Below are 57,671 nucleotides of genomic sequence, written 5' to 3' on the forward strand. Positions count from 1 at the left end.
AGCTACGAGGCCTCCCATTGCCAGCACGGCTCGGATAGACCAGGTTTCGGGAATTGACGATGTTAGACAAGACGACGCAGATCTCACAGTACCCACGATTGGCGGAGATGAGATACCGGCTGGGGATGCGCAAGTCTTTTTGGCAGGAGTATCTCCACACTGGAGAGTGGGAACTGCGCGAACTGCACAACTACGTGCGCAGAGACGGCATTGCTCTCGACATCGGCGCCAGCTCCGGGGTCTATGCATATCATCTCAGTCGAATGGCTCGTTACGTTTATGCCTTCGAGCCGATTCCGGAAGTCGCCGAACGGATCCGCCGGTTGAGGATGAAGAATGTTGCGGTCGAGAATGTCGCGCTGTCGTCTCGGGAAGGTCGAACGAAGTTGCGAATTCCGCTCGTTTCTTCTCGCGGCGAGGATAAGGGCATGGCAAGCCTCGAAGCGCGCGTCGTCGCCGATGAGCGCCTCTCTCGGTCGATCGACGTTCCTCTGCGCCGGCTGGACAACTATGACTTCAAGAACATCTCCTTCATCAAGATCGACGTGGAAGGTCATGAGGAGGACGTGCTTGACGGAGGACGAGAAACCATCGCCCGCGAACGGCCCTGCTTGCTCATAGAGATCGAGGAACGGCACAATCCAGGCGGGCTTAGCCGGATTGATAAGAGCCTCTCCGATCTTGGCTACGAAGGGTTCTATTTTGAGCGCGGCAAGCGTCGGCCTGCCAGAACCTTCGACAATGCAAGCAATCGACTGCCGTCGCAGGCTTTCGAAACTGGGCACGAAAGCCGCAGGAGCCTTGCCTATATCAACAACTTTCTGTACTGCCCGACGGGGCGCAAGGTTTCGAATGACCATTGAAAGAGATCGCAAGAGAACATGCATCTAGCCTCTCCCGCTGGATAAGGCCCGCGGGCGGGTGCTTAACGCTCAGGCGCGTCGACGCCTGCAGGCGTGCGCAACGCAAGAACCAAGATAAGCAGTAGTCCCCTACTGCGCGCCCAGGAGTATCGCGCGGGCCCGGCGCTTATTCAGCATAGAGCAACCGTAAACGTGGGACGTTCATACTTCTCTCCCCACCAAGCCACGAAATGGCCTGCAGACATTCGATATAATGTCGCGGTCTTGATCGGTCGTAAGCAGACTCCATGCCGCGCCAGCAAAAAGCGTGAGGAATACCGAAACTTCAAACACTGTGAAAAAGAGGGTCCGGGCTTCGATCGGCTTCAACAAAAGCCACACCAGACCTGCTGTCGCAATTGCCACTGCAGTCACAGTCGCGACAGGCTTTCCGACCATCCGGATGCGAAACATGCTGCTAACCATGGCGAGGCGGGCCAAGTTTATCATCGCCATCGACGCAAAGCTCGCCAGCGCAGCGCCGAGTTGTCCAAAGAGCGGCACCAGCACCCAGCAGGCCACCACCGAAAGCAAGACGCCGCAGCCCAGGAGAATTGCTTCCCGGACGTGCCATCCTGTCATGGAAAGTGCAAATCCGCTGTAACCGAATATGGTCTGCAGAAATATTCTTGCTGCGACGAACGCAACCACGCTCGCATCGACCGCGAAGGTTGGCCCGAGCACTAAATCAATGCGATCCCCCCAAAAAAGGATGGCAGCGAATATAGGGGCCGAGACCAAAGTCATTCGGCGGATGTTCTCCGCCAGAAGGTGTTCCATGGCGGCGAAGTCGTTGTTGCGGTAGCACAGCGCGACGCGAGGCCCCAAGGTTTGCCCCAGCGCCTCTCCAATGAGACCGATGAGCTGTGCGATCATAAGGATCGCGGCGTATTGGCCGACGTCCTTCGCGCTCCCATAATGGCCAAGAAAGAGCGCGTCGGCGCTCCGGATCCAAACCACGAAAATGACCGAAGCGCACAAACTCGGGGAATATAGGAAAACCGATCGGACGTCCGCCCAATCTTGCCGATGAGGGATGCCGCTACCGCCCAGGTCCTTGCGCGCAACCAGGGCCAGCACCGCCCAGGACACGATGTAGGAGACGCTCGTCGCGACGACAACGGCCCACAGCCGAAATCCAAGGACAAGCATCCCGCCCATGATTATGAGGCGGATAGTCGGCTGCACCACGTAGTTCGCCAGCATGAAGGGGGCGGGATTCAATACCCCCCGATAAGCCCCTCCCAGCACGGCGATATCCGTCGCAAAAGGAAGCGCTATGAGCATCACAAGAAGGACATTCGCAAAATCCGGATAACGATAGATCGACTGCTCGACGTAGTCACCCAGCCCAACTGCCGCCAGCGCGGGAGGAATGGTTGCAAGACCGAAGGTAAGGAGCCGGAAGAATGTCAGCTGTCCGAGCCGCGTGGAAAGCCGTTCCGGCGCGGATCCCAGATGGCGTTGCAGCGCGAGATCCAACCCGAGCGGGCTGACAACGCTGCAGCTCTCCAGGACGCTACGAGCAACATTGAACATGCCGTACTGAGTTGCCCCGATCATTCGCGCGACCAGGATGCCGGCGGCGAAGCTCACAACCTTCGCGTAGGTTATTGCGGCCGCGTTAAGCGGCGCTCCCTTCAGGAGGGAATAGTAGGGAACTCCCCTTGTGGTCCGGCTGGCATCCATAACTGGAATATCCCTTCAAATACGACTGAGGTCAGGAACGATCGGCGCCTTGCCGAAGCGCTGCGAAATTCGAGCGGCGAGCGACGCGCAGGTAGAAGGGTCCCGTCGACGGTGAGCAGAACAATCCGCTTACGTTTCTGTGACCAGACAATTCCCTGATTGCACATCGACTCGATCCAATGAATGGCGCGCTGCCGCGCTGCCCCCTCCCCGCCCCGGATCTCCAGGTGCCGGTATGCAATTGATCTCTCCGACGCATCGTGGATGTCTTCACGTCAACCTCCGGCCCGCACGTCGGTAGTCTCGACGTCAACGCGAAATCCGGATTGGGCGATTTCTTGGGTCATCGCCGATCGCCTACCAAACTGCGCAATGGCCCGGTCTGCATTGTCGTCTGAAGATAGTTCATCATGGCAACACCGGCAACGCGCGCACATCATCCGTTTCCATGAGAAGCGAGCATCCTACGGGGTAATCCCAAAGGGTCCGCACATGGAGAGATTTTTCGATATGGTTCTCTCGCCCGCTCAGGGGCCAAATTTCGTAACCGCTTCGGTATGGGGATTGATGTCGACGGAGGACACGTGCCTGTAACCAAGATGAAAATCGCCATTCTCGTAGGCACTCGCCCGGAAATCATAAAAATGGCTCCGGTCATTCGCGAATGCCGGAGGCGTAATCTCGACTACTTGATCATTCACTCGAAGCAACATTACTCCGAGAGGCTCGACGGAATCTTTTTCGAAGAGCTCGATCTTCCCGCGCCGAAATACAATTTGAATGTCGGCTCCGGCGGTCACGCGAACCAAACGGGCCGCATTTTGATCGCGCTCGAGCCGATCTTAATCTCAGAGAAGCCCGACGTATTGCTCGTTCAAGGAGATACGAACACCGTGGTGGCCGGCGCTCTCGCCGCGCATAAGCTTCATATCAAGGTCGGGCATGTCGAGGCCGGATTGCGCTCGTTTGACCAAACGATGCCGGAAGAAAGCAACCGGATCATAGCCGATCATATTTCGGACTATCTTTTTGCCGTCACCGACTTGCAGGTCGGCTACCTGAAAAAAGAAGGACTTCCGGAGTCGAAGATCTTCAAGGTCGGAAACACGGTCGTCGATGCTCTACTTTCTCACCGCGCTAAAGCAGATAGAACCAGTCAGATTCTCTCCGAATTGAAATTACAAAAGAAGGGATATTATCTCCTTACGTCTCACCGTGCCGCGAACGTCGACGACCCGGACGCGTTGAAGGAAATCATCCAACTGATCTCGAAAATCCCGGGCCAAGCGTGCTGGCCCATCCACTATCGCACACAGAAGGTCCTCAAAGACAGCAAGATCGATCTGCCCAACAATCTGACCTGGACCGAGCCTGTCGGCTATTCGGATTTCCTGACTTTGCTTTCGAATTGCACGGCTGTCATTACTGATTCCGGTGGCGTCCAGGAAGAAGCTTGCATTCTCGGCGTTCCTTGCGTGACAATTCGCGATCGCACGGAACGACCCGAAACCGTCGATGTCGGCGCGAACGTTTTGGTGCACCGGGACGCGCAAGCGATGGTGGCGGCCCTCAATCGTCCGGTGCCCCCTTGGACGAATCCATTTGGAGACGGCCACACGGCTGAGAGAATTCTCGACATCGTCACGGGCCAACATGTACAGCCGGTCCAGCAAACACAGGACACCGTTTGCATTGCGGGCCTTGGCTATATGGGGCTTCCGACCTCGCTCTTGTTTGCGAACGCAGGCGTAACGGTTACCGGGTTTGATCTCAACGAGAAGAAGGTGAACGAAATTAACAGCGGCCGCTGCCCGTTTGAAGAAAACGGCATTCCGGAACTGTTGACGGCGGCCTTGAAGACCGGACACTTCAAGGCTCAGACGAGCCCTGCGGCGGCCGACGTTTTCGTCGTAGCCGTACCGACCCCGCACGAGAACAAGAAATGCGATTTGTCCTTCGTTCTTTCGGCCGTTCACAAACTGCTTCCCGTGATGAAAGACGGAAATCTTCTCATCATCGAATCCACGATCAAGCCGAAGACCTGTGAAGACATCATACTACCACTTCTCCAATCGGAACATCTGAGAATCGAGGTTGCGCATTGCCCGGAGCGCGCGATTCCCGGCAACACGCTGCACGAGATTGTGCACAATGACCGCATCATCGGCGCAACGTCGCCGGAAGCGGCACAGAGAGCGGAACGCCTCTATTCGACATTCACGAAGGGTGCGATTCACAAGACGACCCTCGTGACTGCGGAATGCGCAAAGCTCATGGAAAACACTTTCCGCGACGTCAACATCGCTTTGGCGAATGAATTTTCCCTGATTGCCGATAAGTTCAGGTTCGACATCTCGGCTGCGATTGAGCTCGCGAACAAACATCCGCGCGTCAACATTTTGCAGCCAGGAATCGGCGTCGGAGGCCACTGCATTGCCATCGATCCGTGGTTCTTGACCGAAGATATCAACAGCAATGGCGCTCTCATTCGAACGGCACGCGAGCTGAACGACGAGATGCCCAAGCACACCGCCGAGCGAATTCGAAACAAGATCGGCCCGGCCGCTAGGAGAGTCGGTATTTTGGGGGTGAGTTACAAGCCTGACGTCGATGATGCTCGCGAAACTCCCGCTTTGGAGATCGCACGGCTTCTCTCGGAACGATACGAAATCCGGTGCCATGACCCCTTCGTGAAAGCTTGGGAGCTCGAGCTATTTCCCCTCGAGGAGGTCGATGGATGGGCCGACGCCCTGGTGGTTCTTTCGAACCACAAGGTTTACCGATCCAAGCAGTTTCGCTCTCCACTGCTTTCATTTGACGCCTTGATCAACGCCGAGCGTCGCGGGATGGAATTCGGCCACAACCCTTCCGATCTGAAGCTCGCCAGCGTAGTGCCGTGCTCATCGGACAGCCTTCCGGACGAACGGCTGGCTCCCACGCCTATGCTGCGCGATGATGACCTTCCCGCAAAAACGGCGCGGCGGAACTAGCGCGACGCTGGTTCGAGAGGCAAGTGTTTGATGATCGGCGCGACCTCATTAATTTGAAGCCACGCGCCGGCGATGACCAGAATTTTCAGTTTTCAACCATGGATTTGACGCTCGGTCGCGAACTGTTGGATCATTTGCCGCAGTCAGCGCGAACGATGCCTTCCACTTCGCGAACGATGTCGCTCAAGGCGTTGCGGGCCCCGACGTCGGCCGCGGCGTTGCGAACGCGACGTTGAAGCAGGATCTTGTTTTGGACGTCGGCGCCGGTTTCGATGAGCACCATCTTGCCTTCTCTTTGCAAGTGGCGATCCACCGCGCCGCTTTTGCCGCGGAAAATGCTGTAAACCGGGATGCCCAGCGCAGCGGCTTCACGGTTCATAGTGCCACCACCGCTGACCACCAGATCCGAGTGCCAGAGCAAGTTCAGGCCATCGACGGCCTGTTTCGGCACGATGACCTTGTCGCCTTCGAACCAATTCGGCCAGTTGCTACGGATATGCGCTTCTTGCGCCTTGTTGCGCGGCAGCAAGACCACCTTCACCCCGCGCGCTCCCATCACGCGCTCCATGAACTCGATGAAGAACTTTTCGCTTTCGGGCTTGTGATAATGCGCTTCCGTCGCCGGCGGACGAACCGTGACGATGATCTCCTTATCGTTCAGATTGAGTTGCTTGCCGAGGAAGATGTCCGGCTTGAACTCCGGCGCATAAACATCCTCCTTGATGCCGCGATATTTGCGGATGCGTTCTTTCGACCTGGCGTGAAGGTTCTCGTTCAACAGGACTTCGGGAACGATTTCCCAACGTGGGGCTACGATCGCCGGCGTCTTGGAATGTTCGTAGTCCATGATCATCACCGTCGGGATGCGGAAGAGATTGCAGATGACGATCTGCGCGCGTGCGCCGTGGTTCAATCCCATGATCGGACGCTCTTTCAGCACGAAGCCGAGCAATTGCAGGCTGCGCCAGGCGAGGCCCCATGCCTTGAGGAAGCGGTTCTTGCCGTAGTGACGGCCGATTTTTTTGTAAGCCAATCCAAACTTGTCCGCCAACTCGCACACTTGAAACGCGTCGCGGGCGGTCAGCACTACCGTGTAGCCGCGTTGTTCCAGCTCGCGGATGATCGGCTTGAAAAACGGAACGTGCGGCGTGTTCTCCAGGTCGATCCAGATTTTCTTGCCGGCGCCGGTACGGCTGGCGGCAACGGCCGCGCCGAGGCGGACCTGGCCGGGTTCGACGGCATCGGCAACTAGTGGAGCGGGCATAGGTTTTGCCCGGTGAGACAGACAGCCATCGTCGTGCCGACGCAACCAAGACCGAAGACTGCAATTTTCATCCTAATCACCACCAGCATTACATTTGCTGCCAGCGTCGGCGGCTGCTCTGCCTTGGCAGGCCGGCGGCTACTTTTTTCAAAGCCCGTGCGATCCATCATCGGGACCTGAGACCCGGTATCAGAGTGTATTCTTTCATCCCAGCCGAGTTTCGACTTTTTTGGGCTACCTATTCTGGTTGTGGCGGGCTGAAGGGGTGCCGGACTGGCCGAAAAAGCGTGACCGCAATCGTTGCGGTCCGCCTCCGACTACACGCCAAAACGAAAGAGGTGCCCGTAATTGTCACGAAGTTCGGACAGGTATCGCCGAACCGCCACTCCAAGTCGGTATGAGACCGTCTCCGAAGCCGAGAAAGCATCCGGCAGTTCGTGATAGACGCAACGTATGTTCGCCGTACTGCCGGGCGGGATATCGACGATCACTCCAAGACATCCATCCATGTATTCGTGGGCGACGACCTCATGGTTGACCGTAACATTTTTCAAGGAGGCGATCTGCGGTTCTTGCTTCACAACCCGAATCCGTCGCGTCATCGCCTCAGCATTTTCGATAAGGAGTCGTTCAGCAAACATCTTCACTATGGTCGTTCCGCCGTCCGGCCTAATGCTGTAGCTGCGGTGAACGGCGTTCCCGAGAGTTCGCCAACAGAGTTTCCACCGCAAGGACGCAAGCCGTTCGAGGAACTCCGCGAGCTCGCTGCCATGGTCTCGGAAAATATCGTGGTGCCCTGCAATGAAGCACGGCTTGCCCAGGATGCCGTCAAAAGCAAAATTTTCAATACCATGATTGATGTACCGCCGGGTATAAATCGAGAATCCCCCATACCTGACGATGGCGACACTCCACAGGTCTGCAAGTATCGTTTGGTTCGATGCGCCATCGGCCGGTGCGACACCCGTGTTCACTGCCGCGAAGAAGCCGTTTCGCTTGAGGGCGGACACAGCCTCGGGCGAAAATAACCCTTGCGGGAAGACCATCACCTTTTCATGGTCAAGTGCGGTCTTATTGAGAAGGGATTGCATCCGACGCTTGGCGGTCCTCAGCCTTCTGTCCAGCACGCCGGCTGAACGGGCTGCAAATTCACTGCGGGTGTGATCGCAGCCGTGCACGCAAACTGATAGTTTTTCGCCGTTTTGCCGAAAGGCTGCAACGGTGTCGCGATTTGTTCGTTGCCAGTTCCATGGAATGAAGGCGATGGTCGTCGCGAACGTCCGCTTGTCGGCCAACTGCAATAGTTCGCCAAAATCGAGAAGGCCGTACTGTGGCCATAGAGGTGGATCGTCGATGATCAGACACGCATTTGTTTCGGAGGCGGTCCAGCAGACGTCGCGGAACGACCACTTCAGATACATCACGATCGGCACTGCACCGGCAAAGCGCTTCTTCACATCAAAGTAGGTCGCAACGCGTTCTCGAACGTCCATTATCGCCAGCGACGCATCGGCAAAAAAGCGTATGCCGGAATAGGCAAAGCCGACGAACAGGTGTCCCTCGGACGCGCCGATAATGCTCTGCAATTCGCAATCAGTTCGGATGACGAGCGCCGCATCCACGGCACCCGGCTCCGCCTGGATCCGTAGGCCCGACATTGGGCCGCACATGTCTGGAAACACATCAGTGACCGATACGGTTATTGGACGCGCATCAATGCCGCGGATGTCCGCGTCCGGGTCTCCGGTGATCTGGCGCAGCAGAGCGCGGCAGGGATCCACGGACTCAAATCCATAGACAAACACGGAGGCGGCCGCCGCCATCCAAGCCGGAAACGTTCCGGCTTTGCAGGACTGCAGGGCTTGGGCAAGGCAGCGCGCGGAAGTCAAGATGGAGAACTGCGGATGATCTGCCGTCAGCGACGTTACCTTGTCCTCGTTCGCTTCGCTGACCGTGAGCGCCGTCCATGGAATTCCGAAAAAATCCAGAATCTCCGCCAGGTTGCGATCGTCGGGCGATTGGGTGTCGCTGCGGAGCAAGAACGCGATCGAAGAGCCCGTGTCCATGGCGTCGTTCGTCCTCGGTTGTCGCATCGTTCCTCGGCAAGGCCAGCGGGTATCCTGCGGATCGTCCGCCATTTTGCTCCTCTTTGGACGAGTCCTATACGAAAGGTAGCCGGGTTTCCACTGAGGGACGTTGGAGCAATCGCTCTGGCGGCCAACAATGCGACCCAAAATTTCAAGGATCAAGACACGCAACAATTTGTCGCAACCCGTGCTGAAAAATCACTTGAGCGACAAGGCTTTAGATATCTGGCCGGCCGATCGATCACTCCGGCTATGGCCAAAGCTGCGATAACGTAGCGCGGGGGTATTCCAACCTGTGTACCCCAAAAGAGCGCAGATCATAATCCGTGTTCTACCTCAGCGCGCGCGCCCAATCGGCTATCTTGAATGAACGCACGTTCAGGGCCTTCAAACAAGGAGCCAACATGGCGAATAAGGACGCGGAAATTCCGACCGCGAACGGCAGCCCCTCGCTCGCCGTCATCGGTTGCGGCTACTGGGGTTCGAAACACATCCGCGTCAGTTGCGATATACGCGGCGCAAGGATGTCGATGGCCGTTGATCCACGCCCTGACAGATTGGAATATATCCGTTCGCAATATCCTTCTGTCGCCGTTTCGCGTGACATCGGCGCGGTACTGAATAACCCCTCGATAGACGGTGTCATTGTCGCCACCCCTGTGGAGACGCACTTTGAATTGGCGCGAGCGATACTTCAGGCCGGAAAGCACGCGCTCGTCGAAAAGCCGTTGGCCATGACGAGCGCGCAATGCCGCGAGTTGAACGCTATCGCCGAACAGCGCAAGCGCGTGCTGATGGTCGGGCATACATTCGAGTATCACCCGGCGGTTGGCGTCATGCGCCAGATGATCCAGAGCGGCTCTCTCGGCGAGCTCTACTACATTGATTCACGGCGCCTGAATCTCGGTCTCTACCGACAGGATGCCAATGTCCTTTGGGACCTGGCGCCGCACGATCTCTCGATCATCTTCTGTTTGCTCGAAGAAGTGCCGCAAACCATCGGCGCCTGGGGTTGCGCGCACGTACTGCCCAACGTTGAGGATGTCGTTTACGCCAAAATGGGCTTCAAGAGCGGCCCGACAGCCCACGTGCATGTTTCCTGGCTGGACCCGGTGAAGGTACGGCAGATTACCATCGTCGGAAGCGATGCGATGCTAGTGTTCGACGACGTGGCGCCGTCGGAGAAAGTGCGCGTGTACCAGAAGCGGTTCAGGCCGCGGATCGACGGCGACTCCTATGCCGACTTCCAGTCGGCCTATCATCACGGCGACGTTCACATACCTGCAATATCCAGCAGCGAACCACTGAAACTCGAGGTGCTCGACTTCGTCAACGCGATCGTGACCGGGGAACGGCCGCGCGCGGATGGAATGCACGGGCTGCGCGTTGTCGAAGCGCTCGAGCAGGCATCGGCCTGTCTACGGCTCAAGCACAACCAACGTAGCAACGGTAAGGATCAACGGATCTTTCGGCGGCGGAACATACCGGCTGGAGGTCCAGAAATTGCCGTCGCATGAAGCCACGCGACGGAAGATGACCGCGCGGGACTTCGGCAAGCGGGTGCTCGACGTCGCGATCAGCGTTCTCGCGATCGTGCCGTCGGCTCTCGTCTTCATGGTGGTGTGGGTGGCAATCCGTCTCGATAGTCCCGGGCCTGCCGTCTTTCGCCAACGTCGGATCGGACGTGACGAGAAACCGTTCAACTGCTTCAAATTCCGGACGCTCCGCCACAACGCCGACGAAAACGTTCATCGCGAGGCGATCCGGCGATTTTGGGCAAACGAAACCCTCTCGAACGACCCCGACGCCCCCTATAAGCTGACCGACGACCCTCGCGTTACGCGCGTGGGACGGTGGCTGCGCAGAACCAGCCTCGACGAGTTGCCTCAAATCCTCAACGTATTGCGGGGCGAAATGAGCATCGTCGGTCCACGGCCGGCGATTCCTTACGAACTCGAACACTTCCGCGACTGGCACCATAAGCGCCACATTGTGAAGCCCGGAATAACCGGAATTTGCCAGGTGCGCGGTCGAGGTCGAGTCAGCCCCGAGGTAATGCTCGAGATGGACGTCGAATATGCAATGAACTGGACCTTGTGGACCGACCTGAAGTTGATTGCCCTGACGTTTCCCGCAGTGCTGCGGGGGCACGGTGCCCGATGACGTTTTCAAGAAACAAAGACGAATTCTCGCGAGGTTCAAAGATGCACATTCCGTTCGTCGATCTCAAAGCGCAATATGAGACACTAAAAGACGAGGTCGCCGAAGCAATTCGGGGCGTCCTCAACTCCGCGCAGTTCATAGGCGGTGAGGCGCTTGCCTCGTTCGAAAGAGATTTCGCTGCCTATTGCCAGGTGCGCCATGCGCGCGGTGTGGCGAACGGCACGGACGCGCTTCATCTCGCGCTTCGGGCTTTGGGGATTGGTCCTGGCGACGAAGTGATTACGACCGCCCATACCTTCATCGCCACCGCGGCCGCCATCGTGGCGACGGGAGCGCGGCCCGTGTTCGTCGATATCGATCCGGTCACCTACACGATCGATCCCAAGATGACCGAGCGCGCGGTAACGGATCGGACAAAAGCGATCATCGCAGTCCACCTCTTCGGGCAACCGGCGGACATGGGTCCAATCAAGGATATCGCGCGGCGACGCGGGCTCTATGTACTGGAAGACGCAGCCCAGGCGCACGGCGCGGAATATCAGGGGGTCCGTACTGGGGCGCTCGGCGATGTCGCATGTTTCTCGTTTTATCCAGGGAAGAATCTCGGGGCCTATGGTGACGGCGGAGCGGTCACCACCAATAATGCCGCGATCGCCGAGAGGATCGAACGACTGCGTGACCACGGTCGAACCACCCACTACAGCCACGCCGAGATTGGGTTCAACAGCCGGCTAGACGCTTTGCAGGCGGTCGTCTTGCAGATCAAGCTCCGGCGTCTGGATGAATGGAACGCCAATCGGCGGCGCGCCGCGGAGTGGTACGCCGCGGACCTAGCGCAGTCGGGGATCAAGACGCCGTTTGTTCGAAAGGGGTCGACGCATGTCTACCATTTGTATGTGATCGCAACGGACGATCGTGACGCAATGCGTGCCAAGCTCGACGAGGCCGGCGTGGCGACCGGGATCCACTATCCGTTGCCGCTCCACCTGCAGCCTGCTCTCGCCCATCTCGACTACAGACCGGGTGATTTGCCGTGCTGCGAAGCGATGGCCGCGCAATCACTGTCCCTGCCCATGTTTCCCGAGATCTCACGCGATCAGGTGCGCCGCGTCGCCGCGATTGCGGCCGCTGCGGCCGAGCAGGACGGTCATGAGAAATCGTGGCGGAATCCAACGTATGTGCCCGCCGCGCTGAGCGCCGATGCAGGGAAGGAGTTGCGATGAATCGAGTCAGTGCGTGGGCTGTGGTCGAGACCAAGACGATTGGCGCGGACGTGACGATCGCCGAGTTCGCCGTGGTGCGGCCTGATGTTACGATTGGCAATCGGGTGATCATTCACCCGCATGTCGTGATTGAGAGCGGCGCAAGAATCGGGGACAACGTGGAAATCTTTCCGGGAGCCTATATCGGCAAGGCGCCCAAGGGAGCCGGCGCGTTGTCGCGCGCGCCGCACTTCGAGGCGTGGGTCGATATCGGCGCCGACTGTTCTATCGGACCGAACGCGGTCGTTTTCTACGACGTCTCGGTCGGCGCGGGGACGCTCATCGGTGACGGTGCCTCGATCCGTGAACAATCGCGGATCGGCTCGAAGACTGTCATCGGACGTTACGTCACGGTCAATTACAACACGCGAATTGGCGATCGCGTCCGGGTGCAGGATCACACCTGGCTGGCAGGGAATATGACGGTCGAGGATGACGTGTTCATCTCCGGCTGCGTCGGCACTTCGAACGACAATGCGATCGGGCGCAACGGTTACGACGGTTCGCCCATGCTAGGACCCAATATCGCGCGCGGCGCGGCGATCGGCTTGGGAGCCAACCTGCTGCCAGGCGTCAGAGTGGGCGTTGGGGCCGTCGTCGGCGCCGGCGCGGTGGTGACGAAGGACGTGCCCGACGGTGCACTCGTGATGGGCGTCCCGGCGGGGATCCGACGGCAGCTCAACGGGGCTAGCGGCGCAGACCAGTGACTCTATGGCCGTTCAAGGGGAACACCAGTCGTGAGGATCCTCTGCGTCACCAATATGTATCCGAGTCCGCACAGACCGGGCTCCGGGGCTTTCGTGTGCCAGCAGGTAGAGCAGTTGCGTCGGTCCGGACACACGGTCGACGTCATCGATATTCTCGGATCCCAGTCCAAGATGAATTATCTGAGGGGCACTCTCGATGTCATGCGAATGACGAGCGCAGTGGCATACGACATCGTCCATGCGCATTATGGTTATTCGGCATACCCTGCGATGTTTCGGTTGCGGGCACCGCTGGTCATCACGCTGCACGGGACCGATGTACTTGGAACGAGTCTCTTTGAACGGCTGAGCACGAGGGCTGTGTCGCGTTTCGCCGATGCCATCATCGTCGTTTCTGAGGCGCTGCGGAAACGAATTCCCGGAATAGTGATTCCCTGCGGGGTCGATCTCGGCGTGTTCAAGCCGTACGATCGTGACAAAGCGCGAGCGCGGCTGGGGTGGCGGAAAGACAAGCATATTGTTCTATTTCCGTTTGATCCAGCGCGCCCCGAGAAGAGATACGATCTGGCAAGAGCGTCAGTCGAACGCCTCGTGCAGGATGGCATTGACGCGGAGTTGATGACGGTCGTCAACATGCCGAACAGCGAAATGCCGTGGTGCTACAGCGCGGCCGATGCCCTGCTTCTCTGCTCGGACTATGAGGGGTCGCCGACCTCAATCAAGGAAGCTCTCGCGTGCAATCGTCCGGTGGTGGCGACCGACGTCGGCGACATTGGCGAGCTGTTAAGCGGCATCGCGGGAACACGGATCTGTCCGCAGGACGCCCGAACGATTGCCCGCAACCTTCAAGAGGCTTTTGAATGGTCGCGGAGCGGCGAGTTCCGGGGACGAGCGGCAATGGCAAGATATGACCAAGCGCTCACCGTGGAGAAGATCGTCGGGGTGTACACCGACGTCGTCTCCAACTTCAGGGCAAGGGCGGTGGATAGGCGTTTGCTGCGGAGCGAATGACGACGATGCGCCGGCATGGGCTTTCATTGGGGTTTGAGGGTTCGGCGATGCGGAAACTGGCGTTTCTGGCATTGCGTTTGACGTTGCTTCCGTTCGTTCTTCGGGAGGTATTCCAGCGCAACAAGGTCACGATTCTCGTCTATCACGCTCCAACGCCACAGATCTTCGATGCGCAAATCGGCGTTCTCAGGCGCCTCTACAACATTGTCCCTTTGTCGGCCTATGTCGAGGCAAGACGGACGAACGATTTCAGCAAGCTGCCGCCAAAGGCATTGATCGTTACCCTTGATGATGGATACAGCAGCAACTTCGCCTTGAAGGACGTCCTCGAGCATCACAACATCCCGGTTACGATCTTCGTCTGCAGCGGTCTCATCGGCACGCAGCGAAGATTCTGGTTTCTGCACGAGAGGGCATCGGCGATCGTTCAACGGCTGAAGATTGTACCTGACGACGAACGCCTCACGACCCTGCGCCGGACCGGCTTCGAGGAGGTGGAAGAGTTCGATGACCGGCAGGTACTTTCCGTTGCCGAAATCAGACGCCTGAACGGCAGGGTGGATTTCCAATCCCATACCGTCTCCCACCCAATCCTGCCACGCTGCTCGGCGGAGAAGGCAGAGGCCGAGGTAGCAGAATCGAGATCCGATCTCGAGACCACGCTCGGACACGAAGTGTACGCGCTGGCCTACCCGAACGGTGATTATTCCGAACGAGAAATACGGCTGGCGGAGAGAGCGGGTTATAGCTGCGCGTTGACCCTCGATCGCGGCTTCAATACCAAGACGACTCCGCTCTTCACGTTGCGCCGGACCTGCATCCCGGACGATGCGGACCAACACGAACTGCTCGTCAAGGCGAGCGGTCTGTGGGGAGAAATCAAAGCTCTCCTCAATGCGTCAAGGAGAAAGGTACGTGACGCGGAGGCACATTCCTGACGCCTCGGACAGATCGAAGCCGACCGCCGCAACGCGCAGCTCGGCTCCGGATCTTTCGCTGAGGCACCCAAGAGGCATGACGATGACCCCGATCCATCCCTTGTCGTCTTCTTCAAGGGGATATCACTAGGTTTCGATACCTGGCGGCTTGAATGTCGTTGGTCGTCGGCGCGCGATAGAGTCCGTATTCCCAGTGGCTCTCCCCTCCGTACCCCAGAGGACCTTGGTAATTCAGGATTTGCGCCCCATCTCGGAATACAACGGCCGTGCCCTTCGCAAAATTCACGCGGATATCCATCGCGTAATAACGGTCTCGCTGGATTGGATTTGGATCCAAATAAACCACGTGCTCGGTCTTGTCGGTTGCCCAGCGCACATCAATTGCCATGTGGTCGCGTCTCATCTCAACTGCAAACGGTGGTGAGCAACACACAGACCAAAGCTGGCCAATCACCATCCATCGAGCAGTGTTTACGCCTCCGGATTCCATCATGAACTCGTACGCTAAGTGCACGTCGGCATCGACCGGAAAGTGAGAAACACCTTCAATTTCTGAGCGCTCGCTCTGACCGCCGGTCACCTGGGATTCTTTAGAATGGACCTCAAAGCGGAGAGTCTGGCTGTCAGGGTTCGTGAGATTGTAGGGTTGGCCAGCATTGTCCACCAAGAAGAGGTGACCATCCACGTAAAATCTCGAGCCGTTGGCGCCTGAAAAAGACGTCACGTTAGGAGCAGGAGTCGTTGGTGAGGAGCCAGGTGAATGGCTTGGGGACGACGCTGGGCTCGGAGAAGATGATGGGGTCGGAGTGGCCGTCGGAACCAACAAAAATGTAAATAGCCCGAGAGGAATGACGCAAATCGGAACGCCAAGAGCGGCTTTCCATAAAGAGCACATGGACGCTTTCATAGATCCTCTCTGCTTATGCGCCCATCGCCTTTTGCGCCGGATGTCGACCTCTCGACGGTGCAGAAGTCGATCTCGATGCAGCCGTCACTCAGGATGCGCTCGAGAGCGATGCGCCTGGATGCGGTACAGTGGATCGTCGTGACATGTGTCGTAGGACGGGAGGGTCCTGCTCCGACATCGAGCATCGCCTTGCCTCTGGAAACGATCCTTCGAAGAGGTCGTTCACATAGAACCGATGATTGCCGCGGGGCATTCCGCGCTTCGCGTTGTTGAAGTAACGGAGTTCGGATCGACGTATGACACCTTCCTCGCCGATTTATCTTTTCGGCACTGGCGGCCAAGGTGGGCCTTCCCACTCTACCACTCGCAAGATAGCGGTGAACGACTTGGCTGCTCGGCGAGCCAAATCATTAGTGGTACCCCGACTCCCGAGCCGCTCATATCGAGAATTCTGGTGGCCTCACCCCTGGACCGCGGCGGTTTGATACCGAACAAGCGCGGCGGCTCGCCGCTCTCGCCGAAAAGCACATGCCGCAACTGCAGCAAAATTCCGGGTCTCGACGGCGCGAACGGCCTTGCGAATTGCGCCTTGTAAGGACGAATCACACGCTACGCGGCGCCTCACCCGCAATACCCGCAACATTTGCCAGCGTCGCTGGCGAGCTCGGAGCGAGAAAACGAGGTCATTCACAACGACGCGCACATACGTTGGTATTATCAGTGGAAACCTATGGTGCAGCCCTCCAGGCAGCATCTCCCGAAATCAGCTGCAATTGCAGGGACATGCCGCAAGTGCCACAGGCGCGCCGCATTTGCAGTTTCGAACTTTTGCCTTACTCGCTTATTTTTTTGGCCACACTCGCTCATTAACCAACCGTTCATCAGCAGTTGGGGGGCACCCTTAATCCCACTGCTATGGAATCTGTTCGCAACGCCAAACGCTTGCGAGCACGTGGTATGTCGTGCGCCATCGCGTGCGCGGCAGTGGAATTCCCTTGTCAACCTCAAAGAGAATCTCTGTAACTCGGAGGCCTGAAATTGGATACGACCGGTACAATCACGAGCTTTACGTCCACACCGAACAGCATCCTTAATATCGGGGGCGATACCTACAGGGTAGAGACGGCAGGAAAGAGCTATAGCCTGACCAGTCCTGACGCCCAAACCCTACGCTTCGAAATTCGACCGGGCGATCAATGGCAATACGATGCCGGACACCCTGTTGATCGGGCCGATATTGACGGGTCCGCAAACCAGAATGATGTCATCCCGGCGGGTACGCCCATCAACCTAAACTATCAGTTTATGGTGGAGCCCAATGGCCCGAATGGGACTTTTACAAACACGGCATCATGGTTTGTCACCGGACAAATGCATAGTGCTGACTGGATCACCGGTGTAGGCACCTCGCCTCCATTCGCGATCCAGCTTGCTGGTGACCACCTGCAGGTTGTTGCGCGCTATGACTCGCCCGGCGGGAATCCAAGCAACTCGTCCAGCGATCTTCATATGCTGACGCTGTGGACCGATCCCAATCCCATCACGCCTGGTCAGTATAACAACATCAGCATCCAGGCCAACGTCTCCAACAGCGGCGGCGGATATCTGCACGTCTCGATCAACGGCACCCAGGTTGTAAATTACAATGGACCCCTGGGCTTTGGCGAACCCACCTATTGGGAGCAGGGACTCTATCGGTCGTCGTCATCCGAGACGGTTGCCGCCGATTATCGAAATTTGACGATAACAACCGGATCGGCAGCGTCGACGACGCCCTCTACCCCGTCGGCCCCCAGCAGCCCGACGACGCCGACCACTCCAACGGTTACGCCAGCGGTGACGCAGGCGACCGCGTCTCCGGCAACGGGGATCGAGCATGCGGGCGATACCGTCACCTTGACGCTCGGCTTCAACAAGGCCGTGACCGTGACGGGCACGCCGACGCTGAAGCTCAATGACGGTGGAACCGCGACCTATGTCAGTGGTTCGGGAACGGGCACGCTGACCTTCAAGACGACAGTTGCCTCGACCGACACCAACACCTCGGCGCTCGCCATCACCGGGGTCAATCTCCCCAGCGGCGCGAGCATCAAGGATGCATCCGGTGTTGCGGCGAACCTCTCTGGCGCGGTGAAGACGTTCACGGGGTTGCAGATCGATCCGATCCTGCCAGCGGTCACGCAGGCGACGGCCTCCCCGGGTACCGGCACCCAACTGGTCGGTGACACGATCACCCTGACCCTCGGCTTCAATGAGGCCGTGACGGTGACAGGGACGCCGAAGCTGGCGCTCAACGACGGCAACACCGCTACCTATGTGGGCGGCTCCGGGACGGGTACGCTCACCTTCAAGACGACTGTCGCGTCGACCGACACCAATGTGTCCTCGCTCGCCATCACCGGGGTCAATCTTCCGAGCGGTGCAAGCATCAAGGATTCGTCCGGTGTTGCGGCCAATCTCTCGGGCGCAGTGAAGACCTTCACAGGCCTGCAGATCGATCCGCCGACATCGACGACTCCGAGCACACCTACAACTCCGAGCGCACCTACGACTCCGACCACGCCGACGACCCCGTCGACTCCGTCGGTGACCAAGCCGGTCCTCACGATCGCGGATAAATCGCTCTCGGTGGCCGGACGCGGCGGGAAGGTCGACCTCGGGACCAAGGTGACGACAACGGACTCCAACGATCACGTGACTGTAAACATCACGGGGTTGCCGAGGTACGAGACGATCACCGACAAGCTCGATGGCAAGACCTTCCATGGAAGCAACATCACCTTGACGGCCGCAGAGGTCGACAGCGGACTGACGCTGCATTCGTACTACCGCGGGGGTGGTCATCCGGTGGCAACGCTCACGCTGACTGCAAGTGCGAAGGATCCGACCACCGGCGCGGTTTCGACGGCCTCGCCGCAGACCATCACCGTGACGGATCCACGACCGGCCACGACCACGGCGTCACACCATAAGCATACCGTGACGCATCATCATGCCGGCACTACGACCGCCGCGAGCACCACGACCACAACGTCGCACAAGAGCACCGTGACGGATCATGTGACCAACGTCACCACGCCCGCCACGACCACCACGTCGCAGCAGACGAGCCACGTCACGGATCTTCAGCATGCGAACACAGCGAACACGGGATCGTTGGCAAGCCGGGCCTTCGCGCTGCTCCAGCAGCACATGGAACCGAGCACCCTGGCAACGACCTCGCAGCAGCCGAACGTCGTGGCGGATCATCCGGTTGCGAGCGGCGCGACGACGGCGTCCCTGGCGAGCCAGAGCTTTGCACTGCTGAACCAGTACCTGGCCGGCCACTCCGGCCGGGTGGATGCCGGACAGATCGTCGCGGCCGTGTCGCAGGCGACCGGTTGGGGGCAGGAATCGTTGCTGGCCAGACCGCAACATTAGTGCCCGGCCGCACCCAGGCACGACGCCTGGGTGCGGCACCGTCAATGTTTGTGAATGCATGAGAAGGAACATCGTACGCGGTCGGTAGCCGCGAAGGGTTGAGTAAAAAAAATGGCGATCCAGAATGGAAATGCCCATGCCGCAGATCTCGGGCTTCGAGCCCTGGCTCTGTTCCTGCGTCTTCATGGCGTGAACGCCGAGCCCGACCAGCTCCGCGACCGCTGCGGGGAAAGCGCAATCAGCATCCGCGCGATGCTCCGCTGCGCCGGCGATTTCGGACTCAAGGTCCGTTCACGCACGACAGATTGGAAACGACTCGCAAGCATCGGCTTGCCCGGAATCGCGGCGCTGCGTGACGGCGGATTTCTGCTGCTCGGGAAGGTCGACGACGACGCAGCGCTCGTACTGCACCCGACCTCGTCACACCCCAGGCTGATGCCGCGTGCAGAATTTGAAGAAATCTGGGACGGCCGCTTGATCCTGACAGGATCTCAAAGCCTCGCCTACCGCGCGCATCACGCCTTTGCCGATCTGATTACGCGGGCGCGTGATCTGGTTGGTCGTGCTCGCGACCTGCTGCTGCCTGCATTTTCAGTTGACGGCCGTTCGATGCGCGCCGGATTTCAACACCTCGCAAGTCGGGTGCTCCATGCGTTTGCCGATCTGGGCGAGCGCGGGCGCGCGCTGGTTGGCTATGCCGGCGAGGCCGCTGCCTATTCCGCCGTTGGCCGCGATATGCCCCTCCAGGAAGCGGGTCCCGAGCCTGCGGGCGGCGATGAGTCGGGGCTCATTGCGGTGGCGATATTGCTGCGTTGCCATGGCATCGCGGCCGACCCCGAGCAAATTCGGCATCGTATGGGCACATCGCGGGTCGGTGTGACCGAAATCCTGCGTTGTGCCAGGGAGTTCGGGCTCAAGGCCCGGTCAACGCGATCGAGCTGGAACAGGCTTGCTGTCACGCCACTGCCCGGAATCGCCGTGCTGCGCGACGGCAGCTTCCTGATCCTGGGCAAGGCCATCGACGACAAGCTTCTCGTCCAGCGCCCATTGTCTCCGCGCCCGGAAGCCATGACCCAGGCAGAACTCGAGGCGATCTGGGACGGCGAAGTCATTCTGATGACCCGGCGAGCGGCCCTGACGGATCTCTCCCGGCGGTTCGATATCAGCTGGTTTCTCGGTGCGGTCCACAAGTATCGTCGTCTTCTCGGCGAAGTGCTGATTGCGTCGTTCTTTCTTCAGGTCTTTGCCCTTGTCGCCCCCCTCTTCTTCCAGGTCATCATCGACAAGGTACTTGTGCATCGAAGCATCAGCACGCTCGACGTCCTGGTCGCGGGCCTCGTCGCACTGACTCTGTTCGAGACCGTTCTCGGCACGTTGCGCGTCCATCTGTTCGCGCACACGACGAACCGCATCGACGTCGAGCTTGGCGCCCGGTTGTTCCGTCACCTGATGGCGTTGCCGATCGCATATTTCCAGACACGCCGCGTCGGCGATTCGGTCGCTCGCGTTCGCGAGCTCGAGAACATCCGCCAGTTCCTGACGAGCTCGGCGCTCACGCTTGTCGTCGATCTCTTGTTCACCGTCGTCTTCCTTGCGGTGATGTTCTACTATTCGACGTCGTTGACGCTGATCGTTCTGGCATCGTTCCCGTTCTACATCGGGATTTCAGCCGGTGCAGCGCCGCTGTTTCGCCGGCGCCTCGATGAAAAGTTCAATCGTGGCTCGGAAAACCAGGCCTTCCTGGTCGAGAGCGTCACGGGCGTCGAGACGCTGAAGGCGATGGCGGTCGAGCCGCAGATGCAACGCCGTTGGGAGGAGCAGCTCGCCGGCTACGTCGGTGCGAGCTTCCGCGTGCTCAGCCTGAACAATACGGCGAGCCAGGCCGTCCAGATGATCAACAAGCTGGTCACCGCCGCAACGCTCTACTTCGGCGCCAGGCTCGTGATCGGCGGCGATCTGACCGTCGGCGAGCTGGTCGCGTTCAACATGCTTGCGGGACGGGTGAGCATGCCGGTGCTTCGGCTCGCGCAGATCTGGCAGGATTTCCACCAGGCGCGTCTGTCGGTCGATCGTCTCGGCGACATTCTCAACACCATTCCCGAGCCAAGCTTCAATTCGACCCGAGCCGCCCTGCCGGCAATCCGCGGCAAGGTCACATTCGAGCACGCGACGTTCCGCTATCGGGCCGATGGCCCCGAAGTGCTGCACGACGTGTCCTTCGGCGTCGAGCCCGGCCAGGTCGTCGGTATCGTGGGCTCGTCGGGCTCGGGCAAGAGCACCATCGCCAAGCTGATCCAGCGCCTCTACGTGCCGGAGAGCGGGCGCGTGCTGGTCGACGGCGTTGACCTCGCGATGGTCGACCTGACCTGGCTTCGACGCCAGATCGGCGTCGTCTTGCAGGAGAACGTGCTCTTCAATCGCTCGATTCGCGAGAACATTGCGCTCGCCGATCCGGCCACTCCCATGGAGCGCGTGATCGAGGCGGCGTCGCTCGCCGGCGCTCACGACTTCATCCTGGAGCTGCCCGAGGGCTATGACACCATCGTGGGCGAACGCGGCAACACCCTATCCGGCGGGCAGCGCCAGCGTGTCGCGATCGCGCGGGCACTTATCACCAATCCGCGGATCCTCATCTTCGACGAGGCCACCAGCGCGCTCGACTACGAGAGCGAGCGGGCCATCCAGCAGAACATGAAAAGGATTGCGGCCGGGAGGACCGTGTTCGTCATCGCTCATCGACTCTCGACCGTGCGCAACGCGAACCGGATCATCACACTCGAGCATGGCCGCATCGTCGAGGACGGCAGCCACGATGAGCTGATCCGCTCGAACGGGCGCTATGCAAACCTCCATTACCTGCAGGCCGGTATCCATGACGTCCGCTAGCCGAAATATCGTTCCGTTTCCGAGAGCCGAAGTCCGGCGGCGCGAACACGAAATTGCATTTCTGCCGGCGGCGCTCGAGATCACCGAATCTCCGCCGTCGCCGATCGGTCGGGCGATCGGGGCGAGCATCATCGCGCTCTTTTGCGTCGCGCTGCTATGGGCCTCATTCGGCAGCGTCGACATCGTCGCCACCGCGACCGGCAAGATCGTGCCGGGCGGGCGCACCAAGCTGATCCAGCCGTTCGAGACGGGCGTTGTCCGCGCCATCCACGTACGTGACGGACAGAGCGTCAAGGCGGGCGACGTTCTGATCGAGCTCGACCCGACGATGACGGAGGCGGATCAGGAGCGCCAGAGAAGCGATCTCCTTGCGGCCGAACTCGACGCCGCGCGGCTGCGCGCAGCGCTTACCGCGGATCCGCTTGCCGCCTTCCGGCCGCCGCAGGGCGCAAGTGCCGCGGAGATCGAGATGCATCGCCAGTTTCTGACCAGCCAGCGTGCCGAGCAGAGCGCCAAGCTCGCCGAGATCGACCGCCAGCAAGCTCAGAAGGAAGCCGAGCGGGCGACCACTTCGGCGAGCGTGGCGAAGCTCCAGGCGACGATTCCGGTGCTTCAGGAGCGGGTCGACATTCGGAAGGGGCTCGTCGACAAGGCCCTGGCGTCGAAGGTCGTGTATCTCTCCGAGTATCAGGAACTGGTCGGCCTGCAGCAGGATCTCGTCCTCCAGCAGAGCCGTCTTCATGAAGCCGATGCAGCCATCGCGTTGCTGAAGGAAACGAAAGAAAGGACCGCCGCGGAGTATCGCCGCGCCACCTATGACGCACTCGCGAAAGCCGAGCAGAAGGCGGCGAGCGCCGCGCAGGAAGTGGTCAAGGCGGAACGGCGCACGAAACTCCAGCATCTGACCGCGCCGGTCGACGGCGTCGTGCAACAGCTCGCGGTTCACACGGTGGGCGGCGTGGTGACGCCGGCGCAGGCGCTCGCCATCGTGGTTCCCAGCGAGAGCCAGCTCGAAATCGAAGCCATGCTCTCCAACCGCGACATCGGGTTCGTTCATCCGGGACAGAAGGCGGAGATCAAGGTCGATACGTTCAACTTCACGCGCTACGGCCTCCTCCATGGCGACGTATTGAGCGTGTCGACGGACGCCATAACGCGGGACCGGCAGCAGGGCGGATCCAATGACCGCGCATCGGGCGCGGCGCAAAGCAGCAGCGAACCGAAAGGCCAGGAGCTGGAATATGCGGCGCGCATTTCACTCGACCGCACGCACATGCAGGTAGAGGACAAGCTCGTCAAGCTCGGCCCCGGCATGGCGGTAACGGTCGAGATCAAGACCGGCGCGCGGAGGATCATCAGCTATCTTCTCTCGCCGCTGGCAAGGTACAAGCAGGAATCGCTGCGGGAGAGATAGACGAAGCGAAGCATCACCGATGAGCATGCCAAGCGACTAAAAGGCTGCCATCGGCGGCAAGCTTGTGCGCGGCATTCGTCAATCCGACCACGGCCGTATCAGATATTGCCATAGTGGACCCATGATCGACATCACGCGAGACAGCGCACGGGACCCCGCAATCGGCATTACCTGTCCCGGTCTGCGCCTGCGCGCCGTGCTATTCGACCGACGAGTGGCGCTGGACTTTAGCGACCTGATCCGGAGCATTTTCTTGAAGCCCCGGATCGCAATACGAGGCCACACCATCATGAAAGGCAGTGGGTCATCCCAGCTGAACCAGGCGAACTCCCTGCGACCTTTGAATGAATACAACCAGGCATAGGCCGACAGTTCGCTTCGCCTAACATAGTTCACGCTCGCACGGAGATCCTCCGGTTCCACAACGAAAACGCGTCCATCGACCTGCGCCGAGCGCCGCACGGTCTGACCGGTAAGGTCACCGTACAGCGCCCTAGCGACGTCGAGGCCATTGTCGTCCACGAACACGCGAAACTGGGCGCCGATGCGCGGATTGAAGTCCAAAAGCTTGTACTTTTGGTCTCGCTCGTCGAAACGGAAGTCCAGATCCATCAAGCCCACATAGGATATCCCCTTGAGCAAAGTCTCGGCGTGACGGAGCAGAACGTCATTGGTCATAGATCTGCCCAATGTCGTCATTCCAGCGTGGGGCGGAAAGGAACGCAGTTTCATTCCCGTAAAGCCCGCCAGGCAATCCGACCCGCTATTGCAGTAGCCGTGGAAGAACCAGTCGGCTCCCGGAGGAATGTATTCTTGAAGCAGCAGGTTCGGATTCTGCGAGCGCCCTGCCCGATGCCAGACATCGACGAGTTCCTGTTCCGAGTGAACAATCGATACCCTCAGCTTCGGAGGGAGCCATCCCGCTATCGGTTTGACAACAATCGGGAACCTCGCGGATGCCGTAAATTCGTGCACATCCGAGATCGACGTGGGGCACCGCGTGTTCGGACAGGGCACGTCTATTTGACGGCAGAGCGCATGCAGCATCTGCTTGTCCGCGAGACTCCGCGGCAAGCCGGCTGCAACATGGGGAAATACGAACCAATGGCGCAGCGTCGCAGCCTCTTCGGCGACCAAGATGGCAGCCAGATCATCGGTGGGAATGAGAACTGCAGGCTGGTTGAGCTTTCTGCCGATGTCCAGCAAAGCTTCAAGCAACTGCGGTCTTGGCAAATCACCCGCGTGCCAGACAAAACTCCCCGCCAGGTATCTCGACCCCCCCGCCGGGGTCAGATGATCCTCGGCAACCGTGTATACGGGTATGCCTAGCCTTCCCAGGCTTCGGATGATGCCAAGCTGCCCATGGTGAATAGCATAGCTCCCGGTCTTCAGGATGAGCACGGGGGCAGGAGCGGTCATGAGCGGCGTCTTATGAGGTGTTCGCGTTATGCTCGGAAATCAGCGTCGCCAAGGTCGAACGGGATGGCGCCTGCCTTTCGCTGATACTGCGGCAGATGCGTTCGGCCGTGTACTGACATCCACACAGGAAGCGCATCAGCGGTCCGAAATTGTAGGCGCTCGCGAGCCCGGTGAAATAGAGGCCCGGGATTGACGATTCGAAGCTGGTCGACAGCAGCGGAGCTCGCTGGACGCAGCGCAGATCGCGCAACAATGACGCATCGACGAACGGCAGCGATTGGGCGACAAATCGATAGCCCGTCGCAGCGATGATATGATCGGCGGCGAGATCGCGTGATCTTCCATCCTGCCCATTGACGCGAAGTACTGCCTTCCCGCCACTCGTCGTCGCACCCAACACGGATTGGCCCAACATGGTCGGGACACGGCCGAGAACCCGCTCGCGAAGCCACCACGCGCCGGCAGGACCCAGCAACGCTTCGCGCCGCCTGCCGCCCCGCACCGTATCGAGACGCGTCCTTTGAGGGAGGTGGTAAAACAGAAACGGAGCATTTGCGCAGAACCACGTTTGAAGCCCGGCTCCCAGTGCCGAGTCTGGCCGCCGCATTCGTTGCCAGAGCGATCGCGGGCCAGGTGAGGCGATCTGATTCCAGTTAATCGAAGACCCGCGTACGAGCAGGCTCACCTTTGCCTGGGCCTCGTTCAACAGAGCTGCAGTCTCGAGAGCTGACTGTCCAGCTCCGACGACAATGACGTCGCGCCCCTTGAAGTTGCTCAGATCGCGATGGGCGCTACTGTGTGATTGCAACTCTCCGGGCAACTGCGCCAGCTCTTGCGGAACATACTCGGCATGTGACAGGCCGGTCGCGATAACAACGCTTTTCGCCCTGATTCTTTCCCCATCCGCCAGTCTCAGGTCAAACCCGTCCTGTCTCCTGATGAGCGTCGTCACCAAGACATCCTCCACCATGGGAACGAGACGCTGCTGAAATGACAGTGCGTATCTGGTGAAGGTGTCCAGCGGAATGGGAGACGTCGCGTGAGACAATCCCGCTTCTGCGCAGAATTGTTGGAGCGTGTAGTGCCCGGACGGATCGGCCAGACTGGAGGCGTGCTCTTCAGATTTCAGAAACATGCCGATCGGCATTTGCTCTCGCCACCGATGCATCGGCGTACCGAAGATCCGAAACGGCACGGCACGAGAGCGCAAATGCGCTGCGACGGAGAGGCCATAAGGCCCCGCCCCAATGATTGCTACCGGCAGATCCGACAGACTAGCCATGGTCGCCCCCAATCGTAATCTCTGGCGCGGTATGGCACATTGTCGCACATGCGGGCCTATGTCCCATGGTAAAATTCGCCCGAGTTGCAGACCCTTACGGATTACCCCGTCGGCTCCCGCTTTAGCGACTACGTCAGCCCGACGCACGCCAATGCCCCGGCGATACCGCCGCTGGGCCGTGAGATCGCTGACTGAGAATTCACTGCCCCATCTCGGCCGGACGGTCGTCACCATCCCGTCATCACCTTCCATCGGTGAAGGACGCACAACTCATGGCGGTCGCCCACTCGGTCACTCGCCAATTAGGCGTCACCGGAGGGAAACTGCCAATGGCTGGATGGGACAGGCAATAAGTAGGTAACTACGATGGTCGATTGAGCCGCGACTGCGCGCGATTAGATTCGGACGGCAATCGAAGTACCCGACCCAATGGGTTCGACGGGGATTCATCAATAGAGCACCGATCCGCCGAACAGAGCGGAAGAAGGCACCGAGCGGTTCGGCGACAATGAGAGAACAGCAACTCGTTTTTCGGATCGCCAGTCTGGACGGTTACTCCGTCGGTTGCGACGTTGGCGTGCCGCCTTCCGCAAACAGATTTGAAAGAACTTCACCTCGGTGACCACGTTCGTACAGGGAATTGCCGCCATGCCGAACTACAGACTGCGCAATAGCTTCCATATCGACGTCGCTGGCAGCCATCTGGGGCGTTGCATCAAATGGGGCTTATTGGCTGTCGGTCTGACAATTTCGATCACTCAAGCAAAGGCCGAATATCTGGTAAATGTTGGAGACGTGCTGGAGGTTGCGGTGGCGGGCGTGCCGGAGTTGCGGCAGCGTGTTGCCGTCCAAATGGACGGGAACGTTTCGTTGCCGCTGGTCGGAACGCTTCCGGTTGCCGGCCTGCCCTTGCCACAGATCCGAGCCAAAATCGGCACTGCACTGGCGAGCAAGGTATTTCGACCGAGGACGCCGGACGGCCGTGAGACGGTTGTCGTGATCGACGCAAACGAGGTCACCACGGTCATCGCGGAATACCGCCCCATATACGTAAATGGGGATGTATCGAAACCGGGTGAGTACCCTTACCGTCCGTCCATCACCGCGCGCCAGCTCGTCGCCGTGGCAGGCGGCTACGACATCATGCGCATCAGAATGAACAACCCGTATCTCGAGTCGGCGGACCTGAGAAGCGAGTATGGTTCGCTTTGGACGGAGCTGGCCAAAGAACAGGCGCGGATGTGGCGCATCAAGACCGAACTTGGAGAGGGAACACAGATCAGTCCAGGCGCTCTGATGGACGCGCCCTTGGCTCGATCGGCGATTTCGGAGATCGTTAATGCCGAGACGGAATATCTGAAGACCAAACAGAGTGATTATCAGCAGGAAAAAACCTACCTTCAGCGCGGCATTCGGCAAGCAGACGACGAGGTTCGTGTGCTGTCGGAGCAGCAGAAGAAGGACGATGAGGGTCTTCAGGCAGATGTTGACGACCTGCAGAAAACAACCGAGCTCTTCAGCAAGGGATCCCTGATCAGCCCCCGCGTTACGGATGCGCGTCGCGCGGTGCTCCTGTCATCGACCCGGAAGCTGCAAACCTCGGCGCAACTGCTGCAGGTCAAGAAGCAGCAGGACGAGTTCGTCAGGAAGCTGGCAAAGCTGGATGACCAGCGGAGGCTCGACCTGCTCCGTGAGCTGCAAGATACCAGCGTAAAGCTCAATCAAATTCGCGAGAAGCTGCAGAGCGTCGGCGAGAAGCTTCAGTACACTGCGATGGTTCGATCACAACTCGTACGAGGAGCAGGCAACCGCGCGGAAATCGCCATCATCAGGAAGGGTGAAAAGGGGCAGGAACGGATCATCGCAAGCGAAGATACCGAGCTGCTGCCGGGTGACGCCGTCGAGGTCAGCCTGCAATACCAGGATGGTCCTGCCGTCCCTCCCCGTCGGTTAAGCAGTGCGGACATTCCATCAGGGACAGGCCGGACCGATGCGGCCACAAGCGATGCGGTGCGCGTCGGGCAAAGATGATGAGGGCGGCTGTAATTCCGGAACGGAAGATTACGACGCCAAGGCAGGCCGCGTTGCGCGGAGGCCGATTGAGCGAAAGCGGAAGGCGTCCGAGATGATCTTGGTGACCGGAGGTGCTGGCTACATCGGGTCCCACGTCTGTATCGCATTGCTGGACGCCGGGCTCGACGTCGTCGTCGTCGACAATCTCTGCAACAGCAACCAGGCCTCGCTCGATCGGGTGCAATCCATCTGTGGGCGTTCGCTCGTCTTTCGGTATGCCGATATCCGGAACGAAGCGGTAATCTACGACGTACTTCGCAGGTACGAAGTAACTGCGGTCATCCACCTTGCAGGGCTCAAGGCCGTCGGCGATTCCAACGGTCAGCCCATGAGATATTACGACAACAACGTCCTGGGAACGATGCGGCTCGTATCGGCCATGAGGAGGGCGAACGTAAAGAAGCTTGTCTTCAGCTCGTCCGCGACGGTTTACGGGATACCGAAGTACCTGCCGCTCGATGAGAAGCATCCCCTTTCTGCGACCAATCCGTACGGCCGCACAAAGCTAGTTATCGAAGAGATGCTACGCGATCTCTGTAGGTCCGATGACGATTGGCGCGTCGCCAGTCTGCGCTACTTCAATCCGGTCGGCGCGCACGAAAGCGGGCTCGTCGGAGAAGACCCACTGGGCGTTCCCAGCAACCTGCTCCCGTTTGTGGCGCAGGTGGCGATTGGACGGCGGGAGAAGCTGCAGATCTGGGGAAACGACTATGACACGCCTGATGGCACCGGAGTCCGCGACTTCATTCATGTGGTCGATCTCGCATCCGGGCATTTGAGTGCCTTGCGCCATCTTAGACAGCCCGGTGTGCTCACGGTCAATCTTGGAACGGGCAACGGCACCAGCGTTCTGGATGTCGTTCGCACATTTGAAGCGGCGAGCGGGCGGTCGATCCCCTATGAAATGAGGGAACGCCGGGCCGGCGATGTCGCGGTCTGCTATGCCGACCCGACCTTTGCGATGGAGGCGTTGGGTTGGCAATCGACCCGATCACTGCAGCAGATGTGTGTGGACCATTGGCGCTGGCAATCGCAGAACCCCGACGGCTACCAAGGTCGCGAACTTCCGAAAGTCCGGGAGCGGTCCGCGCCATTCCGTCGTCTTGGTTGAGCGTGCACGGCAGAATATTCGAACAGGCGCCGAAGAGTCCGATCGCATCAGCGGGTTCGCGGAGGGCAGCTGCGGCATCATACCGCCCCATCAGAGGTAGCTCGTAATGACCCAAAATCTCCACGCCGCTGGAGCGAGGCTGCAGGTAAGATGCATTCGCGTGGGGATTTTCGATGCCACATTATCGTGCATTCGTTCTGGATGAACACGGCCAACTGGGGGGCGTGGTCAACCTTCACTGCCCTGACGACGCGTCCGCGACCGAGCGGGCCGGGCGGCTGGCCGATGGTCATGAGGTTCAGCTCTGGCGGCTGGTCGCCGAGCTCAAATTTGGCGATCCGCAGCAGCGACCCAAGCGGCGACGGAGCGCCCGCGCACCGATGCACTAGGCCGGATTGAACGTCGCTCGTTCTCTTCCGGTCAGCTGCGCCGACAATTTGCGTAGACAATTTGCGTACCTTGGCTTCAAGGACGTCCCAGATCCAGCGCTCCGCAGCAGGCCTGAATGGCGCCGACGGAGATCGCCGGCCTTAGCGCGTTGCCCGCCTGCCGGAGGCCGAGGACGTGGCTCGTATGATCAACCATCTCTGCGGCGAAAGTTGCAAGAGCATCACCGGCACCGTGCTGACGGTCGACGCCGGCAGCAACGCCTGACCTCGTAGCGGCTGACGTGCGCCGTTGCCGCCAACCGCGTTTTAGAAAAGGGTATCGAGCCGCGGGACATGCAACTTGCCAGAAGCCTTGGGCGAGCTGGATCAGCTTGCTTATCAAGGACGTTCGCGTGTCAACGGGTCAGGATCGCCAGATTGCGCCATCATCCGGTCGGCCGCGGCGGACAGCGCGAAGCCAATGCAGGCCGAGAACGCATCGACCATAAAATCCTCTAACCTCGCGTGCCGTCCCGGCACCCATAGCTGCATAATCTCCAGCAGGCCGATCAGGGCAACGGCGATCGCTGAGACGGGTCCGCGCCGCTGCGGATAGGCAAGGCCGAACACAAATCCGACCAGGAGAAAGGCGAGCGCGTGATCGCCTTTCTGTCCGAGAATGGGATGAGGCCGAGCGTCGGCGGGCCCAAGCGTTGCGAAAGTGACAGCGGCAGCGAGCAGCCACGCCACGAGCCGAAGAAGAGCGGTGGTAAACACTAAACCCTCTCGATTGATAGCCCGGGGCTCTTCACTTCTGGGATTCGATTTCAAGAGCGTGTTTCCTCCACGGTCGGCTTGAGCGCTCCCAGCCGTCAGATCGACCTACCAGTTTCCACGCAGAGAGCCTGCGGGACTGAAGCAGGGCGTGTTCGTACGAGAGTGGCATTGATCCAGGTAGCGGCGCCGATTGCTCTGGGGCAATCCCGAAGTCCTGCTGCGGAGACCCCTTCGACCAGATTCATGCCCTACCCAAAGCGGCGGAACACAAAGTCAAAGTTACCATCTCAGCCCGACGCACGTGTGCAGAATTCCTGATCTGCGTGGACAAAAGGAGAGTACTCCAAAGGGATCGGACGCCGAGCCGGATATGGCCCTCCTGCAGCGCCTCCGCGCGCTGCCAGCTGACGCGCTTGCTCGAGGTCGGCGCACGGCCCACTAGGTGCAAAGCATCATTGGACGCCCGGCATATGATTTCCAATAGCGTTTGGTACAGGCTGACCCGCACGCGGAGTACCCATCGATAGCAGTTGTTCTCAAGCGCGGTTTCTTGGCAATAATGGCTTCTGCTTTCCTCGGGAATTGAGAGCAATGCAACAGCAATCCCGGAAGGCGCTAGTCGGAGGCCAGCTTGTCGATTAGTCGCACGCAGACCATTGAATGGGATGGCAAAGCCCTAAGTGGCTGGGTGGAGGTCGACGGAACGCTGACGAACGTCTCAGCAGACCGAAAAACGATCCATACCCATGCACCCGGCTTTAGTGACGCCCTCAGTCGGGAAATCGACCGGCATCGGGACGAGATCTTCGAGAAGCTGCTGCCGTTCTTCAAGCAGCAAAGGCGAGATTGCCAGCGCGGTTGACTGGAGTTGCAGCCAAGCGCGCTTGCGGTTCTCGTTCGTGGTTCGGCAATGGACGGCTCCAGGCTCCAGCCCGCCGAGACCGTCTCATTGGCGAAGACGGAGAACCCGCATTCGTTCATTGGCTTGGTTCAAATCGCGAAATGCACGGGAGGGAACTTCGATCGATTCACGGCTTAGATGATCGGACACAATCCGTAGCCTAACCCCAAAGTGGTGGGGAGGGTCCTCCATGCGAGCTATATGCTTCGCGTGAAGATGGAGGGCATAATGACGTATTCAAAGGAAATCGTATTGCCACGCGACAGGTGATTGCAGATGGGTCGCAAGGTCACACTCAACGGGGAAGTGAAGATCTCTGTCGCCCGGGGACGATATGCCCCCCTGCCGATGGCAGCGCTCATGCTCGCTGTGACGTGGGTGTCGGAGACGAAGGCTTCGGCGGATCAGGCGTGGCTCCTCGCCGACGCGAAAGCGGCGACGACTGCCCGCAATCTCGCTTCTGACGAATTCGAGACGTTGCCAGTACGGCCGGGGCGCAGCGACGGATCGATACGGATTGCGCAAGCGACGACTAGCGACGCGGGAGCCATCCAGCAACCTCCGGAACAGCAACGCAATTGGGCAGAGTCACTGTCTTGCGACCTTGCCCTTGCAAGACGCGACATAGGGTTGCTGCAACATCTCGAGCAGGAGCACGATCGGGCCGAGTGGCTGGTGCAGGACCTTGACGCTGCGCGGCGCGAGCTCGAAACCCAAAAGGCGTTGACAGCGAAGGCCGTGGAGGAAGCGTCCCGACTGAAGGAAGCTTCCCGGCTGAATCAGGCCGGCGAGAGTGGCGCGTCTGAGCTGCAGGCATCACTGCAGAAAGAGCGCGAGCGGTCGATGGGACTGGAGCAGGATCTCGCAGCCGCGCGGCGCGATGTCGAAACCCAGGCTGCGCTGGCAACGAAAGCAGGTGACGAGGCGTCCCGGCTGAAACAGGCAGGAGAGAGCAGCGACGCGGAGCTGCAGAAGGCCCTGCAGCAAGAGCGCGAGCGAACGACGCAGCTGGCCCAGGATCTCGCAGCCGCCCGGCGCGATGTCGAAACCCAGACTGCGCTGGCGACGAAAGCAGGCGAGGAAGCGTCACGGCTGAAACAGACGGGGGAGAGCGGCGCCGCGGAGATGCAGAAGGCCCTGCAAGAGGAGCGCGAGCGAACGACGCAGCTGGTCCAGGATCTCGCAGCCGCCCGGCGCGATGTCGAAACCCAGACCGCGCTGGCGACGAAAGCAGGTGAGGAAGCATCACGGCTGAAACAAGCGCGGGAGAGTAGCGCTGCGGAGCTGCGGAAGGCCGCGCAAGAGGAACGCGAGCGGTCAGCGCGGTTGGAGCAGGATCTCGCGGCCGCGCGGCAAAACGTCGAGTCCCAGGCTGCACTGGCCGCAAAGGCAAACGAGGAAGCTTCGCAGCGAAGTCGGGCGGCAGAGGCCAGCGTCGCCGACTTGAGGCAATCGATGCAGAAGGAGCGCGAAAGGGCCGAAACGCTTGCGCAGGATCTCGCCCTGACGCGAAGCGCTATTTATGCATACGAGGCGCAGACGGCGCGGTTGGTGAAAGCCAGCGAGGAAGCGCCCCTGCCGAAAGCGGAAGAGAGCGGCGCAGCGGAGCTGCAGAAATCGCTGCAGCAGGAGCGGGATCGGACCGGCCAGCTGGAGCAGGCGCTTGCGACCGCGCGACGAGATATCGATGCGCAGACCGCGCTGGCGACAAAGGCCGGCGACGAGGTCGCCAGGTTGACGCAAGCAGCCAAAGCTGGCGCCGCGGAACAAAGCCGATCGATCCAGAAGGAACGCGAGAGAGCCGATGCGCTGACGCAGGATCTCTCCATGGCGCGTAGCAAGATCTACGCGTACGAAGCTCAAGCAGCCAAAGCCAGCGAGGAAGCGGCACAGCTCAAGAAGGCTGAGGCCAGCAACGCCGCCGACTTGAAGCAATCGCAGCAGCGCGATCGTGAACGGGTTGAGCAACTGGCCCGGGATCTCGCAAAGACCAGCCGCGATCTCGAGGCCGAGACCCAGCGAGCCTCCAAGGCGAGCGATGAAGTCATTCGGATGAGGCAGACCGGAGAGCGAGACTCGGCCGAGCTGCGCGGCTTGTTGCAGCGCGAGCGCGAGCGCGCCGAGCGACTGGAAAAGGATCTCGCATCGGCGCGTCAGGATAACGGGGCGCTCACGGCGAGAGATCCTCCCGCTGCGTCTCAACTGGCTACCACTGGCCGGGTCGTGCGCGAGGAGCCGCTCGCGGCGCGGACACGGCCAATCCAGAACCAGCCAGCCCAAGGCCAGCCACCCCAAGGCCAGCCAACTCAAGGCCAGCCAGCTCAAGGTCAGCCAGCTCAAGACCGAGCCATAGCGGCGCGCAGCCCGAGCGACGCCCAGACCAGCCCCAACGAAGGAGGGCAAGCGGCGAGATTGATTGCGCGCGCGAGCGCACTGCTTGAACAGGGAAACATCGGCGCGGCGCGGATCGTGCTGGAGCGCGCCGCCGAGATGGGCAGCGCGCAAGCAAGCTTCGCGCTTGCGGAAACCTACGATCCCCTGATCCTTCCGAATTTGGGAACACATGGAACGCAAGGCGATCTCACCAAAGCGCGGGATCTCTATGCGCGGGCCGAAGCTGGAGGAGTTAAGGAAGCGAAGGCACGCTTCGAGGCACTGCGTCGATAGCATCCCTGCCCCCGGATCCAAGGGCCTCGTCGGCGCGAAACATGTGTGGCGCTCTTCCGAAAAGAGGATGCGCCAGAAGTATCGAAGGCGCAGGCACGGCTGCAGCGTACATAAGGGAGTCCGTCGATGAAAAGATTCATGAGATTGCGTCGGCTGCTCTTGCTCGCGGCATTCGCACCATTGCTCCTGGCTGTTCAGTCGGGGGCGGATGCGCGGCCGCAAGATAAGCCTCACAAGGTTCGCCTCGCACGGCCTGAGCCGCCACAGCCGAGGCCTCAGGTTACCTCCATGAACGCCTGGACGATCGGACTGGCCGGAGGTCTGCTCGAGGGCGCGCCGATCCGCCTGGCGGCAGAGATCGCCCGAGTGGTCGACGATGGGGATAACCTGCACGTTCTGCCGGTTGTCACTCGCGGGGCCACGGAAAACCTGAACTCCCTGCTCTATCTGCGCGGCATTGATGCCGCGATCATCAATTCCGACGCGCTCGAGGAATACAAGAGCCAGGTGCCGGACATCCAGCAACGTATTGCGTACGTCCTGAATCTGTTCCCGTCCGAGCTGCATGTCTTCGTTCGACCGGAGATTCAGAGCCTGAGCGATCTCGCCGGCAAGAAGGTCAATTTCAATACGCAGGGCACGGCCGCGGCCTATACCGGGCCTCTGATCTTCAGCCGCCTCAATATCGAGGTGGAAAAGACGTTCATTCCGCATCAGGTCGCGCTCGAGCAGATGCGCAAAGGCGAGATGTCGGCCGTCGTCTTCATTACGTCGAAGCCGGTCGATGCTTTCATGCGGGGCCGCTGGGAGACAGGCTTCAAGTTCCTGCCCGTCCCGTACGATAGCAAGTTCGAGGACTATTATCTTCCGGCCACCCTTGATGGGTCCGACTATCCCAACCTCATCAAGCAGGGCGAACGGATTTCGACGATCGCCGTGCCGACCACTCTGGTCGCCTTCAATTGGCCGGCCAAGACGAACCGCTCCGAGCGCGTCGCGCGCTTCATCGACTACTTGTTCTCCCGGATCGATAAATTGCAGGCGCCCGGGTTCGATTCAAAGTGGAAATCCATCAACCTCGCTGCGACTGTTCCGGGTCTCACGCGCGTCCCTGCGGCGCAGGCGTGGCTGGATCGTCAGCTCCGCACAACACGTGCATCGCAATGAAAGGCGCCGCGATCTTGCTTGTCGCGCTCGGAGCTACCGGCGGTATCGCTTTGGCCCAGGATCCGACAGCGCAACTCGGGTCCTGCCTTCAGAAGGAAACCGCGGAGCGCCTCGGGTGTCTGGACAAATTGACGCGCACCATCGCGCCACAGCGTCGCCCGGCACAGGAAGACGACTGGGTCGTCAGCCAGACGACTTCGCCCGTAGACTATTCACCGATCGCAACCGCTACGGCATTGTCACGCAACGGGACCGCGGAGTCCACGATGCAGTTGTCAATTCGCTGTCGCGCCGGCCGAACGGAGCTGGTGCTCGCGGGCCCCGGCATCTCCCGCAAAGACGGTGATGATGCAATTTCCTATCGCGTGAATGATCGTCCGGCGGTGCAGGTCGCAGCCGCTGTGCCGGCATCCGGTCCAGGCGTGGCGTTCGGCGGGGACGCTGTTCGCTTGCTGCAGTCGCTTCCGGATAGCGGGGACCTTACCGTCGTCCTCTCGCCTCGGGGCGGAGTTGCCCGTGACGGAACATTCTCCCTCGCCGGGATAGACACGGCGCGCGCGAAGATGGCCGCCGCGTGCAAATGGCCGCTGGCCATCGCGACACCGAACCATTGATGATGTGCAAAATGATTTTCTTGGATGGAGACACATAATGATCAAGTTTCATCATATTGCAAAGCCGGTCGTGATGGGAGCGATGGCCGTTCTGGTGTCCGCCTCGTTTGCGGCCGCGGAGCAAGGGGGGAACTACTGGATGCCATCAGACGGGCAAGCCGTCGTGCATAAGGCGAGCCATGCGAGACACCACATAGCAAAGCGAACGACGGCGACGCGGACGCGATCCGCGCTTGCCCGCATGGACGATCCGACTGCAACGAAGAAGAAAGAACATCACCTGATCCTGCAGGTGAACACCAACGACGCCGCTGCGATGAATCTCGCGCTCAACAACGCAACGAACGTAGCTCAATTTTACAAGGACTCTGGAGAGAAGGTGAAGATCGAGGTGGTCACGTTTGGGCCCGGCCTGAACATGCTGCGCGAAGACACCTCGCCGGTAAAGGCGCGCATCGAGGAGATGGCCCTGAGCACACCCGAGGTATCGTTCAAGGCCTGCGGTAACACCCAGGAGAAAATGCAGAAGGCCGAGAACAAGGACATACCGATAGTACGGCAGGCGGAGGTCGTGAAATCCGGCGTCGTGCGCGTGATTGAGTTGCAGGAGATGGGCTGGACCTACGTCAAGCCGTGAGCCGACGACGAACGGATCATGGCTCGGCTGCGCCCGGGGCCGTTCGATGAGGAGCATCCGCCCTCTGGGACGGCCTCCCCCTCAAGTGGTGCACCAAGACCGAGAAGCAGGCGGCCGGCCTAATCCAGACGCAGCAGCATCACCTCGATACGGAATACTGGCTGGGGCGGGAGGGATCGAACCTCCGAATGGCGGAATCAAAATCCGCTGCCTTACCGCTTGGCTACGCCCCAATGGCGCTTCTCACGGGAACGATGGAAAGCACAGGCTACCGCAGATTCCCGTTTGCCCCGCTGGGTCTATAGAGAGAAGGCGGCCATTTCAACCGCCTCGGCACGTAAATTCACTGACCGCCGGGCGCAGTTTGCGCGTCGGGCGCCCTGCCCGTGCATGGCGTGGCCTCCGAGTCACGAAACTTGGCCCTCCCGGCCATTGAGACCTCCTCGGTTTCGTGGGAATACGGCGCCAACGAGGTTTTTCGGGAGTACGCCATGACCTACCGCGCGCCGATCAACGACATGCTGCTTTCGCTCAACCACGGCGCGGGCCTCAAGGCTGCCGTGGAGGCCGGCCATTACGGCGATTTCGACGCCGATATCGCTGCTGCCGTGCTGGAGGAAGCCGGCAAGTTCGCGACCGACGTGCTGGCACCGCTCAACCGCGTCGGTGACGAGAACGGCATCAAGCTCGACGACGGCAAGGTCACGACCGCGCCCGGCTGGCCCGATGCCTACAAGCGCTGGACGGATGGCGGCTGGAACGCGGTGTCGGGTCCCGAAGCCTTTGGCGGCCAGGGCCTGCCGATCGCGATCAATGCGGTCTGCACCGAGATCTGGAGCGCCTCCAATGTCGCCTTTGGTCTCTGCCCGCTGCTTACGGCCTCCGCGATCGAGGCGCTGGAGGCGCATGGCAGCGACGAGTTGAAGCAGATCTATCTGGAAAAACTCGTCACCGGTGAATGGACCGGCACGATGCAACTCACCGAGCCCCAGGCCGGCTCCGACGTCGGCGCGCTGCGCACCCGCGCCGAGCGGCAGGCCGACGGCACCTATCGCATCAAGGGGACGAAGATCTTCATCACCTATGGCGAGCACGACATGACCGACAACATCGTGCATTTCGTCCTGGCGCGCCTGCCTGATGCCCCTGCGGGCACCAAGGGAATTTCTCTGTTTCTTGTTCCGAAATTCATGGTCAACCCCAACGGCTCGCTCGGCACACGCAACGACATCTATGCGTCAGGCGTCGAGCACAAGCTCGGCATGCACGCCTCCCCCACCTGCACCATGACCATGGGCGATCATGGCGGCGCGATCGGCTTTCTGATCGGTGAAGAGAACCAGGGCATGCGCTGCATGTTCACGATGATGAACCAGGCCCGCCTCGGCGTCGGCCTCGAAGGCGTCGGCGTCGCCGATCGCGCCTATCAGCAGGCTCTCGCCTACGCCCAGGAGCGCAAGCAGGGGCGCGCCCTCGGCAAGAAGGGCGACGGCTCCGATGCCATCATCGTGCATCCCGACGTCAAGCGCATGCTGATGCGGATGCGCGCACAGACCGCGGCCGCGCGCACCATCTGCTATGCGACGGCTGTCGCAATCGACGTCTCGACGCGCGCCAAGGATCCCGGCGTGCGGGTCGAGGCTGCTGCGCGCGCGGCGCTGCTTACGCCGATCGCAAAGGCCTATTCGACCGACGTCGGCAACGAGGTCGCCTATCTCGGCGTCCAGGTGCATGGCGGCATGGGTTTCATCGAGGAGACCGGCGCGGCCCAGCATTATCGCGACGCGCGCATCACCGCGATCTATGAAGGCACCAACGGTATCCAGGCGATCGACCTCGTCACGCGCAAGCTGGCGGCCAACGGCGGCAGCGCGGTCTTTGCACTGCTCGGCGAGCTCTCCGGCATCATCAAGCAGGTCGAAGCCTCCAACGATCCCGCCTTCGGCACCACCGGCGTCAAATTGCGCGAAGCGCTGGATGCACTCAAGCGCACCAGCAAGTGGCTCCTGGAGCGGCTGACCGAGGCCCCGAACGATGCGCTCGCCGGCGCCACGCCCTATCTCCAGCAGTTCGGCGCGACGCTCGGCGGCTGCATGCTGGCAAGCGAGGCGCTCGCGGCCAAAGGCGACGGCAACCCCGATGCGCCTCGCTACGTCTCGCTCGCCCGCTTCTTCGCCGAGAACATTACGGTCCAGGCGAGCTCGCTGGAGCGCACCGTGACGGAGAGCGCCGAGTCGGTCGCGGCGGCGGACGCGGTCCTTCTGGGATAGGTGGCTGCGTCCACATCACTGCTGTCGTTCCCCGCGAAGCGAGGAATCCAGTAAGCCGCAGCTTCTTCGTATCCTCGCACAGCCTCTGGAATACTGGATCGCCCGCCCCAGTGCGCAAGCGCGCACAAGGCGGGCGATGACAGTGAGAGTCTGGTGAGTAACGCAGGACACAGCCGCACACCGCATCGCCATTGACTACCGCACCTTCCGAGGCCGCACCAAAATCGCGGCCGCAGCCACGAGATCCAGCACCATGCACAGCGTCAGCGCTGCCGTGTAGTCGCCGGTCAGGCTTTGCACGAAGCCGATGAGGCCGGGGCCGAACGCGCTGATGATGCCGCTGATCGACGTGCCCAATCCCATGGCGGAACCGAATGCGGCACGGCCGATCTCGCGCTGGATGATCAGGGGCGGGAACGTGATCATGTTCCCGATCGAGAAGCCGTAAACGGCGCAGGCCGCCAGCATCACGGCCGGATGCGACGATTGGAGTAGCACGAGAAGCGCCAGCGCCTGGCTCACCATCGACACCGAGCTCGCCAGGCGCGGATCGATCCGGTCCACGAACAGGCCGAGCGACAGGCGGCCGACGACGGCCATGCTCGCCATGATGGTGAGCGCGAACCCGGCCGCCGAGCGCCCGATCACCGGCTCGAGGAACGGGACCTGGTGGACGATGAATCCCACTTGCGCGAGAACCGCAATGGCGATCGGCAGCACCATGGTCCAGAAGCCGGGATCGCGGAGCAGTGCCGTTCGTGGCGGCACGGGAAGCGTGTCCTGGCCTGCCGCCTGGGACGATGCGAGCAGCGCCTGCGTTCCGCCTTTCGGCCGATCGATCAGGGACACGATCACCGGCACCAGCACGACGACCATCACCGTCGTTGCGGCCAGCATCGCGCGCGCGAAGCCGATGAGGCCCGTCATGACCAGCAGCAGCGGCGCCAGCACGATCCCGCCGCAGGTGGCGCCGTTGAACGCGAGACTGAGCGCAAGCCCGCGGCGCCGGTCGAACCATGCATTGAGGACCGTCGCGATCACGACCGTGCCCATGCCGGTCCAGCCCACCGACATCAGGGCATAGGCGAGATAGAGCTCCCAAGGCGCCGTCATCAATCCGAACAGAATCGTCGAGGCGCCGAGCGCCGACAGTCCGCACAGCGAAAGCGCGCGCGGACCGATCCGCACCAGGATGTCATCGGTGAAGATGACGAGAACGGAGGTGAGCAGGAACGAGAAGGTGCTGGCCGTCGAGATCAGCGCGCTCGGCCAGCCGTGAACGCGCTGGAGTTCTGCGAGATAAATGCCCTGACCATAAAGGCCGAAGCCGAACATGAAGAAGGCGATAAGGAAACAGCCGAAGACGACCCGCCAGCCGCGATAATGTCGCGAGGATTCGTCAACGATCGTTGCGGCAATCATCGATCGGCAATCGGCCACACAAGAGCGAAACGGGGCCGATCCTGCCCCACAACTACCGGTTATTCAATAAAATAATTGTATCCTTTTGTTGCATCGCCCGCCTCGCATCTGCGACGGCAACGGCAACGGGGGTGGTATGCACCGCCGCACCGTTGAAAACGGCACCTCCAGGTTTGGCGGCACCGCAAGATGATGTAGGCTGACGGCAAAACGACAGGCCGGCGGCAAGGGTGCCACGGGCCGCTATTGGGGACTGGGAAGCATGACCGGCCAGATCATTGTGACGCAGGAAGGCGCGATGCGGGTGATCACGCTGCGCCGGCCGGACAAGAGGAACGCGGTCACGCAAGCCATGTACCGCGACATCGGCAACGCGATCGACACCGCACAAAACAACCCGGACATCCGCTGCCTCATCGTCACCGGCGGCTCCGGCGCGTTCAGCGCAGGCAACGATCTCGAGGAGTTCCTGGCCGACGCCACGGCGAGCCCGGAGACGCCGAGAGCCTCCAATGCCATCAAGCTGCTCTACTCGCTCGCCCACAATGTGAAGCCGATCATCGCCGCCGTCGACGGCGTCGCGATCGGAATCGGCACGACCATGCTGTTCCATTGCGACTATGTGCTCGCATCGACGGCTGCGACCTTCAGGACGCCATTCGTTCCGCTCGGACTGATCCCGGAGGGCGCATCCACCCTCTTGATGCCGCGCACCATGGGTTATCAGCGCGCATTCGCGATGCTGGTGATGGGACGGACCTTCGACGCAGAGGAGGCGCAAGCGGCGGGCTTCGTCAATGTCGTGGTCTCGCCCGGACATACCGAGGCTGAAGCCAAGAAGGTGGGGCGCGAGATTTGCCGACTGCCGGCAGATGCGGTCGCGATCTCGCGCAAATTGCTGCGCCTGCCGCCGGAGGAACTGACGCGCCGCATCGACCAGGAGAGCCATCTCTTCGGCGAACGAATACGCTCGCCGGAAGCGATCGCTGCGTTCAGGGCATTTTTCGCAAGAAAGAAGCATTAAGCTCTTCACCTTGCCGCGCTTGCAGGGAGAGAGGTCGGAATTCAAGCGCAGCTTGAATTCCGTGTGAGGAGCTTCCGCAAATCCATTTTTTACGGCACTCCTCTCCCCCCACCCCTCCCAGCGCGCGAGCGAAGCTCGTCGCGCCCCCGCGATCGGGGCAGGAAGTGCACCGACATCGGCGGCAACAAGCTTCGTGATATCTTCGCGCGGAACGTTTAGGCTTGTTCCATGCGACACCTGCTTCGCCTGATCCCGGCCACTCTCGCCTTTGCACTCGGTTGCGCCCCGTCCTCTCCTGCCCAGACCCCGGCGCCGGTCGAACTGCGCATCCTCGCGATCAACGACTTCCACGGCAATCTCCGGCCGCCGCCCGGCGGCATCCGCATCGGCGATCCCGAGGACAAGGCGAAAAAGGTGACGGTCGCAGCGGGCGGTGCCGAGTACATGGCGACGCTGGTCAAGCAGCTTCGCGAGGGCCGCAGGAACACGATCTTCGTCGCGGCCGGAGATCTCATCGGTGCGAGCCCGTTTTTGTCGGCGATGTTTCACGACGAGCCGTCGGTCGAGTCGCTGTCGATGATGGGGCTCGCGATCAGCTCGGTCGGCAATCACGAGTTCGACGAGGGCAAGACCGAGCTGCTCCGGATGCAGAACGGCGGCTGTCATCCGGAGGACGGATGCCAGGGGCCGCATCCCTTCACGGGTGCCAAATTCCATTATCTGGCGGCCTCCACCATCGAGACCGCGACCGGCAAGACCATCCTGCCACCGTACGAGATCAGGGAGTTCGACGGCATCCCCGTCGCCTTCATCGGGCTGACGCTCAAGGGCACCGGCGGCATCGTCTCGCCGGCCGGCATTGCCGGGCTCGAATTCCGCGACGAGGCCGAGACGGTGAACGCGCTCGTCCCGCAACTGAAGGCGCGCGGCATCGAGGCGATCGTGGTCCTGATCCACGAAGGCGGCGAGCCGACCGGCGACTACAACGAATGCCCGGGCATCTCAGGCCCGATCGTCGACATCGTGAAGAAATTCGACCGCGCGGTCGACGTCGTCGTCAGCGGCCACACCCACCGTGCCTATGTCTGCAACATCGACGGCCGGCTCGTCACCAGCGGCGACAAATACGGCACGCTGGTGACTGCGATCGACATCACGCTCGATTCCACGACGCGCGACATCGTCAGCGCGAAGGCCGAGAACGTGATCGTCGCGAACGCCTCGCTCGCGAAGGATCCCGAGCAGACCGCGCTGATCGAGGCCTACGACAGACTCGCGGCCCCCATCGCCAACCGTCCGGCGGGATCGGTGACGCAGACCCTGTCGCGCGGGCCGAACGAGGCCGGCGAGAGCGCGCTCGGCGACGTCATCGCCGATGCGCAGTTGGCGGCGACGAAGGATGCGAAGGACGGCGGCGCTGTGATCGCGCTCACCAATCCCGGCGGCATCCGCACCGACATCGTGCCGAAGGAGAACGGCGCGGTATCCTATAGCGATGTGTTCGCGAGCCAGCCGTTCCGCAACCGCCTCGTCACCCTGACGCTCACGGGCGGCCAGCTCAAGGATCTGCTGGAGCAGCAATGGCTCGATCCGAAGCGGCCGCGGATCCTCCAGATATCGAACGGCTTCAGCTATGTCTGGGACACCTCAAAGCCGTTCGGCGAGCGCGTGATCGCCGACAAGATGACACTCGACGGCAAGCCGATCGATCCGGCATCGAGCTACCGCGTTACCCTCAACGACTATCTCGCCGTGGGTGGCGACGGCTTCACGGTCGCCAGGCAAGGCACCTCGCCGCAATATGGCGGCTATGATGCCGATGCGCTGTTTGCCTTCTTCAGGGCGCATGGCCCGATCGGCCCGCTGCCGCCGACCCGCATTCTGCGTATCAATTGATCCGGATCAAACGGCCCAAAACGGGACCACCTTTGCCAATCCCCGCCAAACGCCTACATTGCGTTTTGCATTGCCTTTTGGCGCCGGATGCGCCAAGCGACGTCAAGAGCCCGTTCCCAGTGAGCCTGAACTGATGAGCACGCTTCTCCTTTCCCACAAGGCCTGCCTCGACCATGTCACGCCGCAGGGTCATCCCGAGCGGCCGGACCGCCTGCGCGCGGTGGAGGAAGCGCTGTCGCACGAACGTTTCCAGTTCCTGGTGCGCGACCAGGCGCCGGAGGGCAATCTCGACCTCGTCACGCTCTGCCACAACGAGCATTACGTCACCGAGCTGCGCCACATCGCGCCGACCAGCGGCCAAGTCTATATCGACGGTGACACGTCCATGTCGCCAGGCACCTGGGAAGCAGTCATGCGCGGGGTCGGCGGCGCGGTCGCCGCGACCGAGGCCGTGATGGCGGGCGAGCACCGCAACGCCTTCGTCGCGGTGCGCCCGCCCGGACACCATGCCGAGATCGGCAAGCCGATGGGCTTCTGCTTCTTCGACAATGTCGCGATCGCTGCCCGCCACGCGCAGCGCAAATACGGCATCAAGCGCGCGGCCATCGTCGATTTCGACGTGCACCATGGCAATGGCACGCAGGACATCTTCTGGTCGGATCCGACCGTGATGTATTGCTCGACTCATCAGATGCCGCTGTTTCCAGGCACGGGCGCGCGCTCCGAGCGCGGCGACCACGACACCATCGTCAACGCACCGCTCGCCTCCGAGGACGGCGGCCCTGAATTCCGCGACGCCTTCGAGAATCTCATTCTGCCGCAGCTGACGAAGTTCAGCCCCGAGCTCCTCATCATCTCCGCCGGGTTCGACGCGCATTACCGCGATCCGCTGGCCTCGCTGAACCTGCGCGGTGAGGACTATGCGTGGGTTACGCGGAAGCTGATGGACCTCGCCGACAAGACCGCAGGCGGCCGCGTTGTTTCGGTGCTCGAGGGAGGCTATGACCTGCAAGGACTGAAAGAATCTGTTACGGCGCATGTCGGCGCCCTGATGGGTGCCTGACGACACCCGCCACATTGCGCCCGCAAAATATTGCTTCGTAACCTAGCGAAGGGCGGGCAATCGGAAACTGATATGGCCGAAAATACCCAAGTCGACGTCACCAGGCTGACCTTTGAGCGCGCGATCGAGGAACTCGAAACGATCGTGAAGCGGCTCGAGGAGGGCAAGGTGCCGCTGGAAGAATCGGTAGCGATCTATGAGCGCGGCGAGGCCTTGAAGCGCCGCTGCGAGGAACTCTTGCGCCAGGCGGAAGCCCGCGTCGACAAGATCACCACGGACGCCAGCGGCCAGGCGAGCGGCACCGCGCCCCTCGACGTGCAATAGCCCTTCCCCCGATACCCCAAGCCATTCAGAACGTTCAGGGAATGCGCCCGAAGGCCGCGCAGCCAGGATGCAATTAGCTCTTGGCCTGTCCCACGGACTGCTATAGTCCCGGGACAGACAATGCGGACCGGACCAACGGTCCGGACGAACATCGACGGATTACGTCGAAAAAAGCGCATCAATCGGGGGAGAGAGGCTGGGCTCCTGTCGGGGCCCAAGGCCGGCTTGCGGGATCACAGGATCAGTGCGCGTTCAGAACCGCCATATCATCTATGTGCAGGGCTACGATCCGCGCGGGCTCGCGCGATACTATCGCATGTTCCGCACCGAGCTGCGCAAGTTCGACCGGCTCTACCAGCTCAAGACCACGATCAGCCGGCCGCAGGATCTGAGCGAAGGCGAGATCGCGTCCTGGAGCATCGAGACCCGCGCGGAAGACTGGCAGACCCGCACGGACTACGATTTCCTGCGCTTCGAGGATTTCATCAAGCGCGATCTCGCCCAACCGATCCGCAAGACCGTGTTCGCGGCGCTCTGGGTCTACTGCCAGCTCGTGTTCGGCGGCACGATTGCACGCTTCGCCAAGGCGAACTGGCGATTCGCAACCTTCGTCAGCTATCCCTATCTGGTGCTGCTCGCGGAGGCTTTGTGCGCGGCCGGCGTCGCATGGCTGTTCCGAAAAGGGCTGGATGCGTTCGGTGTCCCCGACCCGTTCAGCCTGCTCGCAGCCGCCGCACTGTTCGTGGCGTTGCTCGGCACCACGCTGAAATACACGGAGGAGAAGACATATGTGCTCTACCTCCTGCGCGACCATATCTGGACCTGGGAATTCGCCCATCGCCGCCAGCCGGAATGGGACCGGCGCATCGATCGCTTCGCGGAGCATCTGTGCAAGGTCGCGCGCACCACGCGTGCAGAGGAGATCGTGCTGGTAGGCCACTCCTCGGGCTCGTTCCTCGCCATCGAGATCCTGGCGCGCGCGCTCAAGCTTGATCCCGCGCTCGGGCGACGCGGCGCCCGCGTCATGCTGCTCACCGTTGGCGGCAATTGTCCGGTCGTCGGCTATCACGCGGCGGCGCAGGATTTCCGTGACCGCTTGCGCGAGCTTGCGGTCGACCCCTCGATCGAGTGGATCGACTGCCAGGCCCGCAAGGACGTGATGAACTTCTTCCAGTTCGATCCGATCGCTGGCCACGGGATCGACGTCGGTGCGGAGCGATGCAATCCCGCCGCCATCGTGCCGGTGCGCTTCCGCGAGATCATCGCGCCCGAGCACTACAAATTGTTCCGCTGGCAATTCTTCCGCGTGCATTTCCAGTTCGTGATGGCCAACGAGCGGCCGCATGCCTACGACTTCTTCATGATCGTCTGCGGCCCGGTTCCCTTGCGAGAACGGATGGCCATGCCGGACGCGGCGCTCGGCATTGCGATCGGGGACGCTTCGGCCCGCGAGTTTGCCTGGCGGCGGCTGGAGCTCGAAAATTCCCGTCCCCACGGTCAAATTTCCGCCGAGGAACTCAGCAAATTGGAACCTCCGGCCCGGAGCCGGGGTTAACCAAATCGGCCCGAGGCTTGCAGGCGCATACCCTGTCCACGGGTCTGCGGGTTGGCTTTGACGGCCGCTTTGGTGTAAAGGAGCCCGGACTATGGCTATTTGCGAGCCTTTCGTGAGCAAGTGTTGCTGGCGGTAAGCGCTTCAAATCGCTAAAGAAATTGGTTGGGACGGGTGACGCCGAGCTGAGTGATAGAGATCACAGAGACTGAACCGGAGCGCACTTAGGCTCACTTAAGCTTGAAGAAGGGGCTTCGCCCCGCGCAGGTGGCTCCGACAGTCAGAGCTCGCGCTGCGCCAATATTGTGCATACCCATCTCGTGCCGGACGGTCGTCCGGCCCTTAAAATTGGAAATCGCCGTGAACGCATACAGCAAGACGCCGCTTCTCGACACCATCCGGACGCCGGATGACCTGCGCAAGCTCAAGATCGAGCAGGTTCGCCAGGTCGCCGACGAACTGCGGCAGGAGACCATCGACGCCGTTTCCGTGACCGGCGGTCACTTCGGCGCGGGCCTCGGCGTGGTCGAGCTCACCACCGCGATCCATTACATCTTCGATACGCCGCGCGACCGGCTGATCTGGGACGTCGGCCACCAGGCCTATCCGCACAAGATCCTGACCGGGCGGCGCGACCGCATCCGCACCTTGCGCACCGGCGGCGGCCTCTCCGGCTTCACCAAGCGCAGCGAGAGCGACTACGATCCGTTCGGCGCCGCGCACTCCTCGACCTCGATCTCGGCCGGCCTCGGCATGGCCGTCGCGCGCGACCTCTCCGGCGGCAAGAACAACGTGATCGCCGTGATCGGCGACGGCTCGATGTCGGCGGGCATGGCCTATGAGGCGATGAACAATGCGGGCGCGATGAACTCCCGCCTGATCGTCATCCTCAACGACAACGACATGTCGATCGCTCCGCCGGTCGGCGCGATGAGTGCGTATCTGTCGCGACTCTACTCCGGCAAGACCTACCGCACACTGCGCGAGGCGGCCAAGCAGATCAACAAGCGCCTGCCCAAGATCATCGCCAACCGTGCCAATCGCGTCGAGGAATATTCGCGCGGCTTCATGATGGACGGCGGCACGCTGTTCGAGGAGCTCGGCTTCTATTATGTCGGCCCGATCGACGGGCATAACCTCGACCATCTGCTGCCCGTTCTGAAGAACGTCCGCGACATGGAGACAGGCCCGATCCTGGTCCACGTCGTGACCCAGAAGGGCAAGGGCTACGGCCCGGCGGAAGCCTCCGCCGACAAGTACCATGCGGTCGTCAAGTTCGACGTCGCGACCGGCACTCAGGCCAAGGCCAAGCCGAACGCGCCAGCCTACCAGAACGTGTTCGGCCAGAGCCTCGTCAAGGAAGCCCAGAAGGACGACAAAATCGTCGCCATTACCGCGGCAATGCCGTCGGGCACAGGCGTCGACATCTTCAACAAGGCGTTCCCCAACAGGACCTTCGACGTCGGCATCGCCGAGCAGCACGCTGTGACGTTCGCGGCCGGCCTCGCCACCGAAGGCTACAAGCCGTTCTGCGCGATCTACTCGACCTTCCTGCAGCGCGGCTACGACCAGGTCGTGCATGACGTCGCGATCCAGAGCCTGCCCGTGCGCTTCGCCATCGACCGCGCCGGCCTCGTCGGCGCCGATGGCGCGACGCATGCGGGCTCGTTCGACAACGCCTATCTCGGCTGTCTGCCCAACATGGTGATCATGGCGGCCTCCGACGAAGCCGAAATGGTGCACATGGTCGCGACCCAGGTCGCGATCAACGACCGTCCGAGCGCGTTGCGCTATCCGCGCGGCGAGGGCCGCGGCGTCGAGATGCCCGAGGTCGGCATTCCCCTCGAGATCGGCAAGGGCCGCGTCGTTCGCCAGGGCAGCAAGATCGCCCTGCTCTCCTTCGGCACCCGTCTTGCCGAATGCGAGAAGGCAGCGGACGAGCTCGCCGCGCACGGCCTCTCCACCACGATCGCCGATGCGCGCTTCATGAAGCCGCTGGATACCGACCTGGTGCTCAAACTCGCCCGCGAGCATGAGATCCTGATCACGATCGAGGAAGGCTCGGTCGGCGGTTTCGGCTCGCATGTCGCGCAGTTCCTGACGGACCAGGGCGTGCTCGACAGCGGCGCGGTGCGGTTCCGCACGATGGTGCTGCCCGATGTGTTCCTCGACCATGATACGCCGGCGGCGATGTACGGCCGCGCCGGCCTGGACGCCAAGGGCATCGTCGCCAAGGTGTTCGAGGCGCTCGGCAAGGACGTCAAGACCGAGACGGTCAAGCTGGCCTGATTGTTGCGCGGTTACTGAACTCAACCTCTCCCGCCGGGAGAGGTTGTGCACCGCCGATGTCGTGGCAATTCGATGCCTCCCCGATCGGTATTCTCCATGAAAATCTATCTGGCAGGCCCAGACGTGTTCCTGCCGGATGCGATTGAGGTCGGCCGGCGGAAGGCCGCGATCTGCGCGGCGCATGGACTCGCCGGACTCTACCCTCTCGACAACGCGATCGACCTCGCCGCAGGCGATGCCTCGCGGCAGATCTTTGCCGCCAACGAGGCAATGATGGATGCGGCCGACGCCATCATCGCGAACCTGACGCCGTTCCGTGGCGCTGGCGCCGATCCCGGCACCGTCTACGAGCTTGGCTACATGGCCGGCCGCGGCAAGCTGTGCCTCGCTTATTCCAACGACCCCGCCGTCTATGCGGACCGCCTCAGTCGTTACATGGATATCACCCCCGACGACGGCCGCCTGGTCGATGCGCAGGGACTGACCATCGAGGATTTTGGTCTGGTCGACAATCTCATGATGATCCACGCGCTGGATCTGCACGGCTGCCCGCTGGTGACACCGACCGAGATGCCCGTCGACGTCTGGCACGATCTCGGCGCGTTCGAGACTTGCGTCCGGATGGCGGCCGCGCGATTGATCGCTACATGAGCGCTAGAGCATGATCCGGAAAAGTGTGCAGCAGTTTTCCCTCGCGACAAACGCGGAACGCGCTTGCGCGGAGATCAGGCTCAAATAACGTCTCCGGAGAGCCTGATGTCCCCTCCCCGCAAGCGCGCGGATGTTTTGCTGGTCGAACGCGGCCTGTTCGAGAGCCGGGCGCGGGCGCGCGCGGCGATCGAGGCTGGGCTCGTCACCGCCAATGACAAGCCCGTCACAAAGCCGTCCGAAAGCATCGCGGAGGATGCGATGCTGCAGGCCGAGCCGGCGCATCCTTACGTCTCGCGCGGCGGCGTCAAGCTCGCCGGCGCGCTCGAGCGCTACCCCATCGAGATCGAGGACCACATCTGCCTCGACGTCGGCGCCTCCACCGGCGGCTTCACCGAGGTGCTGCTGGCGAACGGCGCGAGCCTCGTCTTCGCCGTCGATGTCGGGCGCGAGCAGTTGCATCCATCGCTGCGCGGCCATCCCAAGATCGTCTCGATGGAGGAGACCGACATCCGGACTTACGAAGGCAGGCGCCTGCCAGCGCGGCCCGATATCGTCGTCATCGACGTCAGCTTCATCTCGCTGAAGACGGTGCTGCCGGTGGCGCTGTCGCTCGCGGCAGCGCCGATGAGCCTGCTCGCGCTGATTAAGCCGCAATTCGAGGCCGAGCGGAAGCACAACAAGAAGGGGATCATTCGCGACGCCGCCGTGCATCGGGAGATCTGCGACGACATCGCGGCCTTCGCCGCCTCGCTCGGCTGCACCGATATCGAAGTATTCCCCTCGCCGATCACGGGTGGCGACGGCAATGTCGAATTCTTCATGGGCGCGCGCCGTGGTTGAGCGTCTGACGATCGATCACGTCGGCCATCGCGGCGACGGCGTCTGCCTCGATGAGCGCGAGGCGATCTACGTGCCCTATGCGCTCGGCGGCGAGACCGTCGAGGTCGAGCAGCTTCCCGGCCATCATCCCGACCGCCGCAAGCTGCTCGCGGTGGATGTGGCAAGCCCCGAGCGCATCGCGCCGTTCTGTCCGCATTTCGGCGTCTGCGGCGGCTGCGCGATCCAGCATTGGGCGACCGCACCGTATCAGGCCTGGAAGCGCAACATCGTGGTCGAGACGCTGGTACAGGCTGGCGTCGCGTGTGAAGTGGCGCCACTGGTCGACGCACATGGCGCGGGCCGGCGGCGGATCACGCTGCATGGCCGGCTCGGCACGCACGAGATCCTCAAAGTGGGCTTTGCCGCAACGAGCTCGCATGACGTCATCCCGATCCATCGTTGCCCCATCCTCGATCCCGCGCTCGAAGGCGCGCTCGATGCCGCCTGGGCGATCGCCGAGCCGCTGACGTCGAAAATGGCGGTGACCAAGCCGCTCGACATCCAGGTCACCGCGACCGGGAACGGGCTCGATGTCGACGTGCGCGGCTCAGGTCCGCTGCCGGCGGCGATGGTCGCGGCCCTCTCGGGCGTCGCCGAACAGCATCGCCTGGCGCGGCTCACGCGGCATGGCGAACTGGTGCTGCAGCGATTGCCGCCGACGCTAAGCATGGGCCGGGCAGAGGTGACGCTGCCACCTGGCTCATTTCTCCAGGCAACCGTCGCGGGCGAAGAGACGCTGGCCGCGCTGGTCAGCGATCGCGTCGGCAAGGCAAAGCAGATCGCCGATCTCTTCTGCGGCGTCGGTCCCTTTGCCTTGAGACTCGCTGAAAAAGCCCGCGTCACGGCCTATGACAGCGACGCGGGCGCCGTCGCAGCGCTCGCGAAAGCCGCGCGTACCCCGGGCCTGAAACCGATCACGGCAGCGCCGCGCGACCTGTTCCGCCGCCCCCTGGTGCCGCAGGAGCTGCGCGAGTTCGACGCCGTCGTGTTCGACCCGCCACGCCAGGGCGCACAGGCGCAGGCGCTGAAACTCGCCGCAAGCAAGGTGCCGGTCGTGATTGCCGTGTCCTGCAACGTCGCGACGTTCGCACGCGATGCGCGGCTCCTGATCGACGGTGGCTACGAACTCGAGACCGTGGTGCCGGTCGACCAGTTCCGCCACACGCCGCATGTCGAGCTGGTGGCGCGGTTCAGCCGGTGACGAGCATTTGCGCCCGCTTGACGTCGTGAACGCGCGGCGCGAGGCCGACGCGGCGGCACTGATGGCCAAGCACTTGCAACGCCCGCTGGTGGTCGGCATGTCTTGAGGCCTGAAGTAAGCGTTGATTCTGGCGAGCGGTGACAAAAATGTCGCATGCTCGGAAAAGATCAGGGGCTTGCCTTGGAATTGGCCGATCGACCGGCCCAGCCAGTCCAGAATCTGCTAATGTCCGCAATTATTACCTGTCCTTTTTAATGCGGAACGACTCAAGTGATCTTTGAAATCGCTTGTTCTGTAATTTGCATTGTCGCGATGCGGGCTATCTCGAAGACGTACAAGCGACGGCGAGACGTACTCTATGGCCCGTATATAACGCCGGCCGATTAGTTGCCGGGCGGCGAGGTCCGCTTTGTCGTCAGCTTCCCCGCCGGCGCGAACGGCAGCGCTCGTCGATGGCACATGTGATTGCCATCAAAAAGAATGCGTCTGCCACCTGAATTGGCAGATAGGCAAATCTGCGTAGCGGCGACTACTCTGGCAAATTACCGCCGGAGCATTGCCATGTCGGCTCAGATCATTCAGTTCAGCAAATTTCAGAGATCCCGTGAACTCGCTCGGATGCACAGCGATATAGAAAGGAGCCTGGCTAAGCTAAACGAAATGGCCACCCAGGTGTTCAACGCTTTGCGAGACGATGCATCGGCTGGCCCCTCTGGAGTGAGCGCCCGGCAGCAGACACATCCCATTGAACCAAGGCTCGACCGCCTGCCGCTTCCGTCATCTGATCTCCAGCGCGACCCTGGTCCGTGCGCAGGCGGGCTGCGATGGCTCAGTCGACAAGACGACAATTCCTGATTGTCCAGGAATGGGATCGCTGGATCACGAGGCAACGATTGTCGCGCTATCGAACTACGCGCAAAAAAACTCTCGAATTTTTCCTCGAACTTCAAAGTGCCAAGTCGCCCCTCCTGGATTTCAATCCACGCGGACGCGACAAATGGGCGATCGTGCACCATTGGTTGGTCATTGCGGGGCGAGTGCCGGACGGCAGGCCGCGCTCAAAATAGGCAGCCATTCAGACGCCCAAACTCCAGTCAGCCACACAGCCCTACGCAATACTCGCAACGCCCGCTGGTGGCCGGCTTGTCTTGAGGCCCCAGGTAACGGGATAGATCACGGTAGCACGACAGCCGTCACCTATCGCGTCAGCCGCTTGATCGTCTTCACTGCGTGAGCCGGGCCATGCCAGCCCAAAAACTTCAGCTCCTTTTTCTCCAGCGCATTGGTCGCACGGAAGAACTGTTCCAGTTCCTCGACGGCACGGACAGGCAGGCGCCTGACATCCTCGAGGTCGGTTTCCAGCGGTGAGCGGTCGGGCACCGCAAAGATGCGGTCGTTGCGCTCCGCCTTGCCGTCTCTCTTCTGTGAGACCTCGACGACCCCGATCGGCCGGCAGCGCAACACCACACCCGGATGCGTCTGCGAGTCATGGATCACCAGGACGTCGAGTGGATCGCCGTCCTCCGCCTTGGTCGAGGGAATGAAGCCCCAATCATAGGGATAGGTCAGCCCGGCCATCAACGGCTTGGCGAGCGTGAAGACTTTCAGCTTGGGATCGAATTCCAGCTTGCAACTGCTACCGCGCGGCGTTTCGACGACCGCATGGACGTGCTCCTTGTCGGCCCAGGTCGGCAGCTTGGTCAGGTTCGTCATCAAAGAAACTCCGGAACGGTCTTGAGGATCAAACCTCGCCCGAACGAGGCGGTTCCTGTCGAGGCGGACACGTTGAACCTGCGGCGCGCCGGATTGACCCACATAGAGGACCCGCGGATTTCCGAGAGCCTCGCTCTCATCACGGCCGATGGCTCGTGCGCGGTCCGGCAAAGCACAACTGCTGGTAAATGCCCGACACCGCATGGAGGCTGTCATGGAAGTCAATTCCGACAAGTTGAATGCCTTTATGGGCAAGATGATCACCGAGGTCGGCGCGGCGATGAACGCATCGCTGATCCTGCTCGGCGACAAGCTCGGTCTCTACCGTGCCCTCGCCACCAAGGGACCCATGAACTCTGCCGAGCTCGCGAGCGCCACCGGAACGAAGGAGCGCTATATCCGCGAGTGGCTGTCGAGCCAGGCCGCGTCCGGTTACGTCGAATACGATTCCGCGTCGGGCAAGTTCTCGATGCTGCCGGAACAGGCGATGGCGCTTGCCGACGAGGAGAGCCCGGTGTTTCTCGGCGCGGTTGGCAACGTCATTGCCGCGGCGTTCCTGGACGAGCCGAAGGTCACGGACGCCTTCAAGACCGGCAAGGGTGTCGGCTGGAACCGGCGCAGCGAGTGCCTGTTCTGCGGCACGGCCCGCTTCTTCCGCACCGGCTACAAGCACCATCTGGTGCAGGAGTGGCTGCCCGCGCTCGAGGGCGTGGTGGAAAAACTCAAGCGCGGCGCCAAGGTCGCCGATGTCGGCTGCGGGCACGGCGTCTCGACACGGCTGATGGCGGAAGCCTTCCCGAACTCCCGCTTCTACGGTTTTGACTATCACGAAGGCTCGATCGAGGCTGCGCGCCGGTCGGCCACTGACGCCAAGCTCGGCGATCGCGTCAGCTTCGCTGTCCACTCGGCCAAGACGTACCCGGCCGAAGGTTATGATCTCGTCTGCTTCTTCGACTGCCTGCACGACATGGGCGATCCCGTCGGCGCCATCAGCCACGTGCGTGAAACCATGGCGAAAGACGGTACCTGCATGCTGGTCGAGCCCTTCGCCAATGATCGCCTCGAAGACAACCTCAACCCGGTGGGACGCGTCTATTACGCCGCATCGACCATGATCTGCACACCAGCATCGCTCGATCAGGAGGTCGGCATGGCGCTCGGTGCCCAGGCCGGCGAGGCAAGGCTGCGCAAAGTCGCGCGCGAGGGCGGCTTGAGCCGCTTCCGTCGTGCCGCCGAGACGCCCTTCAACCTGATCCTGGAGGCGCGGATCTGACGTCGAGCATCCCGGACTCGGGTCTGCGCGCGACATAGCCGACGCGCAGACCCGGGACGAAGCCGCAGCGCTCGTAGAACCGATGCACGCGCGCGTCCTTGCGGCCGCTTTGCATCAGCACGTGGTGGCAATCCATGGCCCAAGCCGCCTCCAGCGCCGCGGCGACGACGGCACGCCCATGTCCGCGCCCCTGAAATTGCGGATGTGTGACGACATTCTCGAGGAAGCCGTGCCGCCGGCCGCCACGCAGCAGATTGGGCGCGGTAATCAGCATGCAGGTGGCGACGATCCGGTCGTCTTCGACCGACACGAACACCGCAATATCCTCGCGCGACAGCGTCTGCTGCCAGATGTCCGCAGCCTCCTCAGGTGCAGCGCTCGCACTGACGTCGGACGCGCGGAATAGTGCAAGCAGCCCCGCAAGATCCGATATCCCGGCAAGTCTGGCGTTCGCCATCGATTTCACCACCTCCCGGCGACGCGCCAGTCTTGCCTGCTGCCTGCCCCGTTGGCAATGCGAACAACCAATCACCCGCGGCAGTTGACCATCCTCCTTAACAGGACCATACCCGCTGCCGGAAGCTTACCGTGCGGGACCTCACCCGATGGCAGCGCAGAGGGACATCGAGCGCGATCCGCTCATCGAGCGGGTGGTATCCGCGCTTGGCGACGTTGCAGGCATCGAGGCCATCGTGCTCGGCGGCTCGCGCGCGCGAGGAACGTCGCTCGAGAACTCCGACTACGACATCGGGCTATATTTCTCTGATAACACCAAGCTCGACACCGATCACCTGCAGCAGGCGGCGCGGCAGCTCGCCGACGATCCGGAGGCGACGACGGTCACCTCGGTCGGCGCGTGGGGACCGTGGATCGTCGGAGGCGCATGGCTGACGATCGAGGGACAGAAGGTCGACCTGCTCTACCGGAACATCGACGCGGTCCGCCGGACGATGGAGGCTTGCCGGGCGGGACAGGTCAGCATGGACTATCAGCCCGGACATCCGCACGGGTTCTGCTCGGCGATCTGGATGGGCGAGATCGCCTGTTGTCAGGCGCTGCGCGACGAGCGGGCGGTGATCGCGGAGCTGAAGTCGATCGCACTGCCCTATCCAAAGCCGCTGCGTGAGGCTCTGATCCGGCGTTTCCAATGGGAAATCCTGTTCAGCATCGAGAACGCCGAACTCGCCGCGCAGCACGAGGACCAGACCCACGTGGCGGGCTGCGTCTACCGGGCGCTGACCTGCGTCGCGCAGGTCCTGTTTGCGCTGAACGGAGAATATCTCGTCAACGAGAAAGCGGCCCTCCAGCAGGCCGCGGAGTTTCCGGTGACCATTCCGAACCTGATGGAGGAAACATCCGGGATCTGGCGACGCATCGGAAATCACGCGTTCGAGAGCGCGCTGGCGCACCTGCGCACGATCGAGCGGCTTCTGACCGCACTGGCATCCCGGCCGACTGCGTCGCGATAGGTGCACAAGACTGTTTTCGATATCGCTGATGACGAAGACGGTCGCGGCGCCGACCATCACCGGCCGCTCATCGGTCATCCCCTACCTGCCCCAGCGATCCTGCCAGATCTTTTCCCCGATCAGGCAGCTCACCCGCGGCTCCTTGTCGGAGACGTGCACGACCTTGCGCTCCGGCGTGCGGCCGGCAACCTCCATCAGGAGTTTCGTGCGGATCGCCTCCTTGAACTTGTCGCGGTCCTTGATCGCGATGACGAATGAACCGGGGCCGCCGACCACGCAGTCCTCGTAATAGTAGTCGAGATTGTCGATATCCATGGTCGAGTAAGACGGCTCCTTGACCATGATCGGCAGCCCGTTGATGACGATGCCCTTCTCCAGCGCCGCATCGCGCGAGATAGTGACCGGCCCGCCATTGTTGTTGGGACCATCGCCCGAGATATCGATGACGCGGCGCAGACCGCGATAGGGATCCTCGTCGAACAGAGGCATCGCGAAATTGATCGCGCCCGAGATCGAGGTGCGTGAGGCACGCCGGATCGGCGTCTTCAGGATTTCCGCGGCGACCGCATCCGCGGTCTCGGGCCCGTCGATCAGCCGCCAGGGAATGATGATCTTCTGGTCGCTGGAAGCGGCCCATTCGAAATAGGTCACCGCGATCCGGCCATTGGGCCCCGCTTTCAGCGCCTGCAGGAACTCCTTGGAGATGATCGCCTGCGCGTAGCCTTCGCGCTGGATCGCGAGTTCGTCCATGTCCATGGAGTAGGAGACGTCGACGGCGAGGATCAGTTCGACATCGACACTCTGCGCATCCTTGTCCGCCGCCTGCTGCTGATAGCCGGTTCCTGGCGCCGCGACGCTCGCAGCGTCGCCTCCGGCAAGCATGCCGGCCACCAGCACAGCCCCGATCGAGATCAGCAAGCGCATCGCGCCCTCCCGTCGTATGACGCGATGGTGACATGCAAATGCGCCCTCGCAAAGTGCGAAGATGGCTTAAGCTTCACATTCGAGTTAGACGTGTGAGCCGTAACGCAAAGCTGCCGCAGCGCTGCCACGCTCACGCCGTTTCGAGCTATCGATCACTACCAACGTCATTCCGGGGCTCGCGAAGCGAGAACCCGGAATGACAGCGTGGACATCGAAGCAAGGGCCCACCCTATTGTGCGGCGCGATTTCCATGCTAGGCTTGTCGGACAGATGGGGATGGAGTCCCCCGACAACCGCCCGACGATGTCAGATTGTATGGGCTGATGACTCCTGCTTGAGGTGAGGCATTCTGGAAAGCCTCGCCTTCGGCGGGAGCATGGATAAACCCGCCGGTGGCGGGTTTTTTATTGCCTGAATGCGAAAGGCAAGACGTGACGACGGCGACGCCGAATCCATCCGTGACCGCGGTCCCCAGGGGAGTCTGGGTGCTCGGCTTCGTCTCGCTGCTGATGGATGTCTCCTCCGAGATGATCCACGCGCTGCTACCGGTCTACCTGGTCACGGTGCTCGGCACCTCCACCATGACTGTCGGCATCATCGAGGGCATTGCAGAGGCGACCGCCTCGATCACGAAGATCTTCTCCGGCGCGCTATCGGACTGGCTCGGCCGGCGCAAGCTGCTCGCAGCACTCGGTTATGGGCTCGCCGCGTGCACCAAGCCGTTGTTTCCACTCGCGCCCAGCGCGGAATGGCTGGTCGCTGCGCGCTTCATCGACCGCGTGGGCAAGGGCATCCGCGGCGCGCCACGCGATGCGCTGATCGCCGACATCGCGCCGGCGCAGTTGCGCGGCGCGAGCTTCGGCCTGCGCCAGTCGCTAGATACGATCGGTGCCTTCGTCGGCCCGCTCGCAGCGATCGGCCTGATGTGGTGGACGGCGGACAATTTCACGGCCGTATTCTGGGTCGCGGTGCTGCCGGCGTTTCTGTCCTTTGCCCTGATCACGTTCGCCGTCAGCGAGCCCGAGTCCGAGGGGGCTCGCGCGCCGTCGCGAAACCCGCTCAACA

The 57,671-nt window shown here is 61.5% G+C and carries 43 protein-coding genes, 1 tRNA gene, 1 pseudogene and 1 riboswitch (1 of these 46 cut by a window edge); of the genes and pseudogenes, 33 read left to right on the forward strand and 12 right to left on the reverse strand.

Annotated elements, in window-relative coordinates:
- Positions 1-59: 59 nt before the first annotated feature.
- Positions 60-863, forward strand: a complete 804-nt coding sequence (locus tag ACV1FX_RS13555; protein ID WP_473118057.1) for an FkbM family methyltransferase — start codon at positions 60-62, stop codon at positions 861-863.
- Positions 864-1,064: 201 nt separating this feature from the next.
- Here the strand turns inward: ACV1FX_RS13555 and ACV1FX_RS13560 are convergent, their stop codons facing one another.
- Positions 1,065-2,591 (reverse strand): lipopolysaccharide biosynthesis protein, encoded by a 1,527-nt coding sequence (locus tag ACV1FX_RS13560; RefSeq protein WP_473118058.1) that lies wholly within the window; start codon positions 2,589-2,591, stop codon positions 1,065-1,067.
- 584 nt (positions 2,592-3,175) lie between these two features.
- Between ACV1FX_RS13560 and wecB the strand changes: the two genes are divergently transcribed.
- A complete protein-coding gene (gene wecB, locus ACV1FX_RS13565; RefSeq protein ID WP_473118059.1) occupies positions 3,176-5,581 on the forward strand; it encodes a non-hydrolyzing UDP-N-acetylglucosamine 2-epimerase in 2,406 nt (801 codons plus the stop codon).
- Positions 5,582-5,711: 130 nt separating this feature from the next.
- On the opposite strand, the gene ACV1FX_RS13570 is transcribed toward wecB, so the two are convergent.
- A complete protein-coding gene (locus ACV1FX_RS13570; RefSeq protein ID WP_473118060.1) occupies positions 5,712-6,890 on the reverse strand; it encodes a DUF354 domain-containing protein in 1,179 nt (392 codons plus the stop codon).
- A 272-nt stretch (positions 6,891-7,162) separates the two neighbouring features.
- Entirely contained in the window at positions 7,163-8,983 is a 1,821-nt protein-coding gene (locus ACV1FX_RS13575) for a hypothetical protein (RefSeq protein WP_473118061.1), read from the reverse strand.
- Positions 8,984-9,336: 353 nt separating this feature from the next.
- Here ACV1FX_RS13575 and ACV1FX_RS13580 point away from each other — a divergent pair, with 353 nt between their 5' ends.
- The 6 genes from ACV1FX_RS13580 to ACV1FX_RS13605 are packed head-to-tail and all read left to right on the forward strand — an operon-like array spanning position 9,337 to position 15,013.
- Complete coding sequence (locus ACV1FX_RS13580; protein ID WP_473118062.1) at positions 9,337-10,449, forward strand: Gfo/Idh/MocA family protein; 1,113 nt, start codon at positions 9,337-9,339, stop codon at positions 10,447-10,449.
- Between the two features lie 16 nt (positions 10,450-10,465).
- Complete coding sequence (locus tag ACV1FX_RS13585; RefSeq protein ID WP_473118063.1) at positions 10,466-11,095, forward strand: sugar transferase; 630 nt, start codon at positions 10,466-10,468, stop codon at positions 11,093-11,095.
- A 41-nt stretch (positions 11,096-11,136) separates the two neighbouring features.
- Positions 11,137-12,318 (forward strand): DegT/DnrJ/EryC1/StrS family aminotransferase, encoded by a 1,182-nt coding sequence (locus ACV1FX_RS13590; protein ID WP_473118064.1) that lies wholly within the window; start codon positions 11,137-11,139, stop codon positions 12,316-12,318.
- Positions 12,315-13,064: a hypothetical protein gene (locus ACV1FX_RS13595; protein WP_473118065.1), complete on the forward strand. Its 750-nt coding sequence runs from the start codon at positions 12,315-12,317 to the stop codon at positions 13,062-13,064. The genes ACV1FX_RS13590 and ACV1FX_RS13595 overlap by 4 nt, the downstream gene beginning before the upstream one ends.
- A 54-nt stretch (positions 13,065-13,118) precedes the next feature.
- Positions 13,119-14,075 carry a glycosyltransferase gene (locus ACV1FX_RS13600; protein WP_473118193.1) on the forward strand — a complete coding sequence of 319 codons (957 nt, stop codon included), beginning with the start codon at positions 13,119-13,121 and terminating at the stop codon, positions 14,073-14,075.
- Positions 14,072-15,013 carry a polysaccharide deacetylase family protein gene (locus tag ACV1FX_RS13605; RefSeq protein ID WP_473118066.1) on the forward strand — a complete coding sequence of 314 codons (942 nt, stop codon included), beginning with the start codon at positions 14,072-14,074 and terminating at the stop codon, positions 15,011-15,013. Before ACV1FX_RS13600 ends, ACV1FX_RS13605 begins: the two co-directional genes overlap by 4 nt.
- A gap of 112 nt (positions 15,014-15,125) precedes the next feature.
- On the opposite strand, the gene ACV1FX_RS13610 is transcribed toward ACV1FX_RS13605, so the two are convergent.
- Positions 15,126-15,698, reverse strand: a complete 573-nt coding sequence (locus ACV1FX_RS13610; RefSeq protein WP_473118067.1) for a heparin lyase I family protein — start codon at positions 15,696-15,698, stop codon at positions 15,126-15,128.
- 1,260 nt (positions 15,699-16,958) lie between these two features.
- Here ACV1FX_RS13610 and ACV1FX_RS13615 point away from each other — a divergent pair.
- The 4 genes and pseudogenes from ACV1FX_RS13615 (at position 16,959) to ACV1FX_RS13630 (ending at position 23,640) form a co-directional block, all read left to right on the forward strand.
- Positions 16,959-19,340 carry a heparin lyase I family protein gene (locus ACV1FX_RS13615; protein ID WP_473118068.1) on the forward strand — a complete coding sequence of 794 codons (2,382 nt, stop codon included), beginning with the start codon at positions 16,959-16,961 and terminating at the stop codon, positions 19,338-19,340.
- 111 nt (positions 19,341-19,451) lie between these two features.
- Positions 19,452-19,766: pseudogene (locus tag ACV1FX_RS13620) on the forward strand (cysteine peptidase family C39 domain-containing protein); the annotation flags it as partial.
- Between the two features lie 309 nt (positions 19,767-20,075).
- The gene (locus ACV1FX_RS13625) at positions 20,076-22,226 is read left to right on the forward strand and encodes a type I secretion system permease/ATPase (protein WP_473118194.1); all 2,151 of its coding nucleotides are present in this window, start codon (positions 20,076-20,078) and stop codon (positions 22,224-22,226) included.
- Positions 22,213-23,640 carry an HlyD family type I secretion periplasmic adaptor subunit gene (locus tag ACV1FX_RS13630; RefSeq protein ID WP_473118069.1) on the forward strand — a complete coding sequence of 476 codons (1,428 nt, stop codon included), beginning with the start codon at positions 22,213-22,215 and terminating at the stop codon, positions 23,638-23,640. The genes ACV1FX_RS13625 and ACV1FX_RS13630 overlap by 14 nt, the downstream gene beginning before the upstream one ends.
- Positions 23,641-23,718: 78 nt before the next feature.
- Here the strand turns inward: ACV1FX_RS13630 and ACV1FX_RS13635 are convergent, their stop codons facing one another.
- The gene (locus ACV1FX_RS13635) at positions 23,719-25,059 is read right to left on the reverse strand and encodes a carboxylate--amine ligase (protein ID WP_473118070.1); all 1,341 of its coding nucleotides are present in this window, start codon (positions 25,057-25,059) and stop codon (positions 23,719-23,721) included.
- A 10-nt stretch (positions 25,060-25,069) separates the two neighbouring features.
- On the reverse strand, positions 25,070-26,341 hold the full coding sequence (locus tag ACV1FX_RS13640; RefSeq protein WP_473118071.1) for an NAD(P)-binding domain-containing protein: 1,272 nt from the start codon (positions 26,339-26,341) through the stop codon (positions 25,070-25,072).
- Positions 26,342-26,989: 648 nt separating this feature from the next.
- Here ACV1FX_RS13640 and ACV1FX_RS13645 point away from each other — a divergent pair.
- The 3 genes from ACV1FX_RS13645 to ACV1FX_RS13655 all read left to right on the forward strand — a co-directional run bounded on the left by ACV1FX_RS13645 (position 26,990) and on the right by ACV1FX_RS13655 (position 29,914).
- Positions 26,990-28,372 carry a polysaccharide biosynthesis/export family protein gene (locus ACV1FX_RS13645; RefSeq protein ID WP_473118072.1) on the forward strand — a complete coding sequence of 461 codons (1,383 nt, stop codon included), beginning with the start codon at positions 26,990-26,992 and terminating at the stop codon, positions 28,370-28,372.
- Positions 28,373-28,466: 94 nt separating this feature from the next.
- Positions 28,467-29,525, forward strand: coding sequence for a UDP-glucose 4-epimerase GalE (galE, locus tag ACV1FX_RS13650; RefSeq protein ID WP_473118073.1), 1,059 nt, complete (start codon positions 28,467-28,469; stop codon positions 29,523-29,525).
- Positions 29,526-29,698: 173 nt separating this feature from the next.
- Positions 29,699-29,914: a hypothetical protein gene (locus ACV1FX_RS13655; protein ID WP_473118074.1), complete on the forward strand. Its 216-nt coding sequence runs from the start codon at positions 29,699-29,701 to the stop codon at positions 29,912-29,914.
- A 378-nt stretch (positions 29,915-30,292) separates the two neighbouring features.
- Here the strand turns inward: ACV1FX_RS13655 and ACV1FX_RS13660 are convergent, their stop codons facing one another.
- Positions 30,293-30,670 carry a VanZ family protein gene (locus tag ACV1FX_RS13660; RefSeq protein WP_473118195.1) on the reverse strand — a complete coding sequence of 126 codons (378 nt, stop codon included), beginning with the start codon at positions 30,668-30,670 and terminating at the stop codon, positions 30,293-30,295.
- Between the two features lie 631 nt (positions 30,671-31,301).
- On the opposite strand from ACV1FX_RS13660, the gene ACV1FX_RS13665 reads away from it, so the two are divergent.
- From ACV1FX_RS13665 to ACV1FX_RS13685, 5 genes are all read left to right on the forward strand, one after another.
- The gene (locus tag ACV1FX_RS13665) at positions 31,302-31,532 is read left to right on the forward strand and encodes a hypothetical protein (protein ID WP_473118075.1); all 231 of its coding nucleotides are present in this window, start codon (positions 31,302-31,304) and stop codon (positions 31,530-31,532) included.
- A gap of 315 nt (positions 31,533-31,847) precedes the next feature.
- The gene (locus ACV1FX_RS13670) at positions 31,848-34,238 is read left to right on the forward strand and encodes a hypothetical protein (RefSeq protein ID WP_473118076.1); all 2,391 of its coding nucleotides are present in this window, start codon (positions 31,848-31,850) and stop codon (positions 34,236-34,238) included.
- Between the two features lie 126 nt (positions 34,239-34,364).
- On the forward strand, positions 34,365-35,405 hold the full coding sequence (locus ACV1FX_RS13675; protein ID WP_473118077.1) for a TAXI family TRAP transporter solute-binding subunit: 1,041 nt from the start codon (positions 34,365-34,367) through the stop codon (positions 35,403-35,405).
- On the forward strand, positions 35,402-36,019 hold the full coding sequence (locus ACV1FX_RS13680; protein ID WP_473118078.1) for a hypothetical protein: 618 nt from the start codon (positions 35,402-35,404) through the stop codon (positions 36,017-36,019). Before ACV1FX_RS13675 ends, ACV1FX_RS13680 begins: the two co-directional genes overlap by 4 nt.
- Positions 36,020-36,056: 37 nt before the next feature.
- Entirely contained in the window at positions 36,057-36,656 is a 600-nt protein-coding gene (locus ACV1FX_RS13685) for a DsrE family protein (protein WP_473118079.1), read from the forward strand.
- 158 nt (positions 36,657-36,814) lie between these two features.
- Here ACV1FX_RS13685 and ACV1FX_RS13690 read toward each other — a convergent pair.
- Positions 36,815-36,889, reverse strand: a tRNA-Gln gene (locus tag ACV1FX_RS13690).
- Positions 36,890-37,147: 258 nt separating this feature from the next.
- Between ACV1FX_RS13690 and ACV1FX_RS13695 the strand changes: the two genes are divergently transcribed.
- Positions 37,148-38,926, forward strand: a complete 1,779-nt coding sequence (locus ACV1FX_RS13695) for an acyl-CoA dehydrogenase (protein ID WP_473118080.1) — start codon at positions 37,148-37,150, stop codon at positions 38,924-38,926.
- Between the two features lie 195 nt (positions 38,927-39,121).
- Here ACV1FX_RS13695 and ACV1FX_RS13700 read toward each other — a convergent pair whose 3' ends face one another.
- On the reverse strand, positions 39,122-40,348 hold the full coding sequence (locus ACV1FX_RS13700; RefSeq protein ID WP_473118081.1) for an MFS transporter: 1,227 nt from the start codon (positions 40,346-40,348) through the stop codon (positions 39,122-39,124).
- Positions 40,349-40,610: 262 nt separating this feature from the next.
- On the opposite strand from ACV1FX_RS13700, the gene ACV1FX_RS13705 reads away from it, so the two are divergent.
- The 9 genes from ACV1FX_RS13705 to ACV1FX_RS13745 all read left to right on the forward strand — a co-directional run bounded on the left by ACV1FX_RS13705 (position 40,611) and on the right by ACV1FX_RS13745 (position 51,227).
- Positions 40,611-41,372, forward strand: a complete 762-nt coding sequence (locus ACV1FX_RS13705; protein ID WP_473118082.1) for an enoyl-CoA hydratase-related protein — start codon at positions 40,611-40,613, stop codon at positions 41,370-41,372.
- A 228-nt stretch (positions 41,373-41,600) separates the two neighbouring features.
- Positions 41,601-43,268 carry a bifunctional metallophosphatase/5'-nucleotidase gene (locus ACV1FX_RS13710; RefSeq protein ID WP_473118083.1) on the forward strand — a complete coding sequence of 556 codons (1,668 nt, stop codon included), beginning with the start codon at positions 41,601-41,603 and terminating at the stop codon, positions 43,266-43,268.
- 133 nt (positions 43,269-43,401) lie between these two features.
- Positions 43,402-44,331: a histone deacetylase family protein gene (locus ACV1FX_RS13715; RefSeq protein ID WP_027526546.1), complete on the forward strand. Its 930-nt coding sequence runs from the start codon at positions 43,402-43,404 to the stop codon at positions 44,329-44,331.
- Positions 44,332-44,403: 72 nt separating this feature from the next.
- Positions 44,404-44,655, forward strand: a complete 252-nt coding sequence (locus ACV1FX_RS13720) for an exodeoxyribonuclease VII small subunit (RefSeq protein WP_473118084.1) — start codon at positions 44,404-44,406, stop codon at positions 44,653-44,655.
- 244 nt (positions 44,656-44,899) lie between these two features.
- On the forward strand, positions 44,900-46,210 hold the full coding sequence (locus tag ACV1FX_RS13725; protein ID WP_473118085.1) for a hypothetical protein: 1,311 nt from the start codon (positions 44,900-44,902) through the stop codon (positions 46,208-46,210).
- 357 nt (positions 46,211-46,567) lie between these two features.
- Positions 46,568-48,496: a 1-deoxy-D-xylulose-5-phosphate synthase gene (gene dxs, locus ACV1FX_RS13730; RefSeq protein ID WP_473118086.1), complete on the forward strand. Its 1,929-nt coding sequence runs from the start codon at positions 46,568-46,570 to the stop codon at positions 48,494-48,496.
- Between the two features lie 96 nt (positions 48,497-48,592).
- Entirely contained in the window at positions 48,593-49,147 is a 555-nt protein-coding gene (locus tag ACV1FX_RS13735) for a nucleoside 2-deoxyribosyltransferase (protein ID WP_473118087.1), read from the forward strand.
- 105 nt (positions 49,148-49,252) lie between these two features.
- Entirely contained in the window at positions 49,253-49,987 is a 735-nt protein-coding gene (locus ACV1FX_RS13740) for a TlyA family RNA methyltransferase (RefSeq protein WP_473118088.1), read from the forward strand.
- The gene (locus tag ACV1FX_RS13745; protein ID WP_473118196.1) at positions 49,980-51,227 is read left to right on the forward strand and encodes a class I SAM-dependent RNA methyltransferase; all 1,248 of its coding nucleotides are present in this window, start codon (positions 49,980-49,982) and stop codon (positions 51,225-51,227) included. Before ACV1FX_RS13740 ends, ACV1FX_RS13745 begins: the two co-directional genes overlap by 8 nt.
- Positions 51,228-52,424: 1,197 nt before the next feature.
- Here the strand turns inward: ACV1FX_RS13745 and ACV1FX_RS13750 are convergent.
- Positions 52,425-52,940, reverse strand: coding sequence for an inorganic diphosphatase (locus ACV1FX_RS13750; protein WP_473118089.1), 516 nt, complete (start codon positions 52,938-52,940; stop codon positions 52,425-52,427).
- 214 nt (positions 52,941-53,154) lie between these two features.
- Here ACV1FX_RS13750 and ACV1FX_RS13755 point away from each other — a divergent pair, with 214 nt between their 5' ends.
- The gene (locus ACV1FX_RS13755; RefSeq protein WP_473118090.1) at positions 53,155-54,213 is read left to right on the forward strand and encodes a class I SAM-dependent methyltransferase; all 1,059 of its coding nucleotides are present in this window, start codon (positions 53,155-53,157) and stop codon (positions 54,211-54,213) included.
- Here the strand turns inward: ACV1FX_RS13755 and ACV1FX_RS13760 are convergent.
- The gene (locus ACV1FX_RS13760) at positions 54,185-54,670 is read right to left on the reverse strand and encodes a GNAT family N-acetyltransferase (RefSeq protein ID WP_473118091.1); all 486 of its coding nucleotides are present in this window, start codon (positions 54,668-54,670) and stop codon (positions 54,185-54,187) included. The two genes, ACV1FX_RS13755 and ACV1FX_RS13760, sit on opposite strands and share 29 nt — an antisense overlap.
- A 148-nt stretch (positions 54,671-54,818) precedes the next feature.
- Between ACV1FX_RS13760 and ACV1FX_RS13765 the strand changes: the two genes are divergently transcribed.
- Positions 54,819-55,682 carry a nucleotidyltransferase domain-containing protein gene (locus tag ACV1FX_RS13765; RefSeq protein WP_473118092.1) on the forward strand — a complete coding sequence of 288 codons (864 nt, stop codon included), beginning with the start codon at positions 54,819-54,821 and terminating at the stop codon, positions 55,680-55,682.
- Between the two features lie 81 nt (positions 55,683-55,763).
- Here the strand turns inward: ACV1FX_RS13765 and ACV1FX_RS13770 are convergent, their stop codons facing one another.
- The gene (locus ACV1FX_RS13770; RefSeq protein WP_473118093.1) at positions 55,764-56,606 is read right to left on the reverse strand and encodes a DUF1194 domain-containing protein; all 843 of its coding nucleotides are present in this window, start codon (positions 56,604-56,606) and stop codon (positions 55,764-55,766) included.
- Between the two features lie 263 nt (positions 56,607-56,869).
- Positions 56,870-56,946, forward strand: a riboswitch (Fluoride riboswitch).
- Between the two features lie 91 nt (positions 56,947-57,037).
- Between ACV1FX_RS13770 and ACV1FX_RS13775 the strand changes: the two genes are divergently transcribed.
- Positions 57,038-57,671, forward strand: the 5' portion of a protein-coding gene (locus tag ACV1FX_RS13775) for an MFS transporter (protein WP_473118094.1). Its footprint extends 578 nt past the window's final position; only the first 634 of its 1,212 coding nucleotides appear in the window; its start codon is at positions 57,038-57,040; its stop codon lies beyond the right edge, outside the window.

The organism is Bradyrhizobium ingae, from assembly GCF_055791185.1.

Bases quoted from the DNA above. Each gene is read 5' to 3' on its own strand.
- ACV1FX_RS13740 (WP_473118088.1), top strand. From the start codon at position 49,253: ATGTCCCCTCCCCGCAAGCGCGCGGATGTTTTGCTGGTCGAACGCGGC.
- ACV1FX_RS13755 (WP_473118090.1), top strand. From the start codon at position 53,155: ATGGAAGTCAATTCCGACAAGTTGAATGCCTTTATGGGCAAGATGATC.
- ACV1FX_RS13735 (WP_473118087.1), top strand. From the start codon at position 48,593: ATGAAAATCTATCTGGCAGGCCCAGACGTGTTCCTGCCGGATGCGATT.
- ACV1FX_RS13575 (WP_473118061.1), bottom strand. From the start codon at position 8,983: ATGGCGGACGATCCGCAGGATACCCGCTGGCCTTGCCGAGGAACGATG.
- ACV1FX_RS13700 (WP_473118081.1), bottom strand. From the start codon at position 40,348: ATGATTGCCGCAACGATCGTTGACGAATCCTCGCGACATTATCGCGGC.
- ACV1FX_RS13645 (WP_473118072.1), top strand. From the start codon at position 26,990: ATGCCGAACTACAGACTGCGCAATAGCTTCCATATCGACGTCGCTGGC.
- ACV1FX_RS13675 (WP_473118077.1), top strand. From the start codon at position 34,365: ATGAAAAGATTCATGAGATTGCGTCGGCTGCTCTTGCTCGCGGCATTC.
- ACV1FX_RS13680 (WP_473118078.1), top strand. From the start codon at position 35,402: ATGAAAGGCGCCGCGATCTTGCTTGTCGCGCTCGGAGCTACCGGCGGT.
- ACV1FX_RS13635 (WP_473118070.1), bottom strand. From the start codon at position 25,059: ATGACCGCTCCTGCCCCCGTGCTCATCCTGAAGACCGGGAGCTATGCT.
- ACV1FX_RS13715 (WP_027526546.1), top strand. From the start codon at position 43,402: ATGAGCACGCTTCTCCTTTCCCACAAGGCCTGCCTCGACCATGTCACG.
- ACV1FX_RS13685 (WP_473118079.1), top strand. From the start codon at position 36,057: ATGATCAAGTTTCATCATATTGCAAAGCCGGTCGTGATGGGAGCGATG.
- ACV1FX_RS13710 (WP_473118083.1), top strand. From the start codon at position 41,601: ATGCGACACCTGCTTCGCCTGATCCCGGCCACTCTCGCCTTTGCACTC.
- ACV1FX_RS13750 (WP_473118089.1), bottom strand. From the start codon at position 52,940: ATGACGAACCTGACCAAGCTGCCGACCTGGGCCGACAAGGAGCACGTC.
- ACV1FX_RS13695 (WP_473118080.1), top strand. From the start codon at position 37,148: ATGACCTACCGCGCGCCGATCAACGACATGCTGCTTTCGCTCAACCAC.
- ACV1FX_RS13670 (WP_473118076.1), top strand. From the start codon at position 31,848: ATGGGTCGCAAGGTCACACTCAACGGGGAAGTGAAGATCTCTGTCGCC.
- ACV1FX_RS13625 (WP_473118194.1), top strand. From the start codon at position 20,076: ATGCCCCTCCAGGAAGCGGGTCCCGAGCCTGCGGGCGGCGATGAGTCG.
- ACV1FX_RS13580 (WP_473118062.1), top strand. From the start codon at position 9,337: ATGGCGAATAAGGACGCGGAAATTCCGACCGCGAACGGCAGCCCCTCG.
- ACV1FX_RS13560 (WP_473118058.1), bottom strand. From the start codon at position 2,591: ATGGATGCCAGCCGGACCACAAGGGGAGTTCCCTACTATTCCCTCCTG.
- ACV1FX_RS13640 (WP_473118071.1), bottom strand. From the start codon at position 26,341: ATGGCTAGTCTGTCGGATCTGCCGGTAGCAATCATTGGGGCGGGGCCT.
- ACV1FX_RS13655 (WP_473118074.1), top strand. From the start codon at position 29,699: ATGCCACATTATCGTGCATTCGTTCTGGATGAACACGGCCAACTGGGG.
- galE (WP_473118073.1), top strand. From the start codon at position 28,467: ATGATCTTGGTGACCGGAGGTGCTGGCTACATCGGGTCCCACGTCTGT.
- ACV1FX_RS13770 (WP_473118093.1), bottom strand. From the start codon at position 56,606: ATGCGCTTGCTGATCTCGATCGGGGCTGTGCTGGTGGCCGGCATGCTT.
- ACV1FX_RS13760 (WP_473118091.1), bottom strand. From the start codon at position 54,670: ATGGCGAACGCCAGACTTGCCGGGATATCGGATCTTGCGGGGCTGCTT.
- ACV1FX_RS13595 (WP_473118065.1), top strand. From the start codon at position 12,315: ATGAATCGAGTCAGTGCGTGGGCTGTGGTCGAGACCAAGACGATTGGC.
- ACV1FX_RS13720 (WP_473118084.1), top strand. From the start codon at position 44,404: ATGGCCGAAAATACCCAAGTCGACGTCACCAGGCTGACCTTTGAGCGC.
- ACV1FX_RS13605 (WP_473118066.1), top strand. From the start codon at position 14,072: ATGACGACGATGCGCCGGCATGGGCTTTCATTGGGGTTTGAGGGTTCG.
- ACV1FX_RS13600 (WP_473118193.1), top strand. From the start codon at position 13,119: ATGTATCCGAGTCCGCACAGACCGGGCTCCGGGGCTTTCGTGTGCCAG.
- ACV1FX_RS13555 (WP_473118057.1), top strand. From the start codon at position 60: ATGTTAGACAAGACGACGCAGATCTCACAGTACCCACGATTGGCGGAG.
- ACV1FX_RS13705 (WP_473118082.1), top strand. From the start codon at position 40,611: ATGACCGGCCAGATCATTGTGACGCAGGAAGGCGCGATGCGGGTGATC.
- ACV1FX_RS13590 (WP_473118064.1), top strand. From the start codon at position 11,137: ATGCACATTCCGTTCGTCGATCTCAAAGCGCAATATGAGACACTAAAA.
- ACV1FX_RS13585 (WP_473118063.1), top strand. From the start codon at position 10,466: ATGACCGCGCGGGACTTCGGCAAGCGGGTGCTCGACGTCGCGATCAGC.
- ACV1FX_RS13765 (WP_473118092.1), top strand. From the start codon at position 54,819: ATGGCAGCGCAGAGGGACATCGAGCGCGATCCGCTCATCGAGCGGGTG.
- ACV1FX_RS13630 (WP_473118069.1), top strand. From the start codon at position 22,213: ATGACGTCCGCTAGCCGAAATATCGTTCCGTTTCCGAGAGCCGAAGTC.